Here is a 57,671-nt window from a genome sequence, read left to right as displayed (position 1 = left end):
TCGGCCGTCTCGACGCCGATACCGAGGGCCTGCTGTTGCTGACCAATGACGGCGATCTCGCGCACCGTTTGATGCACCCCTCCTTCGAGGTATCCAAGACATATCTGGCGACGGTGAACGGTGAGGTGCACAACCGCGATATCGGCAAGCAGCTGCGCAACGGCGTGGAACTCGACGACGGCCCCGCGAAGGTCGACCGGTTCCAGGTGCTGGAGGTCGGCGAGGGCAAGTCGCTGGTGAAGATCGTGCTGCACGAGGGTCGCAAGCACATCGTCCGCCGCCTGCTCGCCGCCGTCGGTCATCCGGTGACGGCGCTGGTGCGCACGCATATCGGTCCCGTCGCCCTGGGTGATCAGCGCCCCGGCACGCTGCGGGTGCTGGGTCGGGACGAAATCGGGAAGCTCTACGAGGCGGTGTCGTTGTGAACAGTGTGGGGAGTGCGATCGTGACCGAGGATGTGTCGACCGGCGGCGCGCCGCTCGTCGTGGCCATGGACGGCCCGTCCGGCACCGGCAAGTCCAGCGTGTCGCGCCGACTGGCCACCCGCCTCGGTGCCCGCTACCTCGACACCGGCGCCATGTACCGGGTCGCGACCCTGCGCGTGCTGCGCAGCGGCGTGGACCTCGCCGACGCCGAGGCCATCGTGGCTGCGGTGAAGGAGCTGCCACTGTCCATCGGCACCGATCCCAGCCGCGAGGTCATCGAGCTCGACGGTGAGGACGTGTCGTCGGAGATTCGCGGCAACGAGGTCACCAAGGCGGTCTCGGCCGTCTCCGCGGTGCCCGAGGTGCGCGAACAGCTCGTGTCGCTGCAGCGCGATATCGCGGCGACCTCGGGCCGAATCGTGGTGGAGGGCCGCGATATCGGCACCGTCGTGCTCACCGACGCCGATGTGAAGATCTATCTGACCGCCTCCGCCGAGGCCCGGGCGTCGCGGCGCAATGCGCAGAACATCGCCGAGGGGCGCGGTGACGATTTCGAGGCGGTGCTCGCCGATGTGCAGCGCCGCGACAACCTCGACTCCACCCGCAAGGTGTCCCCGCTGCGCCCGGCCGAGGACGCGGTGCTGGTCGACACCAGCGACCTCACCATGGACGAGGTTATCGACGAGCTGTATCGCGTTGTGCGGCAGCAGATTTCGGCAGGAGGTGCGCAGTGACCCAGGACACTTTCGCCGGAGACGGCATCTGGACCGACGAAACCGATTGGGAGCTGGCCGAACTCGCCGGAGAACACGACGAGGCCGAACACATCCCGATGCCCACGGTGGCCATTGTCGGCCGCCCCAACGTCGGCAAATCCACGCTGGTGAACCGCATTCTGGGCCGTCGCGAAGCGGTGGTCGAGGATATTCCGGGCGTCACCCGCGACCGCATCAGCTACGAAGCCAACTGGGCCGGACGCAAATTCCTGGTTCAGGACACCGGCGGTTGGGAGCCCGACGCCAAGGGCTTGCAGCAGTCGGTGGCCCGGCAGGCCGAGATCGCCATGCAGACCGCCGACGCGATTCTGGTGGTGGTGGACGCCACGGTCGGCGCGACCGCCACCGACGAGGCGGTGGCGAAGGTGCTGCGCCGCTCCAAGACCCCGGTCATCCTGGTCGCCAACAAGGTCGACGACCAGAAGATCGAGGCCGACGCGGCGGCGCTGTGGTCCATGGGCCTGGGTGAGCCGCGCATGGTCTCGGCCACGCACGGCCGCGGCACCGGCGACCTGCTCGACGACCTGCTCGCGGTGCTGCCGGAGACCCCGCGCGAGGGCACCGGCGGTCTCGGCGGTCCGCGGCGCGTGGCCCTGATCGGCAAACCGAACGTCGGCAAATCCTCACTGCTGAACAAGCTCTCGGGCTACGAGCGCTCGGTGGTCCACGATGTCGCGGGCACCACCGTCGACCCGGTCGACTCCCTGGTCGAATTGGGCGGCAAGCCTTGGCGTTTCGTGGATACCGCCGGTCTGCGCCGCAAGGTCGGCAATGCCAGCGGCCACGAGTACTACGCCTCGCTGCGCACCCGCTCGGCGCTGGAGGCCGCCGAGGTGGCCGTCATGCTCATCGATGCCTCGCAGCCGGTCACCGAACAGGATCTGCGCGTCATCAGTATGGTCGCCGACGCGGGCCGTGCCCTCGTGATCGCCTACAACAAGTGGGATCTGGTCGACGAGGACCGCCGCCACATGCTCGAACGCGAGATCGAGCGGGAGATGGTGCAGGTCCAGTGGGCGCTGCGGGTGAACATCTCCGCCCACACCGGCCGCGCCGTCCAAAAGCTGGTTCCGGCAATGGAAACCGCGCTGGACTCGTGGGACAAGCGCATCTCCACCGGCCGCCTGAACAATTGGCTCAAGGAGGTCGTCGCGGCGACCCCGCCGCCCATGCGCGGCGGCCGTCTCCCGCGCGTCCTGTTCGCCACCCAGGCGTCCACCCGACCCCCGACGTTCGTCCTCTTCACCACCGGCTTCCTGGAGGCGGGCTACCGCCGCTTCCTGGAACGCCGCCTGCGCGAGGAGTTCAACTTCGACGGCTCTCCCGTCCGAGTGAACGTCCGAGTCCGCGAAAAGCGGGACCGCAAGAAGTAATTCACCCGCGAGGGGGCACCGGTGGCGGTATCGGCCGAGAGGCCGCCGCCATAGGTGCCCCCTCGTGCCGTGTTCAGGCGCGGGTTCCGGCGGCGAGGAAGAAGGGGACGGCTACCAGGAGGCGGTCCTGGTGGGCGCGGGTGGACAGGGCGTCGAGCCAGGGACCCTCGCCGCCGATATTGGCCAGCAGGGGCAGGGCGGTGGCGTCGGTCCAGACGATGGTGTGGACTTCGAGGGTGACGTCGGTGAAACCGTTGTCCAGCAGCAGGTTTCGGTAGCGGCGGGCGATGCGGGGATGGGGCATGCGGTCGGCGCGGGCGTGGACCAGGGCGCGGGTGCGGTCGGGGTCGTCGGAGTCGATGACAATGGCGTCCCAGTCCTGGCCGACGAGTACCGCGCGGCCGTCGACCGCCAGTACCCGGCGGGCTTCGGCGACCGCCCGTTCGGGCTCGTCGAGGGCGTGCAGGACTTTGTCGGCGCGGTAGCCGGTGACCGAGCCGTCGTCGAGGGGGAGGGCGGTGGCGTCGGCGAGGTGGAATTCGCCCGCGGACCACCGTTCGCGGGCGCTGTCGATCATGGCGGGGTCGAGATCCACGCCGATGGCGCGCACGCCGCGGGCGGCCAGCTCGCCGACGGCGCGGCCGCCGCCGCAGCCCACGTCGACGACGGTGTCGCCGAGCCCGTCGTAGGTGCGTTCGCGCAGGTCCCGGACCTGTGGCAGGTCGTCGATGGCATCGAGCAGAGTAAGCAGTGTGGACATGTCCGCCAGTGTGCGACTTAATGTTGGGATGAAGTCAATCGGTGAGGTGGCGGCTCGGTTCGGGTTGCCGACGCATGTGCTGCGGCATTGGGAAGCGGAAGGGCTGCTCACCCCGGCCCGCGCGGGTGACCGTCGCCGCTACACCGAGGCGGATCTCCAGCGGGTGGCGGCGATTCTGCTCTCCAAGGAGGCGGGCTTCGGCCTCGCGGATATCAGGACCATGCTGGCCGCCGGGTCGGCCACTGCCCGCCGGGAGGTGATCGGCCGTCACCGCGAGCGCCTGCTCGCCCAGATCGCCTCGGCCCAAGCGGCGCTGCACCTGCTCGAGGGCGACTGCACGCACGACGACATCATGGCGTGCCCGCACTTCCAGGGATTGCTCGCCGAGCGGATTCCGCCGCGGCCCTGAACCGCGAATTCCTCAGAGCACCTTGGCGATGGCGGGCACCAGGTCCGCGATCAGCGTGTGCGCCGAATCCTCGGACCAGTCGCGGAAGGCCCCGACCGCCGGTTGCGCGTCGAGGACCACCAGCTTGGCGTCGCTGGCGAGCCGCGAGGTGAATATCGATGGCAGCCCGCGCAATCCGCCGTTCCCGGCCTGTTTGTCGGAGCGGACGATGACGATGACGTCGAGGCCGGAGGGCAGGGCGAAGGAGTCCGACAGCGGGCGCGGAGACTGTTCGCCCGCGCTCGAGCGGTATTCGGTGCTGTAGCGGAAACCGATGTCCTGCAAGAACTTCACCTGATCGGTCGGATCGAGATACACCGCGAGCGCGGAGTCGCGGAAGTCGAACGCCGCCACGGTCTTACCGCTGAATTCGGGGTGCTCGGCGCGGACCCGCGCGATCTCCTCGGCCGGAGCGCGGTCGCGACCGAACACGTCCGGGCCGACCAGGAACGCGGCGACAGCGGCGAGAACGAGTAGCACGGCGGCGGCACCGAACACGACCCCGCGCCGACGCGAGCGCGGCCTGTCCGGTCGCGAATCGTCGCCCGGGACACGGCGATTGCGCACCGGTCGCGCCGCGACCTGTTCCGGCTCCCCGCCGCGTAGCGCGGTCTCGGCATCGAGCACGAACTCCCGGCAGTTGTCGTAGCGGTCGTCGGGATCCTTGGCCATGGCCTTCGCGATCACCCGGTCCAGGGCGGGCGGCAGGTCGGGCCGCCGGGCACTGACCGCGGGTGGGGCCTTGTACAGGTGGCTCATGGTCATCAAGGCCGGTGTGGTCTCCGGGAAGGGCAGGTCACCGGTGAGCAGTTTCACGAACGAGCAACCGAGACTGTAGATGTCGACGCGGTGGTCCAGCCGCTCGCCGAGCAGCTGTTCCGGCGCCGCGTACGCCATGGTGGCGAGGAAATTACCGGTGGCGGTGAGTTCCTGTGCGTCACTGGTGGATTTGGCGACACCGAAGTCGGTGAGCAGCACCCGCTCGACGTCTCCGTCGTGGGAGAGCAGGAAGTTGGCGGGTTTGACGTCGCGGTGCAGCAGGCCGTGCCGGTGCGCGTAGTCCAGGCCCTTGCCGATCTCACCGATGATGTGCAGCGCCCGTGGCGGTGTCATGACCGACGGTCCCCGGGCCGCCTCCTCGGCCGCATCGGTGCCGGGCACGTACTGCATGCTGATCCACAGCTGACCGTCGGTCTCGCCGCGGCTGTACACCTTCACGATATTCGGATGGTCCAGGGCCGCGGACAGATTCGCCTCGCGCTCGAACCGCGCCCGGTACTCGGGATTGCTGGACAGGTCCGTTCGCAGCACCTTCAGCGCGTCGCGGCGCGGCAGGACCGGGTTGCGCACCAGGTACACCGAGCCCATACCGCCGCTGCCGAGGGTCTCGACCACCCGGTAGCCGCCCACGATTGTGCCGGGCCGCAACGGCATTCGGTTCTCCTAGGGTGTGTCACTGCCCGTGGGCGAGCAAGAGGTACTGTGCCGAGACTCGTTGATGCAGGTCCTGCTGCTGCGTGGCATAGACCTCCGCCACGTAGCGGTCGTAGACCAGATAGCAGACATGGGGGTTCGCGTAGGACTCCGGATCGGTGATGCGCAGGCATTGGGCCGTCGGCAATCCGAGCGGGCTGTCGGCGGCGGTGTATTTGGCGGAGAGCTCCGCGAGGAAGTTCGCCGCCAGCCCGCGTGCCTCGTCGGCTCCGGCGGTCCGGTAGAGGGTGGCGTACTCGGTGGCGACGAGATCGACACCGGCCTCGGTGAACGCGCGCCGCGAACGCCCGGGATCGGTTTGGGTGTGCAATGCCGCACGCGCGGAATAGATTCCGGACTTGACCCGCAGGCGCTGGTTGTCGTCGGGTAGCGCGCGACCGCGCAGGCCGTCGATATCGGCCGGGACCTCGCCGAGCCGGTCGACCGGGGTGGGTTGGTAGCTCCGCAGCAGTTCGATTTGCTTGTCGATCAGGCGTTCGGCCAGATCGAGCAGTGGGGCCGGACCGTCGGGTGCGGCGATCTGATGGGAGAGCCGCAGCCAGATGACGTAGTCGTCGTAGGCCAGCCACACCTTGACCGCGTCGAGGAAGCCCAGCACCGCCCGCGCATCGCCGTATCCGGGCACCGTCAGCGGTCCCTGATTCGGGTACTCGGGATCGACCGTATCGGCCATGAAGTTCATGGCCCGCACCGCGTGCTCGCGGCTGTCGAACCGCGCGATACTGTGCGAGACCGACAGGTCGAGCCCGAGCGCCGCGTCGGAGCCCCGCTGCGCGAAGGTCTGCCAGCCCGCCACCAATCCGGGTGCGCCGCTGGCGAACCCCTTGACATTGGGCAGGCTGGACGGGGTCAGCGCGCTCGCGCTCTGGCGGGCGGTCAGGCGGCTGTCGATCTCCATCGGCAGCGGTACGTGCTCGGCCAGCCGGATGGACTCCTGGACCGCCCCGGACTCCGCGTCGGCGAGGGCGGCCATATCCCTCGGTACCGTCGGATAATTGCCCCAGTTCAGCGCCTTCTCGTCGACCGATGCGGCGGCCGGTTCCCGGTCGGAGCCGCATCCGGCCGCGAGCAGCGTGATCGCCAGCGCCGTGACGGCGACTCGTGACATGCGAAATCCCCAGTGCTTCACCACAGCTCGCTCACCCCGCCTGCGTCAGGATCGAGTACTGCGCCGCCACCTGCTGATAGAACGTCTGCGGCATCCGTGCGGCCCCGAGGGTCTGCGCGCCGACCACCGCGACATAGCGGTCGTACACGACGGCACAGCGGAAGTCCTGGTCGCGCAGCGGCTCATCGTCATAGAGCCGCATGCACCGGGCGTTGGGGATCCCCGGTGGATTCGCTATCAGTTCGTCATTGCGGCCGAGCACCGTCAGGGCCTCTTGCAGTCGTACCGCCGCGCCGTGATCGCGGGCCCGGTAGACGGTGCCGACGTGATGGGCGACGAGGTCGACGCCGGTGTCGGCGAACACCTTTCGCATCAGCCCGGCGTCCTGTTCGAAATGCAGCCGCGCCGCCGCGTCGTAGAGTCCGTAGAGTTCGGTGCTGAGGGTGTCGGACAGTTCGCTGTCCGCCGTCTTCGGCAGCGCCAAGCGCATCATCGCGTCCCGATCGCGCGGCAGGTCGAGGATCTCGGTCAACGGTGTCGGGACGAGATCCCGCATCGCCGACAGCTGCGCCCGCATCAGCGATGTCAATCGATCGGACACGGCGGTGGCATCCGGTTGCGCGATGGTGGCCCGCCCCACCACGACATAGCCGCCCGACACGGTGAACGCCTGTCCTTGGGTATCGGCGATCGTGAAGGCGCGCGCATCCGGAATGTCGAGTCGGATCGGCGCGCGCCCGGGTTGTTCACCGGCCGAGGAGAATTCGTCCATCGCCGACCGTGCGGCCTGCTCGCTGGGGAACCGCAAGACCGCGAGGGTCATGGACTTCGCCGCGCGCAGGCTCCCATTGGTGCGGCCGGTGAGCACACCCCCGATCATGCGATGGCGTTGCGCGATGGGCAGCCAGGCCGCGGGTAGCGCACCCGTCGCCGAGAAGGTTTGCGAATTCGGTTCGAGCACGGCCACCTTGGCGAGTACGGGCAGCTCCGGATCGACGTCGAAGGGGTTGGCCAGATAGTTCAGCATCCGTCGCGACTCGATGTTGTACACCTCGTCGACGCTGTCGAACGCCGGTCGAAAGTCACTGGGGGACTTGGGGAACGGGCCGACTTCCAGAGTCGCCGGATCGGAGGAGGGCTCCGGGGCGGCGTCGGGTTCCGGCGTCGCGGCGGAGGTCAACAGCACATATTGCGCGGCCGCCTGTTGGTAGAGGCTCGCCCGATTGTTGGCGCCGACCGCCACATTGAACCGGTCGACCTGGAAATTGCACTGCGCGGTCACCACCGCGCCATCGGTCATCGTCTTCTCGAAACAGACGGTGTGCTCGCCGAGCCCGGGCGGGGCATCGATGATGCGCTGGTTCGGTGGCAGATCCCCCTCCGTCTGCTCCCACATGTTCCACAGCGCGAGTGCGCCTTTGGCGGTCCGGCTGCGGAACACTCGCGTCTCGCCGTAGGCGATCTGATCGACCTCGCCCACGGTCAGGAAGTCGAGGCTGGTGGCGTCGAGCCCCACCAATGCCCCGCGCCCCGTGTACACACCGTCGGGATTCCGCTGACCCGTCGTCGTGGGGTCCGACGGCAGCGTCCGTCCGAGCAGGCCCTCCGGATCGAGCGCGATGGTGGCGAACTCCGCGTCGGGCGTCGGCCGGTACTGATCCAACAGCGGCAGTTGGACTTCCAGCGCGCGCTCGGCCCGCGCGGTCAGCACCGCCAGATCCGGGGCCGTCGTATCGTCGACGATCCGGAGGAAGACGACGAACCGCTCGTGCACCGCCCATACCCCGATGGAGTTCACTTGTGGCCGCCAATGCGCCCGCGCCTCAGGGTATTTCGCCAGTGTGACCGGCTGATTGTCGATGTTGTAGGTGAAGTCGTCGTGTTCGAGCGTCGGCCCTACCCGCGCCGCCGTCGCGGCATCGGGAAATTGCAGGACGGCCAGATTCAGGGTGAGGTACTTGTCCTGGGTTTCGCTGGCCGAGCACCAGGTATTGACCCACCCGGCACGCAGATCGGCGGCCACGTCGTCGAAGGTGTCATTGATGACCAGATCGCCGAGGCCCTTGCGGTTCACCACGATATGGGGTCGCAGCCCGCCCGTGCATTCCTGGGCATACACCGGATCGATCTCGAACGGCACCGCGACGAAATCACCCAAACGCTGGGACTCCCGAATGCGCGCCTGCTTGTCATAGGTCGCATGGCCGATCAGCCGCGGCGTGGTCTGATAGTTCCCGACGTCGAGGCCGTGAACAGAGGTACCCTGGCGCACCGGATTGCCCGAAATCGTTGCGCCACAACCTGTTACGAATACCGCCACTAGGCATACCGCGACAACGCGCATGACGGTCCCCACGTGCACTCTTCCTCACCCCCACAGACGAGAGGCACATTACCGCAGCCGACCGCACGAACCCACCCGACCGGTCGGGCCGCGACGTGCCGACCACCACGCGCCTCCGGCTCCGCACACACCCGAAATCGGTCTGATTGGTCCGTTTTCGGTGCTGCGGATGCGGGCCTACCGACACCGCGACCGGAGTACCGTTTCGAACAGTCCTGAAGTGCGAGGGGGCCGAATGCTGCGCGTTGGTGAGGAATTCGCCGGGTACGTGATCGAGCGGCAGATCGGGCGCGGCGGGATGGGGGAGATGTACCTGGCCCGCCACCCCCGCCTGCCGCGATCCATCGCGGTGAAGGTGCTGCGACGGGATTTCGCGGAGGACGGCGAGATTCGGGCCCGGTTCGAGCGGGAAGCGGATCTGGTGGCCCGCCTGGACCACCCGAATGTGGTGTCGGTGTACGACCGGGGCGTGGACGGCGGGCGGCTATGGATCGCCATGCAGTACGTCGACGGCGTCGATGTGTCGACGCTCGATCCGGCGCGGCTGGCGCCGCAACGCGCGGTGTTCATTGTCGGCGAGACCGCGAAGGCACTCGACTACGCGCACGAGGTGGGTGTACTGCACCGGGATGTGAAGCCCGCGAACATCATGCTGGCGCGGCCGAGCCCGGGACACGGCGAACGAGTGCTGTTGACGGACTTCGGGATCGGACGGCTGCGCGACGACACCAAGAACCTGACCCGCACCGGCACCCTCACCGCCACCATGGCGTACGCCTCGCCGGAGCAGCTCTCCGGGCAGGGACTGGACCATCGTTCCGATCAATACTCGTTGGCCTGCACGCTGTTCTGGCTGCTCACCGGGACAACGCCCTTCGAATCCGACGATGTGGTAGCTGTCATCGCCGGGCACCTGCACCAGCCGCCGCCCTCGGTCAGCGCCCGTCGCCCGATACTGCCGTCGGCGCTGGACGCCGTCCTGGCTCGGGCCCTGGCCAAACGCCCGGACGACCGCTTCCGTACCTGCGCCGATTTCGCCGCCGCCGCGCTGCGGGCGGTCCAGGACGCCACCGTCACCGCTCCCTCGTCCATCGTCGCCCCCATACCCGTCACCCAGCCCGACATCGCCGCCACGGCAGGCCCGCCCTCGAGTCGAACAACGATCGTCGACGCCGTTCCGCCGCCGAGTACCGGTCCTGCCGCCGGAGCATCGGCCGTTGAGTCGCGAGAGGACTCCGGTTCCGGTGGTCGTCGTACCCGGTGGCTGGTCACCGCGGCGATCGGGCTGGTCGTGGTCCTCGCCGTCACCGTCGGAATAGTGTGGGCCACCAGGGATTCCGGATCCGAGGGCACCGACACCGCGAGCGGCGGCTCGGCCGTCGCGGTGGACACCCACGTCGCGCTGTTCCCGAATCTGCAACCACTCGGCCCGATCGACGAGCAGGGCGCGCAGGTCGCGCCGCCCGCCGCCGCGCTCGACCCGGCCGGGGACGGCGCCGCCACCTGCGCGCCGTTGACCATCGCCATGACCGGGCCGCTCAGCGGCGACAACGCGGCCCTGGGCGGGCCCGTGCTGGGCGGCGTCAGCATGGCCGTCCAGCAGTTCACCGCGAAGAACCCCGGATGTCCGGTCACCGTCCAGGAATTCGACAGCGCCGCCGATCCGCGCACCGCCACCGAGGTCGCCTCGCGCCTCGTGGCCGACGAGTCGGTGGTGGCGCTCATCGGCCCGGTGTTCTCCGGCGAGGTGCGTGCCGCGGGGCAGATATACAGCGATGCGGGTCTGCCGTTCCTGACGCCCGCCGCGGGCAGTCCGACCCTGGCCACACTCGGCTGGCGTGGCTTCTTCAGGGGTCTGCCCAATGACGACCTCCAAGGTCCGGCGGTGGGCCGACACCTCGCGGCGGGCTACGGGCGCGTCTGTGTGGTCGCGGACGGCAGCGATTACGGTGCCGCCTTGGCGCGCGGTGTCACCTCCGGTCTGGGGCGCGTGGCGGCCCCGGAGTGCGCGGAGACCCTCGCTCCCGGCGCGGACTTCGCCGCGACGGTGAGCCGCATCGCCGCCGCCGCACCGGACGCGGTCTTCTACGCCGGATACGCCACCGAGGCGGCGGCACTGCTGCAGCGGCTCCGCGACGCCGGTGTCAGCGCCACCTTCGTCACCGGTGACGGCGGCTATCTGGCGGATCTGGTCAGCGGAGCCGACAGCGCGGCGAACGGCGCGATCGTCTCCTGCCCGTGCGGGCCGCCGACCGATCGCTTCGTCGCCGACTACCAGACCGCCACCGGGGGAGTGCCGGACCGCTATTCGGTCGAGGCCTACGACTTGACCGCAATCGTCCTGCGCGGCATAGCGTCCGGGCGCACCACGCGCGCGGAGCTGACGAGCTACCTTCAGGAGTACCGAGGAGCCGGTGTGGCGCGCGAGTACCAATGGACGAACTCGGGCGAGTTGGTGGAGCCCCGGATCTGGCTGTATCAGGTCTCGTGACGAGGGCAGCTCGGCACGCGGCGGTGCGCTCGTATGGCTAGCTGGCATTCCTTTACTCGGATATGCGCATCTGAACATGTAAGGCGACGTGGCGGTGGCCGGGCACGATCAACGCGCCCGACCACATGAAAAGCCGCTAGGAGATCAACCGATTTCGGCGGTGAGCGGCAAGGCCGTCACCGAGGTGCCGACATGCAGTGTGAAGACGCCCGGCTCGGTGGCCCAGCCCTGGTCGGTCCAGTGCTCGAACGACCGCTGCGGGAGTTCGATTGTGACGGTGCGCGATTCGCCCGCATCGAGGGTGACCGTGGCGAATCCGGCGAGCCAGCGGACCGGGCGGTCGACGGCACTGTTCTCACGGGACAGATACGCCTGGATGACCTGCTTACCCGTGCGAGCACCGGTATTGGTGACCCGCACCGTAGCGGTGCGTCCGGATACGGCGAGATCCTCCAGCGACCACGTGGTGTAGCCGAGGCCGTGGCCGAACGGATACGCCGGTGCCACACCGGATTTCAGCCACGCCCGGTAGCCGATGTGCACACCCTCGTCGTAGGGCAGCGCGTTGTCGGCCTGCGGGGCGGTGGCCAGCACCGGGACGTCCCGCATGCGCTCGGGCCAGGTGGTGGGCAGGCGGCCGCCGGGTTCGGCCGCGCCGGTGAGCACATCGGCCAGGGCAGCGCCGAACTCCTGCCCGGGGAACCAGGACAGCAGCACCGCCGCCACCTCGTCACGCCACGGCATCTCCACCGGCGCACCGGAATTCACCACCACGATGGTGCGCGGATTCGCCGCGGCCACGGCCGCGACCAATTCATCCTGGCGGCCGGGCAACTTCAAATCGGTGCGGTCGAAGCCCTCGGATTCGATCTGCTCGGTGGTGCCGACCACCACGACGGCCACATCGGAGGTTCTCGCCAAGTCGACCGCGGCGGCGAACTCCTCGTCCTCGGAGCGGTGCGGCCGGGTGATGCCGAAGGTGAGGCCGAGAATCACGCCGAGCCCGGGGATGGCGGGCGGCGTGCCGACCGTGATGCGGACCTCGACCTCCTGGCCCTCGGCGAGCGTGCGGCTGACCGAACGCTGTGGCGGGTAGAGGATCGCGCCGACCGGGTCGGTGCCCTCGAAGGTGATGGTCTCGTCGAGCACGGTCTCGCCGTCGAGTTCCAGGCGCGCCTGTCCGAGGGTGCCGACGCCGATCTGCCACTCACCGTCCACGTCCGCGCGCAGCCGCGCCTGGATCTCGATGGCGGTCGATCCGGCCGCCTTCTGGTCGCCGAAGAGCATGAGATTGCCCGCGGTGCGGTGCTGGGTGTCGATGACGGTCTCGCCGTCGAGGTAGCGCAGGCGGAGTCCGGCGGTGCCGGTCTCCGGATCGGTGACCAGGTCCATCGGCACGGGGATGAGCTTCTCCACCAGACGCACGCCCGGCGTATGCCGCACGGGCAGAACGGCTTCCAGACCCTCGACCGGCGTGGTGGTGTGCGCCGGGATGACGGTGGCGCTGCCGCCGCCCATGAAGCGCGGCAGTGCGGCATTCGGGCCGAGCAGGGCGACGGTCGTCTCGGGCCGCAGCGGCAGTACCCCGTCATTGGCGACGAGCACCATGCCGTCGGCGGCGGCGCGACGCACCAGCCGCTGTGCTTGCGCCTCGGTGAATTCCGGTGCGGCCTGGGGTGTTCCGTTCAACGCGCCGACGCGGGTGGCGAAGCGCAGAATGCGCCGCACCTTGTCGTCGATGGCCGATTCGGGTACCTCGCCAGCGCGAACGGCCTCTTCGAGGGGCGCGCCCCAGAGCATCGGCGGTCCGGGCATGGCGATATCGGTGCCGTGCGCGGCACCGTCGGTGGAGCGCACCGCGGTCCAGTCCGACACCACGACGCCGTCGAAACCCCAAGAGCCCTTGAGTGGTTCGTCGAGCAGCGCGTTCTCGGTCATGGTGACGCCATTGACCGAGTTGTAGGCGTCCATGATCATCCACGCGCCCGCTTCGACGGTGCGCTCGAACGGGTACAGGTACAGCTCCCGCAGCGTCCGGTCGTCGGCGCGGACATCGACGGTGAAGCGGTCGGTCTCGGAATCGTTGGCCACGTAGTGTTTCGGGCAGGCGCTGACGCCGTGTGCCTGTACCGCACGCACATACGCGCTGGCGATCTCGGCGGTGAGCAGCGGATCCTCGGAGAAGCATTCGAAATGCCGTCCGCCGAGCGGGGATCGGTGCAGATTGATGGTCGGGCCGAGGACGGCGTACACGTTCTTGCGCCGCGCCTCGTGGGCGATGAGCGCGCCGATCTCGGTGAGCAGCTCCGGATTCCAGGTGGCCGCGACGGCCGTGCCCGAGGGCAGGCTGACCGAGGGGTCGCGCTCGTCCCAGTGCTCGCCGCGCACCCCGGAGGGACCGTCCGACACCGGCATCTCGTCGAGTCCGATACCGGGATCGCCCGCGAAGCGGAACATGGCCGCGCCGGAGATCAGGCGCAGCTTGCCCGGCAGGTCGAGTTTGGCGAGTAGGTCTTCGATGAGGTCGTCCATGCGGTACCCCGTCCGTTTCTCGATTGTCGGCAAATATCAGGCTACTGGCGTGCGGCGGTGTCGCTCCAGAACGCGACCAGATCGGCGGTCACCTCGCCGGGGCGGTCCTCGTTGGGCAGGTGTCCGACGCCCGGGTAGACGGCGCGGCGTGCCCCGAGCTGCTCGGCGAAGCGCTCGTGCACCTCCGGATTCCACAGATCGCCGGTATCGCCGTAGGCGATGAGGATCGGTACGTCGGTCGCACGCAGCGTCTGCGGATCGGCGACCGGCGGCACCTCCATAACGCGCAGGATCCCGAGAATATTGGCCTTCTTGGTGGCCAGGATCCGGTTGTGCAGGAACTCCATCTTGGCCGCGTCGGTCTGCTGCCCGGCCTCGAGGAGCGCGGCGCTCATCTGCTGCCAGATGAACTCCTGCCCGCCCGCCTCGACGGCTTGGGCGACCAGTCGCGGCGGCGGAAAGTTGATGTCCGCCACCGAGGATGGGCCCGAGGCGAGCAGGGTCAGGGTCCGGAATTTCGCGGGCGCGGCGACCAGTGCGACGCGGGCGACATAGCCGCCGAAGGAATGCCCGACCAGATGGACCGGCTCGCCGCCGGAGATCTGATCGACCACCCGCAGCAGATCGCCGGAGAAGTCCGCCATGGTGTAGCCGTCGATGTCGTCGGGCCCGTCGGACTCCCACTGCCCGCGCTGGTCGTAGGCGACCGCCCGGTACCCGGCCGCGGCGAGCAGCGGCAGCATGGCCGCGAAATCCTCCTTGGATCCGGTGAATCCGGGTACCAGCACGACGGTGCCGCGCATGGCCACCCCCGGCGGTGGCACCGCCTCCCGAGCCGCCAGCGCGCCGTAGCCGCCGTCGAGGGTGAGTGGGACGGTGTCGGTGCTGCTGTCGGCGGCCTGGCTCATGGCATCGAGTCTGCCAGCGCATTCAGTGCAAACCGAGTGAGCACTCGGTAATGTTATCAATCCGAGATATTGTGATCGGGTCGGCGATTTCCGGATACTCCGGAGTCGAGGACTACTGTTCCCCCGCAGGACGATCGGAAGGAGGCCGCGGTGGCCGTGCGCCGCTCCCGCCCGCGTGGCGAGGCCCGCAAGGAGCTGATTCTCGATGTGGCGCTGAAGTCCTTCGCCGAGAACGGTTTCCACGGTTCGTCGCTGGCCGAGATCGCGGATCTGTGCGGGCTGTCGCAACCCGGTCTGCTGCATCACTTTCCGACCAAAGCGGCCTTGTTGGCGGCCGTGCTGGAATACCGCGACCGCCTCGACGGCGAGCGCATGGAATTCGGGGAGGAGGTGCGCGGCCCCGACGCGCTGCGGCGGCTGGCGCTGCTGGTGGAGCACAACACGCACGTGCCCGGTCTGGTGCAGCTGTTCACGGTGGTCACCGGCGAGGCGGTCACCGACGAGCATCCCGCGCACGACTGGGCGGTGCGGCGGTACCGCACCCTGGCGGAGCTGGTGGCGCGCGCCCTCGAGTTGGGCGTCGCCGACGGCACGATTCGCGCCGATACCGATACCCGGGCGGTAGCCCGGCAGGTGGCGGCCATGATGGACGGCCTGCAGCTGCAATGGCTGCTCGACCCCGAAACGGTGGATATGGCAGCGCTTTTCCGGTCCTACATCGACGATCTCATCCGCACCATCGGTACCTCGCCAGACCTCGGCGGGGCGGTTAGCCTGGACTGATGCGTCGGCGATCTTGGGGAGAACTCCGTCCGGTCCGTCGCCATGTGAGCCGCCCGGACCGGTGGCTCATGCGGCGCAGCGCCGCTTTGCGGCCCACGTCCGCCGATGGGTTGCTGCGCACGCTGAGCGTGAGCGCCAACCACAATCGACTGTGGATGGCGGCCGGGCTGGCGTTGTACGCGGCGGGCGGTACCGTGCCGCGGCGCGCGGCGGTGCGCGGATTGGTGGCGACGGGTATCGCCAGCGGTTTGGCGAACGGTGTCGCCAAACCGCTGTTCCCGCGGCGCAGGCCGCCGGGGGAGGCGGTGCCGCTGGTGCGGCGGTTGATGAATCCGCCGGTGTCGTCGTCGTTTCCGTCCGGGCACTCCGCGTCGGCGGCGGCGTTCACGGTGGGCGTCGGACTCGAGTATCCGAGGGCGGCGGCGGTGGTGGCGCCGGTCGCGGCGGCGGTGGCCTACTCGCGGGTTCACGTCGGCGTGCACTGGCCCACCGATGTGCTGGCGGGGGTGGCCCTGGGGTCGGCCATCGCGGTGCTCACGCGGGTGTGGTGGCCGGTGCGGGCCGAGGAGGCCGCGGGCGTGGGGGAGGACGGGCAGGTGGAGCCGACGCTCGAGAAGGCCCTTGCGTTGAGCGCGGTGACGGGTTCGCGGGGCTCGATCGCACGGCCGTGACTCGGCCCGGCGGGCTGCCGGGCCGAGAGCGGCGGTCAGGGGCGTGCGGGCCGAATCGCGGCGTACCAGTCCAGGAGTTCGGGTTCGTCGATCGCTGTCGGCGAGACGACCCGCGCGACGTCCGCGCCTTGGAGCAGTTTCTTGATCGGCACCTCGAGCTTCTTGCCGGTGCGGGTGTGCGGGATACCCGGTGCGGCGATGATCTCGTCGGGTACATGGCGCGGCGAAACGTCCTGGCGGATGGCGGTATTGATGCGCTGGCGCACCTCGCCGGTGATGGTGACGCCCGGGGCGGGGACGACGAACAGCGGCATCCAGTAGCCACCGTCGGACTGTTCGATCCCGAGGACCAGGGCTTCGGCGATCTCGGGCAGCGCCTCGACGGCCTGGTAGATATCGGCCGAGCCCATCCGAATGCCGTGCCGGTTCAGGGTCGAGTCCGAGCGGCCGTGCACGACGACGCTGCCGTGTTCGGTCAGGGTGATCCAGTCGCCGTGCCGCCACACGCCGGGATAGGTGTCGAAATAGGCGTCGTGGTAGCGGATTCCGTCCGGATCGTTCCAGAAGCGCACCGGCATGGACGGTAAGGGCTTGGTGACCACCAGTTCGCCGACCTCGCCGCGCACCGGGCGACCGCGTTCGTCCCAGGCGTCCAGGGCCACACCGAGATACGGGGCGGAGAGCTCGCCGGGCCACACCGGCACCGTGCGTACGCCGCCGAGAAAGGCCGACACCACGTCGGTGCCGCCGCTGATGGAGGCCACCGGCACCCGCTCACCGACATTGTCGCGCAACCACAGTGAACTCGACGGCGGCAGCGCCGACCCGGTGACGCCGACCAAACGCAGGGCCGACAGATCGTGGTCGCGTCGAGGTACCGCACCGGCCTTGGCGCAGGCGAGCACATAGCCGGGGCTGGTGCCCACCACTGTCGCGCGGGTGCGAGCGGCCAACTCCCACAGGGCATCCGGGGTCGGAGCGCCGGGGCTGCCGTCGTAGCAGACGATGGTCGCCCCGACCAGCAATCCGGCGACCTGGAAGTTCCACATCATCCAGGACGGGCTGGTGTACCAGAAGAAGGTGTCCTCGCGGCCGATATCGGACTGCAGCGCAATGGCTTTGAGGTGCTCCACCAGCACGCCGCCGTGGCCGTGCACGATGCCCTTGGGTTTGCCGGTGGTGCCCGAGGAGTACAGCACCCAGAGCGGGTGCGCGAAATCCACGGGCTCCGTGGTGAGGTCGGACCCGGATTCCGCCGTCGCGCTGTCCCAGTCGACCGCGCCGGGGACGCCGTGACCGAGGCGTCGGACCGCGACGGTGGCTCGCAGGGTGGGCAATCCGTCACGCAGGGCGGTGATCTCGGCGCGTTTGTCGTGTTCCTTGCCGCCGTACCGGTAACCGTCGGCGGTGACGAGCACCGTCGGCTCCAACTGTCCGAGCCGGTCGAGCGCGGCCTGCGGCGAGTAGTCCTGGCCGCAGGCGCTCCAGATCGCGCCGAGACTCGCCGTGGCCAGGAAGGCGATGACGGCCTCGGGGATATTCGGCAGATAGCCGACGACTCGATCGCCCGGACGCACGCCGCACGCGCGCAGTGTCCGCGCGAACGCGGCGGTGTGCGTGAGCATTTCGGCCCAGGAGAGCTCTCGCACCGGTCCGCCCTCGGTGAGTGCGAGAATGGCGGGCCGGTCGGTGCGGGCGTGTCGGATTACCTGATCGACGTAGTTGAGTGTCGTGCCGGGAAACCAGCGCGCGCCCGGCATGGACGGCTCGGCCAGGATCTCGTCCGGCGCGTCACCGAGGTCGAAGTACTCCCACACCGCCCGCCAGAATTCGGGCACCTCGTCGACCGACCACTGCCACAGTGATCGGTAGTCCGGGAAGTCCTGGCCGGTGCGCGCGCCGACGAATCGTGCGAAATCGGTGATCCGCGCGTTCTCGATATCCTCGGCGTTCGGAATCCATTGCGCGGCGGTGCCCATCGTGGCGGTCATCGGGCGCTCCAGCCGCCGTCCATGGTGTACGACGCGCCGGTCACCATGCCCGCCGCCGGGGTGGTGAGCCAGCCGACCAGGGAGGCGACCTCCTCGGGTTCGATGAGCCGCTTCACCGCGCTCTCGGTGAGCAGGATTCGTTCCAGGACATCCTGTTCGGCGATGCCGTGGGCGGCGGCCTGATCGCTGATCTGCTTGTCCACCAGAGGGGTTCGGACGTAGCCGGGGTTGACGCAATTGCTGGTGACCCCGTGCGGCCCGCCTTCGAGGGCGGTGACCTTCGACAGCCCTTCGAGCGCGTGCTTGGCGGTCACGTAGGCGGATTTGTAGGCCGAGGCCCGAATCCCGTGCACCGACGAGATATTCACGATCCGCCCGAATCCCTGTTCGTACATGTGCGGCAGGGCGGCGCGCACGAGCAGGAACGGGGCCTCCACCATGAGCGCCAGCATGGTGCGGAAGCGTTCGGGCGGAAAGTTGACGAGGGGGCTCACCGTCTGCACGCCCGCGTTGTTCACCAGAATGTCGGTGTCGAGGCGGAGGTCTTCCAGTGCGCTGCCGTCGGTCAGGTCGACTTCCCATGCGGTGCCGCCGATCTCGTCGGCGAGCGTCTTCGCGCTCACCCCGTCGATATCGGCGATGGTGACGAGCGCACCGCGGGCGGCGAGTTCTCGGGCGCAGGCCGCGCCGATACCGCTGGCCCCGCCGGTCACCAGGGCGGTGCGCCCGGTCAGTTCGCCCGCGCTCATGCGGTCACCGTCTTCGAATCGGTCTGCGCCGCCAGGCTTTCCACATCGGCCCGGTCGAGATCGGCCAGGTCCGCGCCCTTGGTCTCGCGGGCGATCAGCACCGCGACGGCCGTGATGGCGCACGCGATCGCGAGATACACCGCGATCGGCACGGAGGAGTCGAAGGAGTCGAGCAGTTTCACCGCGATGATCGGGGCGAGCGATCCGGCGACGATGGAGGTGACCTGATAGCCCAGGGACACACCGGAATAGCGCATGCGGGTCGGGAACATCTCCGCCATGATGGCGGGCTGCGCCGCGTACATGAACGCGTGGAAGACCAGGCCGATGACGATGGCCGACAGGATCACGGCGTTGTGCTTGGTATCCATCATGGGGAAGGCGAAGAAGCCCCAGGTGGCCGCCGCGAGGGCACCCACGAGGTAGATCGGCCGTCGACCGTAGCGGTCACTGAGCCTGCCCGCCACGGGCACCACCGCGAAGTGCACGGCGTGCGCGACCAGTAGCCACCACAGGATGGCCTGAGTGTTCACGCCGACCTGCACCTTGAGGTAGGTGATCGAGAAAGTGACCACCAGGTAATACAAAATGTTCTCGCCGAACCGCAGGCCCATGGCGGTGAAAACCCCACGGGGATAACGCTTCAACACCTCGACGGCGCTGAATCCGGCGGCCTTCTCCTGTTCGGCCTGCTGCTGCGCGGCCAGGAAGATGGGCGCGTCGGTGATCTTGGTGCGTACGTAGTAGCCGACCAGCACCACCACCGCCGAGAGCCAGAAGGCCACGCGCCAGCCCCACGACAGGAATGCCGCGTCCGACAGGGTGGAGGTGAGCGTCAGCAGCACCACCGTGGCGAGCATATTGCCCAGCGGCACAGCGGCTTGCGGCCAGGCCGACCAGAACGCGCGGCTGCGGTTGGGGCTGTGCTCGGCCACGAGCAGCACCGCGCCGCCCCATTCGCCGCCGACCGCGAAGCCCTGAATGAAGCGCAACAGCACCAGCAGCGCCGGGGCCAGATAGCCGACCTGTCCGAAGGTGGGCAGACAGCCCATCAGGAAGGTGGCCGCGCCGACCAGCAGCAGACTCAGTTGCAGCAGCTTCTTACGGCCGTACTTGTCGCCGAAGTGCCCGAAGACCAAGCCGCCCAACGGCCGCGCGGCGAAGCCGACCGCGTAGGTGACGAAGGCGGCGAGAATCGCGTCGAGATCACTGGTGCCCTTGGCGAAGAACACCTTGTTGAACACCAGCGTGGCCGCGGTGGCGTAGAGGAAGAACTCGTACCACTCCACGACGGTGCCCGCCATGGACGCGGTCACCACCCTGCGCAGTCCGGTGGGCACGGGATCGGATCCCGGCCGTGGCGAGGCAACGCCGACGCTCATCGCATTACTCCTTCATGTTCGGCCGTGTCACCCCTCATCTGTGACACGGCCCACAAATCGAACGGTTCCGAGTATCAATGCACATATCCGCGCCCGCAATGCCCAGATCCGCAACCGATATCTGCAAAGATGCAGAAATGAGCGTGACCTCCGCCACTCCACGTCCCAATGCCGATGATTTGTTGGTGCTGCTCGCGGTGGGCCGTACCGGGCGATACGTCTCGGCGGCCGAGGAGTTGGGCATCAACCACACCACCATCTCGCGGCGGATCGCGGCGCTCGAACGCGCGTTGGGTGGGCGGGTGCTCACGCGCGGCGCGGGCGGATGGGAGTTGACCGAGCTCGGGCGGGAGGCGTTGACGGCCGCCGAATCCATCGAATCGGCGGTGCGCTCGCTGGCGGCCGACGCGCGCGGCGAGCGGGTGCTCGAGGGCGTGGTGCGGATGTCGGCCACCGATGGCTTCTCGGCCTATCTGGCCGCGCCCGCGGTGGCGGAGGTGCAGCGCCGCCATCCCAAGGTGTCCGTCGAGATCGTCACCGCCACCCGGCGCGCCTCACTGCAACGTTCCAGCCTCGATATCGAGGTGGTGGTCGGCAAACCGCAGGTGCGTCGGGCCGAGGCGATCGCGCTGGGCGACTACTACCTCGGCCTGTACGGTTCGCGCGCCTATCTGGCCGAGCACGGCGCGCCCGCGAGCATCGAGGCGTTGGCGCGGCATCCGCTGGTGTACTTCATCGATTCGATGTTGCAGGTCGACGATCTGGATCTGGCGTCGAGTTTCGCGCCCGCCATGCGCGAATCCATCTCCTCCACCAATGTTTTCGTGCATGTGGAGGCCACGCGCGCGGCGGCGGGGATCGGTCTGCTGCCGTGCTTCATGGCCGACCGGCACGCCGACCTGGTGCGGGTGCTGCCCGAGCGGGTGGGGGTGCTGCTCACCTATTGGCTGGTGACCCGCGCCGAGACATTGCGCCGTCCCGAGGTGGCGGCGGTGGTGGACGCGCTGCGAGCGCGGGTACGCGCCGAGCACGACATGCTGATGGGGACGGTACTGCCTTCGCGCTGAGGTCAGAACGAAATATCTTGTCCCAGTGCCACATCGGGGATGTGTCGCGCGTCCGACAAGATCTCCGCCAGCGCGTCGGCGGTGGTCAGCAACTGCTCCTCGGTGTGTTCGCTGGTGAGGAAGAAGCGCAGCCGCTCGGTTCCGGCGGGCACCGTCGGCGCGATGATCGCGCCCGCGTTGATGCCGCGCCGCAGCAGCGCGGTGGCGGCGAATCCGGCGCGCACCTCGCCGGGCACGATCACCGGGACGATGGGTGTCGATTCCGAATCGGCCAGGTCCATACCGCGTGCGCGCAAGGCGGCGCTGAAACAGCGCGCGTTGGACCACAACCGCGCCAGGCGCTGCGGTTCGTCGGACATGACCTCGAGACCGGCCAGCACGGCCGCCACATTCGACGGTGACGGTCCCGCCGTGTACAGCGCCATCCCGGGGGCCGCGAATTTGATGGCGCGCACCAGATCTCGGTCGCCCGCGATGAATCCGCCGGTGCTGCCCATACCTTTGGAGAGGCTGCCCGCCCAGATGTCCACGAGATCGCCCGGGAGGTCGAAGTGCTCGCGGCTGCCGAGACCGTGCGGGCCGAGCACGCCCAGGGCGTGTGCTTCGTCGACGAGGACGGCGCAGTCGTATTTCCTTGCCACGGCGGCGAGTTCGGGTATGCGGCCGATATCGCCGTCCATGCTGTAGTGGCCCTCGAGGATGACCAGGGCGCGGTCGAACTGGTCGCGGGAGGTGCGCAGCAGTGCCTCCAGGGCGGCGGGGTCGTTGTGGCGGAAGGTGACTCGTCGACAGCCTGCCCACTGGGTCCCGGCCACCAGGCTGGCGTGGGCGAGCGCGTCGCAGACGGCGACATCGGCCTCGCCGAGGAGGAAGGCGATGGTGGCGGCATTGGTGAGGAAGCCGCTGGAGGTCACCAGCGCGTCGCCGGTGTCGTAGATGTCGGCGAGTCGGGCTTCCAGGTCGCGGTAGAGCGGGATCTCGCCGGTGACTATGCGGGTGGCGGAGGCGGAGGTGCCGTACCGTTCGGCCGCGGCGTTGGCGGCGGCGATGACGCGGGGGTGGGCGGCGAGCTCGAGGTAGTTGTAGGCGCTGTAGTTCACCAGTTCCCGTCCACCCGAACGGATTACGGCACCGTTGTGGCCCTCCGGGGACAGGAACAGCGGATGCGGTACCCCGGTGGTGTCGACGAGACGCTGGATGCGTTCCTGGGTGCGCAGCGCCTCGAGCACGCCCGGATGATCGGCGAACTGCCGACCGGGGGCGCGCCGAGTTCTGTTGGCGCGGACCGGGTTCGGTGTGGGACGCGGTGGAGTCGGCTGCGGTGGCTGCGTTCCCGACAGTATGCGGCGGGCGATATCTCGTTCGTGCGCGCTCATGCGGTCACCGCCCGGGCCGTCGCGCCGGAGACGACGAGATCGGCGATGCGCGCACCCGCTTGGGCGAGGCTGAACGAGCGGCCCAACTGCATACTGTTCATCTCCACGCCGAGCGTCTTGGTCACCAGCGCGCCGAATTCCACCGCCATGAGGGAGTCCAGGCCCAGTTCGGGCAGCGGCACATCCAGGTCGATGGCCTCGGCGGCCACGCCCATGACCTGGGCGAGTTGTTCGGCGAGGACATAGCCGACCACGGTGGCGCGCTGGGCTTCGTCGAGTGCGCCGATCTGGTCGCGCAGCCGCGCGGCGGCCGAATCGTCCGCGGAGGCGGCGGCGATGAGCGCGGCGACCCGGGCGGTGTGCGCGAGTTGCGGGGCCGCGAGCACGACCTTGCTCCAGTCGACGGGAATGATGGCGGCGTAGCGAATGCCGAGCCGCAGCGCCTCGCCGAGGTACTGGGTGCCGTCGTCCATATCGATGGTGTCGAAACCGGCGATGCGCAGATAGCGCTGCACGGTCTCGTCGGCGTCGACCATGCCGCCGCCCGACATCGCGCCCCAGCCCAGGCACAGGGCGCGTTCGCCGCGCCGCACGAGCTGTTCGGTGAACGCCTGCAACGCGAGATTGGCCGCGGTGTAGGAGTATTGGCCGATACCGCCCATGATGGCGCTGCCGGAGGAGTACAGCACGATCAGGTCCGGTCGGATGTCGGCGGTGGTGAGCGCGTCGTACAGTGCCCGTGCGCCATGGAGTTTGGGGCGGAACACCGCCGCGAGGCTGTCGCGGCTCATGGTCGCGAGGCGTTGATCGTCGAGGACCCCGGCCACGTGGAAGACGCCGCGCAGGGGCAGCTCCGGGGTGTGGGCCCGAAGTACCACGGCCGCAACGGCTTCCGGATCGGTGATATCGGCTCTTTCGATGGTGACCTCGACGCCTTGGTCGCGCCAGGCGGTGAGCTGTCGCCGCGCCTGGTCGCTGGCCGCGCCGCGACGGCCGACCAGGACCAGGTGGCGCGCGCCGCGATCGACCAGCCAGCGTCCGGTGGCCAGGCCGAACGCGCCGAATCCACCGGTGATCAGATACCGTCCGGCGGCGTGGATCGCCACCTCCGCCGAGGCCGGTCGCACCGGTGGATTCGGGCTGCCCAGATCCAGGGCTGTCCGGCCGATTCCGGTGGAGCGCAAGACATTCTCGAAGGCCGCCGCCACGTTCTCGGCCGGATAGGACTCGACGGGCAGCGGCCGGTAGGTGCCGTCCGCGAGCTTGGCGTTGGCCGCTTGGACGCGCGCGATCACCTCGGCGGGCCGCCGCTTCAGCATGCGGTCCAGATCGAAGGAGTAGTAGGCGAGGTTCTTGTCGAAATCGCGCATATCGAGGACGCCGCCGGAGTAGATGTCGGCCTTGCCGATCTCCACGATGCGCCCGAACTCCGCCACGGCCTGGAAGTTCTGGTGCACGATCTCGCCGGGCGCGGTGCTCAGCACGATATCCGCGCCGCGCCCGCCGGTGCGGGCCAGCACATCCTCGACGAAGTTCAGCGACCGCGAATCCACCACCTCGTCGGCGCCCTGGGCCAGGGCGTAGGCGCGGCGTTCGTCGGTGCTCGCGGTGCCGATCACGGTGGCCCCGTGCAGTTTCGCGACCTGGATGGCGCAGCTGCCGACGCCACCCGCCGCACCGTGCACCAGCACCACCTCACCCGGGCGGACGCGGGCCAGATCCAGTAGCGCGTACTCGGCGGTGACCAGCGAGACGGTGGAGGTGCACAGTTCGGGGCGAATGGTCTCCGCGGTGGGGCCGACGAGTTCGGCGCGGGTGCGGTGGTAGCGCTCGATCATGCCCGGTGAGGCCAGGCCGATGCGGTCGCCCACCCGGTAGTCGTCGACGCCGGGGCCGACGCGGACCACGGTGCCCGCGCCCTCCATACCGGGTTCGACGCCGAAATGCGTTGCGCCGAGCTCGTCTTCGCCGAGTACGCCGAGAACCTTCAGCGGATCCTTGAAACCGAGGCCGACGGCTTCCATCCGCACCTCCAGTTCGCCGGTGCCGGGCTCAGGGCGGGGACGGCGTCGCCAACCGAGCTGCGACAGGGTGCGCGAGCGCGGAATGTCGAGGCCGAAATTGGCGTCCGGGTCGGCGAGCGGTTCGGCGTGGTCTAGGGCGGCGAGGCGGTCGGGCAGGGCGCGGGTGACGACCGTGGACCAGCGCAGGCCGTCGCGCAGGAAGACCTCGTCGGTGCCGTCGGCGGAGAACGCGCCGGGCACCGCGAGCTCGGCGAGGAGTGCGTCGAGGTCGGTGTCGGCGTCGACGTCGATCAGACGCCAGCGCAGCGGCGGCTGCTCGTTGAGCAGGACACGGCGCGCACCCGCGAGGGCCGCCTGATCGGGATCGGGTTCCGCGGGATCCTCGGGGTGCGCGAAGGCGCGTTCGGTGACCAGGGTGGCGTACAGCGCGCCGTCGCCGGTGAGCGGCAGCGGTTCGGGATTCACATCCTCGAAGAAGGTTTCGAGGACGAGGGCGATGCGCCCGAGCAGCCAGAGTTCGTCCTCGGCGTCGCCGTCACCCGCGATCACGCACAGGTGCACACGCTCGGCTCTCCGGTGCGCCGTGTGTAGTCGGTCACGTAGGAGATCGTCGAATTCCTGTGCGGCGCTGGGGAGTTCGACGAGTTCGGCACCAGGTAGCGCGCGGGCGACCTGGGCGGCGCGCAGGGTCGCGCCGAGCGGGACCACCAGGGTAGCCGCGATGTCGGCGGGCAGCGCGGTGCGGTCAATGGGGTCGCGCAGCACCCACCGCTCCTCGTAGTACAGCTGCTCGAGCCGTCGCAGCACCCCGCCGCCGAAGGGCACCGCGCGGCAGGTCGCGCCGACGAACCGCAGGATCGGATTGTGGTCGAGGTCCAGTATGTCGATATCCGCGCACAGGGTGCCGGTGAGCCGGGCGATCACCACCACCTCGTCGGGCAGCGGCGCGAAGCGCCGTACGGCCGCCACCGCCACGGGAATCTTCGCGCCGTCCGCGGCCGGGCCGCCGTCGTCACCGATGGTGACCGCCTGCCATGCCGCGTCCAGGACGCACGGGTGCGCCAGGTGACCGGAGTCGGACGCGGGCCGGGCGTCGAGCAGCGCGACGACCGTCGCGCCGTCCACCCATGCCCGGCGTACCAGGCGAAAGGCCGGGCCGTGCTCGATACCGGTGCGGGCCATGTTCCCGTACAGCTCCGAGATGTCGAACTCGGTCATCGAATCCACGGACGGCACATCGACTTTCGCGGGTTGATACGTGCCGTCGACCAGACGGCCGGTCGCGTGCAGGGTCCAGGTGGCGCCGGTGGCGGTGCGAGAGCGGATGGTGAAGCGGCGGGTAGATTCCTCGACACGCAGTTCCATGACCGGGATGTCGCCGTCGTGGATGGTGAGCGGGGCGAGGAAGCGCAGGTTCTCCACGGCGGTGGCGTCACGGCCGAATTCCGCCGCGGCGGCGCTGAGCGCGGCATCCACGTAGGCGGTGCCCGGCAGGATGCGCGCGCCGTCGACCACATGGTCGTCGATCCAGGGCAGGACGGCCGAGGAGATGTCCAGGGTCCAGCGGCGTTCGGTGGCCGGGTCCGGATCGCCGAGCATGGTGTGCGTACCCGGGGTGCCGTAGCGCCGCTGCGCCAGTGCCGGAAGGTCGGCGCGCAGGCGGGTGCGCTGCCACGGGTAGCGGGGGAGCGGCAGATGCGGTGTGGCGGTGGGGAAGAGCGTGCGGGTGTCGAGCGCGCCGGACGCGTAGAGCCCGGCGAGGCACTGGCGCATGCTCAGCCGGTCCGGCTGGGCGCGGCGCAAAGTGGCGACGGTGCTGCCCTTCTCGCCTGTGCTCAACAGGATTTCGCGGATATTGGCGGCGAGCACGGGATGTGGGCCGACTTCGAGGAAGACTCGGTTGCCCGCCGCGATCAGGGCGTGCACGGCGTCGGCGAAGCGGACCGGCTGGCGCACGTTCGCACACCAGTAGTCGGCATTCCACAGGTCCTCGTCGACCTGCGTGCCGGTGACGGTGGAGTACAACGGGATCGAGGGGCGGCGTGGGGCCAGGGCCGACAGGGCGGTGCGCAGCTCTTCGAGGATGGGGTCCATCAGGCTGCTGTGGTAGGGCACCTCGACCTGGAGCTTGCGGGCGAAAACGCCTTGGTCGGTGAGGGTTTCGGCCAGTTCGTCGAGTCGAGCGGCATCGCCCGAGAGGGTGCAGGCGGCGGGGCTGTTGACGGCGGCGATATCCACGCCGGTGTCACCTGCCAGCAGGGCGTGCACCTGACCCTCCGAGAGCCCGACCGCGAGCATGCCGCCGGTGCCCGCCGTGCTCGCCTGCAGCCGCGCCCGGTGGTGGACGACGGCGAGCGCTTCGTCCAGGGTGAGCATGCCGCTGACGAAGGCGGCAGAGACCTCGCCGACACTGTGACCGACCACCGCGGCAGCGGTAATGCCCTGGGTGACAAGGGTTTCGTGGAGCGCGACCTGGACGAGGAAGTTGGCGGGCTGGGCCACCTCGGTGCTGGTGACGCGGGAGCGTTCCTCGGGTTCGCGCAGTTCGGCCAGGATCGACCATCCGGCGATCGCCTGGAAGGCGGCGTCGATGCGTTCGGCCGCGGCGGCGAAGAGCGGATCGGTGGCGAGCAGGTCGCGGGCCATGCCGAACCACTGCGGACCCATGCCGGTGAAGACGAATACCGGTGCGGTGGGCCGGGATACGACGGTGCGGGTGGCCTCACGGCCCGCTCCGGCCGCGAATTCGCGCAGCTCGTGGCGGAGTTCGTCGGGCTCGGTGAAGGCCACGCCGGATCGGAACTGGTGATGGTGGCGGCGCGTCCACGCCGCCGCCGTCAGATGGTCGATATTCACGCCGGAGGCGATCAGGTCGGCGTACGCGCGCGCGAGGTCGCGGACGGCGCGTTCACTGCGGCCCGAGAGCGGGAGGACACCTACGCACTGTGAGTTCACGCCGGTGTCGGTGACCGTCGCCCGGTACTCCGTGAGGATGGCGTGCGCATTGGTGCCGCCGTAGCCGAAACCGTTGACGGCGACCGTCATGCGTTCGGCGGCGTCGACCGCGCGGGCGTCGCGCTGGATCTCGACTCCGAGACCGTCCAGGTCGATATCCGGATTGAGTTCGTCGTCGAGCCAGCCCTGCGGCGGCAGCATCCGGTGATGCACCGCCAGCGCCGATTTGATGATGCTGGCGATCCCCGCAGCGGCCTCGGTGTGGCCGAGAGTCGACTTCAGCGAGCCCACACCCAACGTGGTGGCGCGGCCGGTGGCCGCGCCGTAGACGCGCCCGATCGCGGTGAGCTCCAACGGATCTCCCACGGGCGTGCCGGTGCCGTGCGTCTCGACATAGGTCACCGCCTCGGGTTTCACACCCGCTCGTGCGCACACCTGGCTCGCCAGCCGCTGCTGCGCCTCGGCGTTGGGCACCGTGATGGCGGTGGTGCGCCCGTCCTGGTTCACCCCGGTGGCTTTGATCACGGCGTAGATCCGGTCGCCGTCGGCGCGCGCGTCGGCGAGCCGCTTGAGCACCACCATGCCCGCGCCCTCACCGCGGCCGTAGCCGTCGGCGGACGCGCCGAAGGATTTGCTGCGCCCGTCCTTCGCCAGGAATCCGCCCTTGCACATGGATACGAAGGTGCCCGGTTGCAGCATCAGGTTCACGCCACCCGCCAGCGCGGTCGCGCAATCGCCGCTGTCGAGGGCCTGACAGGCCATGTGCAGCGCCACCAGCGACGACGAACAGGCCGTGTCCACGGTGAGGCTGGGCCCGCTCAGGTTGAGCGCGTAGGAGATTCGGTTCGACAGCATGGTGTAAGAGGTGCCCGCGGAGGAGTGCATATCGATATGCGGCAGCGCCGCGTCGCTGGATCCCGCCGCCAGTTGGTCGAGGGTGAATGCACCCACGTACACGCCGACCGAGGTCTCCGCGGTGCGCCCCGCTACCCCGGCGTCATCGAGTGCCTCCCAAGCGATTTCGAGAATCAGGCGCTGCTGCGGGTCCATAACCGTGGCCTCCCGTGGGGAGATGCCGAAGAACTCCGGGTCGAAGGCCCACGGATCATCGGTGAGGAATGCGCCGTGGCGGGTGTACATCCGGCCCGGCGCGCGCGGGTCCGGATCGTAGAACCGCCGCCAGTCCCAGCGGTCCGCGGGAATCTCGGTGATCGCGTCACGACGCTGAACAATGAAGTCCCAGAACGATTCCGGTGAATCGATGCCACCGGCGTACCGGCAGCCGATACCCACGATCGCGATGTCCGACACGGACGACTCCTTCAGTTGTACAAGGGGGAGAGAGTGCGCCGATCGCTCAGCGCAGGCCGCGCGGCAGCCACATCATGACGTTGACGCGTGGGCCGCGGCGATCCAGGTGGACCTTGCCCAGCGTCTGCGCGCCGAAGGCGCGGTAGTAGTCGACATTCGCGTCTTTGCAGAAGTACAGCAGCGGCACCTGGGCGCTCTCCACCTGCGCCAGCAGGTGCGCGATGAGCGCTTTACCGACGCCGCGGTTTTGGGTGTCCGGGGCGACGGCGAGAGTGGTGCCGAAGTAATGCGGAAGTCCCGGAGCGAGTTTCGCGATCGCGGCGTCCATGGCCATGGCGCGCGGACCGTCGGATCGGACCGCCCACACGAACTCCGGCAGCGAGGCGAGATAGCGCAGCACGCCGACGCGATAGTCGGTGGGCTGCCACAACAGTGCGCCGACGACTCGGTCGTCGAGCAGCGCCACGGCCGCGCCGTCGGCGGGCAGGTACTGGTGGCGGATCATCGCCCGGTACATGCGGGGCTGACCGCGTTCGCGGCGCCCGTCGTCGGGAAACATCCACTCCCCGAACGGATCATCGGTGCGGAACGCGCCATCGATGAGCTCCACCATGGCCGGGATATCGCGTTTGTTCGCCGGGCGCACCCGCACCCGCGGGACGGCGCGCGGCGGATGGATCGGTCGGACCGCCTTGTCAGCCACGAGGAACCGCCCGCATCCGCAGTGGCTTGTCCGGTGCGCCGATGAACGAGAACTGCGGACGGATCGGGCCTTCGGTGGCCAGTTCCAGCTCCCACCGCTGGGCAATGGTGGCCATGGCCAACACCACCTCCATGGTGGCGAAATTCTGTGCGATACAGATGCGTTTGCCCGCGCTGAACGCCAGCGACGCCTGCCGCTTCTCCGGCGTCATGTTCTCGGGCAGATAGCGGGAGGGATCGAATTCCGTTGGCCGGTCCCAGGTTCCGCCGTGGTAGTGGACGCCGTGGGTGCTGATCAAGATATTGGTGCCGGGCTTGATGCGGTAGCCCGCGAGCACATCCTCGTGTTTGGCGACCCGGTTGAGCGCCATCACCGGCGGGTGCAGCCGCATGGCCTCCAGGAATATCGCCTTGGCCCACACCAGCTTCTCGACATCGTCAGCGGTCGGCAGCCGCCCGGCCAACACCGAGTCGACCTCCTCGAACAGCCGTCGCCGCGCGTCCGGATGTTCGGCCAGCAGCTTCCACACCCAGGTGAGCGCCGTCGCCGAGGTCTCCATGCCCGCGCCGATGAAAGTCATGAGCTCGTCGTGGATTTCGCGGTCGCTGTAGCGGTGCCCGGTCTCCGGATCGCGTGCCGCCATCAACAGGCCGAGCAGATTGTCCTTGCGCGTGATGCGTCCGGACCGGTGATCGGCGATCAGGGTGTCCACCGCCTTCTCGACACCGCGCAGCTCGAACATGATGTGCGGGGCGGTGATCCACGTCAGCGCCCGCATGGCCCGCACCGGCAGCCGCGACCCCGCCCGCCGCTCCGGTTTCTCGGTATGGCGGACCACCCACGTCGACAGCGCCCGCATCGGTCGGCTCACATTCATGGCCACGCCCACGCCGAAGAACTTCAACAACCGTGTCAGCGTGATCTTCGAGATCGGCCCCGACAGATCCGTCCCGAACATGGTGCGCGCCACGATATCCAGCATCAGCCGATTCATCTCGGCCCCCACGTCGACGGTCCCGTCGGCGAGGGTCGCGGCCCGCAACCGAGAGGCGGCCCCCTGCGCCGCCTCCACCATCGGGCCCGCCAGCAGATCGACATTGGCGCGCGCGAAAATCGGCTGCACCACCCGGCGATTGCGCCGGTAGCGCCGATCGTCCATATCGGTGACGAGCCCCTGCCCGAACGTCACCGCCATCATGTCGTACTCCGAGGACTTGATGTAGTTGTCCTGATTGGTGACGAGTATGTGCCGCACCAACTCCGGACTGCGCACCACCACGAACTTCACCAGCGGCAGCCGCGCCACCACCACATCGTCCTGCCCCGGCAACCCCGTCGCGAGATAGGTCATGATCGTCCGATCCCGCACCCGCGGCCCCACCGCCGCCGCCAACCGCCACGACTCCCGCCACGACACCCGAGTCCGATGCCACCGCATAGGCGCGGGCAGATATCTCGGCGGGTGCAGCTCCCCACTCGCACTCCCGGCAGATGACGCCACCGCCACCGCCCCCAATCCAAATCCGTTGCCCCACTGTATGTCCCGCAGGATGCTACCGCACAGTAGCTAAACCCGCAGCCATTTCCGAATCCCCACCAGGCCACCCCAAACCCAAACCCCAGCATCCCGAACCCTCACCCCGAACCCCCACCCCGAGCCCTCACACCACGCCGACCCCCCCACCGATTAGGCAAACCGGCCCCCCTCTGAGGTAATCTCTCCCCGCACCGCGAAAGCGGAAGCCACGGGCTGTGGCGCAGCTTGGTAGCGCACTTGACTGGGGGTCAAGTGGTCGCAGGTTCAAATCCTGTCAGCCCGACCAAGCCAGAGGCGGATTCCGCCCCTCACCCGGTCACGTTTCTGGATCGATTGGGGGCCGCAGCGCCTAGCATGGGTGTGCCGGGCGTGGCGGGTACGCGAGTCGTGAACGGCTATGTCGGCCCTGGCTCCATCGCCGGGACCGCACTGACATCATTGGGCGCGTGACCGATTCGACGACTCAGCTGACCGGTAACAGCCTCGGCCGCTTTGCGGTCACGCTCGCGCCCGACGAACTACCGGCCAGCCTCTTGCTCGTTCATGGGCAAGATGGTCAGCGGCCCAACGTAATTCACCGACGGCGCTCGATCGCGCAATGGTCGGCGTCGGCGCCGGGCCTCTTCGCTGACGCTGCCGTAGAATCAGCGATTCATTGTTGAATGTTCATTTGCGAGCCATCGCTGGAAGGTTGCATGGCGGAATTGATAATTGGCTACATTGACCCGCAGGATACCTGCCCGGCAGGCCCAGTCGCAGAACTGCGCTGGCCGACTGGCGTAGATCCCAGTGACTTTGAAGATGAGCATCGCTGCCAGGTAGCGCTGGCCAGTAAACCCGACAACAAACCAGACGGCAAAGGCCATCCATACCCCGCAGTGGATACCGATTCTGACCACGTGGTTCTGATTCCCGGGCACCAGAGTCGCCGCGACAGTGCCTGCACCACCGAACAGGAAGAATGCCGTCAAACCAGCAAGCAGAGCAGTCAGTTGACCGTCGCGAATGGGACGACGTGCATTCTGTCCCAAGGCAACTCGTTCCTCGAAGGTCGTAGTGAACCCGACAAGTAGTCCACTGATGATTCCAAACGCGACCGCAATGCTGACGAACAACAGATACAGGGAAGCGACCACCTGGACCGAAGTTGCGGGTGCCAGGAGCCAGGCGGCCCCGGTGATCAGAGCAAAGGTCACCAACGAAGCCCCACAGACTATTACGGCACCTCTTAAGCCTCTGCGCCATCGCGAGTGTCCAGGAACCTTCCAAGCAAAGCGTTCGGGAGCACCTCGAAAACCTGGGGTATGTATTTGCGATCTCGTATCGATCCCATACGCCAACATTGCCATTGTGGCGAAGATGAGAGCGGTCGTGGCTGCTATGCTCCAATCGACCCCAATGGATGTGTCGAGAACAGCTAGGGCACCGCCGACCGCCAAAGTTGCCAGTAGTGCATGAACTGTCAGACATTTGCGGGTGCCCGCGATACGCCAGATCTGATCTAGCGTGAAGCCCTGGCCTGCCAGTTGCTCTCGTTCGAGATGTTGGGCTATGTTGCCAAGCCAAACCCGTGTTGCGTGAACATCATACGATCGGCCTCGGGAAGTTTCATCGATTCCGCCGATTGCGACCACGATCAAAGACCCCAGCAAAAGATCCTCGATTTCAGTTAGATCCTGGGCTGTTGTAAGCGCCAGTGACGCATCTGTACCTCCGGTTCTGAGAAATGCTGCGGCCATACCGAGCATCAGCGGGGAGCCCAATGCGCGGGCGAGAGGTCCTTCGGGATTGGTGGTGATCTGATTCAGAACTGGAGTCCATGCATCGGTTGGTAATCCGTGCCGTTCGCGGTAATTCTCGAGTTCGAGCCAAATGTCGGACGAATCAAGGCTCTGCAAAACGTATATTTTGGCGTCAACCAGAGGAAATGCCCCGCACTCGCGGATGCGGTGGAAGTCGTTAGCGCGGCACGTCAGTATGAGGGGTCTGGAGCTCCATGGAGCAGTTGTACTGAGCAGCTTCAAGGCATCGCATGCACGAGTCGGCTCACCGTCCTCCGGGTCCATCTCATCGAGACCGTCGAGAACTGGAAGGATGTGACCGTTACTTACCAAGGCATCAGCGACCCGTGGGGCCACCTGATACTCGCTCGTCAGTTGCTCTGCCAGCCATGCTGAAAACGCTCGCTTTCCGTCCCAGCCGGAAGGGCTTACCCGTACGGGCACTGGCGTTTCAGCCCGTATCGGGTCCGTGAGCGTCGCCCGCCGAGCGAGAAGATCGAGCACGAGTTGGTTCGCGGTGACTGTCTTGCCTGCACCCGGCTGACCTAGGACAAGCAGTCGACGAGGAGTTGAGCCTTCCTGGTAGGTCTGCTCGAAGGAATCCAGCGCGACACCTGATTGTGGCTCTCCAGTCGCAGGTCCGAGTTCTCGGAGCTGCAAGCCGATGGCTATTCCTGCCCCACTTCGAAGCTGGTTTCGCAGGCACGCCTCACTCTGCCGAACTGCGTATGCGAGATCATTTGCGGCCCGTGCCAAACCTTGCGGTGAGCAGTCTGGCCGCAGCTTGCGCCAGGCCGTTCGGCCAGCCGGACCCACGAGACTCGCTCCGACTTTGAGCGCTATGGTTTCCCCGCCACCCGTCATAAAGGCCAAGTGTGCCAGTGGTTGCCGACAACCTGCTGCGGAGTGGATTCGCTCGAGCTCCTCGTCGGGGTCTCGGTGTGGTCGAAGCGCGCGTGTCAAGACCATCTCACCAACCTGGACGAGGTCAAGGTGGTCACTTCCCGGGAGCCGCTGTTCCCGAACTCGACGGTCTGTGCGCCGAGTTCCCCTCGGGGGCCTGACCGCCGGAACGCACAGCCCACCGTAGTGGGAACGTGAACTGCACCGCTCGCTCCCGATGCTGCTGGCGGCGCTACATCGCTAGAAGCCGCGAAACACCTTGTCCGCGTCTACTGCCGATGCGAAATCCTCGAAGTCCATGTTCGCGAGCGTGAGGTTGACCTCGGCCAGCGCTACTTCACGTGGCAGGATCCGGAAACTCGGCAGGCCCGCGCCGGGTTCACCGTCGCCGTCGCATTCGACTGCCAGCAGCGGGTGCTCCGGGTCGCGGATTGTGAGTTCGTCGACGATGTAGACGTAGTACTGCGAGGTGAGGAGTTTCGGGAGGTCTTCGGTTGTCGCTGCCTGGAATTCGGGGGAGTCGACGACGGTGAGCCCGTACTCGTAGCCTTCGCTTTCGTAGGGCTGGTTGACTGCGTCGAGCGTCTCTTGCCAGGCCGCGTCGTCGCTGAAATCCGTCCGCAGAAGTAGTGATTCGCCTTCGGGCAATTCTCGGTTCACAGGGCTATCGTGCACGACGCTGATGTGAACGGCATTCGCGACCGGATTGGCGTTGCCGCTCATCAACGTCCGTCTCGGGTGGCGATCAATGCGCCGAGGACGATCGTTGTGCCGAGGACCATCAATGGTGTGGGGATTTCGCCTAGCCAGATGAAGGCTCCGGCGATGCCGAATACGGGGGTGAGGGTCAGCCAGAGGCCTGCTACGGCTGGTTGGAGGTATTTCAGGCCGACGAGGTAGAGCCAGAAGGCCAGGGCGTATTGCACCACTCCGGATGCCGCTGCGTAGGCGAGGGTTGGGGGATCTATCGAATGCCATTGCTGCTCTGCGATTCCCGTCAATTGGAGGCAGAGGAGTAGTGCTACCGCGAGGGTCAGGCCTACCGCCTGCTGTGCGGTGGCCATGGTGGCGGGTGGAATCCTTTGGGAGAAACGGGAAGTGACCACTACGTAGGTGGCGGCGAAGCCGGTGGAGATCAGGACCAGGACGTCGCCCAAGACCTGGCTCGGCGTTGTCCAGGTCACCGTGGGGTCGCCGGATACGAGGACGAGTCCGGCCGCGGCGACGAGTACGGCGATGGTTACGCGCGGGGTGGGGCGCTGATGGAGGAACATCCAGGCGAGGACGAGGATGATCAAGGGCTCGGTGGCGCTGATCACCGAGGAGTTTCCGGCTGTGGTGAGTGCGAGTCCCGCGAGGCCGATGGCATAGGTCAGGCCCGGTTCGAACACGCCCGCCAGGGAGGCGCGGCGGAGGTCGGTGCCGAAGTGCCGGGTCGGGTGTTCCGGCAGTGCGATGAGGGTCAGTGCGAGCAGGCTCGCCGCGAGTTGGACCACGAGTAGTGCGGTGGGTGTGAACACTTCGAGCAGGTCACGGCTCATCACGGTCGCCGAGCCCCAGCATGCCGCGGAACCGATCATCGCGGCGATCGCCCACCACGGTACGGAACGGGTCTGAATCAGGTCAGTTCGAGTCGCCATCGTCGAGCATCTCCTGGTATCGGTCCTCGACCGGGCAGCCCAGCGGGACACAACTTTCCTCGTCGCACAACCGGCACGCGCGCACGGCGGCGGCGGGGGTGGATATCGCGGCTCGCAAGATCTTTCGCAGCAGCTCGGCGAGCACGGCGCGCTCCGCGGCCGTGATCGAGGTCAGGAGGGAATCCAACAGGTCGGCCCGGGCCGCGAGCACGCGATCGCGCTGTGCGACACCAGCCGCGGTCAGCGACACGACCACCGTGCGCCCGTCCTCACCCCGGCCGCGCCGGACCAGACCGGCCCGTTCGAGCCGGTCCACCATCCGCACGGCCCCGCTGTGGGTGACTTGAGTCGCGTCGGCGATCGCGGTGATGGTCATCGATTCCACGCCGAGCAGCACAATGACCGCCGCGTCCTCTCCCGTGAGGTCACCCGCGTCCTTGACCGACGCGGCCACTTGCGACGACACCACGAGCGAGAGCGCGCCGAGCATGTTTGCCGCTTGGGAAAGCATGACTCAATCATATGACTCAATCATATGACTCGATCATGCATATGGCAAAGGCTGTGGCGCAGGCGAATTCGCGCGGCAGTCATCGCCGCATGCGGTGTCAGGGGGCGTGTCAGGTTGGGATCAGGTCGGTATCAGTCGGGTTGGCGACAGTACTGGACATGAACAACAACGCAGCGAACAACGCGACCACTTCCTCTTTCACCGGCCTGGTGCCCGTCGGCGATACCGCCCTGGCTGTCACCGATACCGGCGGCTCGGGGGTTCCCGTGCTCTACCTCAATGGCGCTTACGCCGACCAGAAGCACTGGCGCAAGGTCATCGTCGAACTCGGGCCGGGCTATCGGCACATCACCTACGACATGCGGGCTCGGGGTAAGTCGAAGACGTCGGCCGACTACTCCTTCGAGACGTCCCTGCACGATATCGACGCGGTGCTCGCGGCGCGGGGAGTGGAGCGGGCGCTGTTGGTGGGCTGGTCCTACGGCGGGATTGCCGCGTGGAACTGGGCTGAGCGGAATCCGGAGCGGGCTCTGGGCGTGGTGGTCGTGGATGCCGCGCCGTTCGGGTTGACCGGTGAGGAGGGACGGGAGCGGATTCGAAAGCTGTTCCACCGCATGCGGTTTTTCTTGCCCTTGGTGCGGCCTTTCGGGATGGCGGCGCGGATGAGCGCGGCGCAGCACGCCGAGATCGGTATCGATGCCAATGAGTTCGCGGCGGCGGGTGTGCCGGTGCTGGAGCGGTTGACCTGCCCGACGCGGTTCGTCCTGGCCACCGGGGACAGCCTCGGCAGCGAGAAGGGGGAGATGGAACAGGTGCGCACCTCGCTGGATCCGGTGCTCGCCAACAACCCCAATGTGAAGGTCAGCGCGAAGGTCGCTAGCAACCATTCGCACATTCTGCGCAAGGATTTCCGGGCCGTGGCCGAGGCGGTGCGCGAGACGGCGACGGCCGGGTGAAGGCGAGGTGAACACTGCCCGGTAACCGACTGCCCGTGGAATCCGGGGCTTGTTCGGGGCTCCGCCGCGATGGTCTGGTGTTGTACACACGGCGCGGACGGGAGGACTCGTCGTGAGCGGACGGCGAGAGGGTATGGCGTGGAGGATCTGGAGCGGGCCGGGGCGCGCGGCGCGGAGTTGACGAAGGAGTTGCTGGCCTACTTCGGGTCGATGGCGGAGCACGAATTGGCCGCCGAGGACGATATTTTCGCACTCGGACTGGTGAATTCGCTGCGGGCGCTGGAGATCGTCGTGCACGTCGAGAACACCTATGGGATCGAGGTCGACGTCGACGATCTCGAGCTCGACAATTTCCGGAGTGCGGCTCGGGCCGCCGCGTTCGTCGAACGCAAGCGGGCCGAGCGCGCATGATCGACGTGGACGAGCTTGTGCGGGCGGCGATTTCGGACGCCGCGCGCTGGGATCGAGACGGACTCCCCGACGATGTGGTGAAACTCGCCGCGCGCAGCGGCGTCCTGACCGCGGATCGGCCCGTCGCCGTCGGCGGCGAGGGGATCGACCCGCGGGAACTCGGGCAGCTGGCCGCGACGCTCGGGCAGGCGTGCACGAGTCTGCGGTCACTGCTCACGGTGCACGGAATGGTCACCGCCGCGGTGCACCGGTGGGGTACGGCCGCGCAGCGGGGCGAGTGGCTGCCGCGACTCACCTCCGGCGACGCCATCGCCGCGCTCGCCGCCACCGAAGCCGGAGCGGGCACCGAATTGTCCGCTGTCGCAACGACTGTCGAGCCGGACGGGCCCGACTTCGTGATCACCGGCACCAAGCTGTGGGTCACCTTCGGCCAGCGCGCCGACGTCTACCTCGTGCTCGGTCGTGCGCCGGGCGGCCTGTGCGCCGCTTTGGTGGAGCGGGAACTGCCCGGGGTCGTCGTCGAGCCCGCCGAGAGTGGTCTCGGACTGCGCGGGACCCGCCTGGCGACCATCCGATTCGACCGCGTGCGCGTACCCGCCACCAGGCTGATCGCACCGCCGGGATTCGGGCTCTCCCATGTCGTCGGCACCGCCCTCGACCACGGCCGCTACACCGTCGCCTGGGGAGCTGTCGGGCTGGCCCGCGCCTGCCTCGACGACGCGGCCGCACACGCCGCCACCCGCGTTCAGGGCGGCACCGCCTTGGCCGACCATCAACTGATCCGCGCCACCCTCGGCCGCTGCTGGGCGGATGTCGAAGGCGCACAAGCGTTGTGCGAACGCGCCGCCGCGGCACGCAGCGCCGGAGCACCGGAGGCGTTGATCGCCACCATCGCCGCCAAATACGGCGCGGCCGCCGCCGCGGCCGCCGTGAGCGAACGCGCCGTGCAGATCCTGGGCGCGGCCGGGTGCGCGCCGGACAGTCGGATCGGCCGGTTCTACCGAGACGCCAAGGTCATGCAGATCATCGAGGGAGCACGGGAGGTCGCGGAAGTGACCATGGGCGAGTATGCGCTGCGAGGTGCGCGATCGTGACCGACCACGTGCGCTTGGGTCCGGTCGCGACCTGGTTCCCCGACACCACCGCCGAGATCGCCACGCTGCCGGAGCTGGCCGAACTGCCCGCGAACCGCCGCGACCACGCGTTGGCCCTCGGCATCGACACCGTGCACACCGCCGACGCCATGACCGAGGTCGATCTCGCGGCCGAGGCGGCGCGCGCGGCACTGGACGCGGCCGCGCTCGAACCCGCCGCCGTCGACGCCCTGCTGCTGGTCACCGGCCGCGCGCCGCAGTACCTGCTGGCCTCCGAGGCCACCCGGCTCCAACACCGCCTCGGCGCGACCCGTGCCTTCACCACCGCCGTCGGCGATCTCGGCTGCGTATCCGTCTCCGCCGCACTGACTCTCGCCGCGAGCCTGGTGCGCGCCGACCCGCACTGCCGCACCGTACTCGTGGTCACCGCGGCCAAAACGCCTACCCGCCACCGCTATCGCGCCCCGATGACACTGCTGGGTGACGGCGCGGCCGCCGTCCTGGTCACCGCCGACGGTCCCGCCCGCTGGGAGTTCGTCGACCAGATCGTGCGCAGCGAAGGCAAATACGCGGACCTGTTCCGCATCGACTACCGCGATATCGACGCCGACGCCTGGGTCGAAGAGTGCGCCGACGAGTCCACCTACTCCTTCCGGCTCGCCGTCGAGAGCAAGAAGCGATTCGACACCATCGTTCCGGAACTGTTGCGCCGCAACGGAATCAGCGACCACGCGGTGGGCCCGATCCTCATGCAGAATCTGTCGTCCGGCGCTTTCGCCTTCTGGGAGGAGGCCCTGGACCGTCCGGTCGACAAGGTTTGCCGCGCCAATCTCGCGGCCTACGGTCATCTGGGCTCGATGGACATGTTGGTGAATCTGGAGGCCGCCGCGACCACCCGGGCGTCCGGCGAGTACGCGCTGCTGTTGAACAGCAGCCCGGTCGCCGCCTGGAGCGCCGGACTGCTGCGAAGGGTATGAGCATGGCACAGACAGTGAAATGCCTGGTCTGGGATCTCGACGATACGGTGTGGCCCGGCGTCGTCCTGGAATCCGACGGCGGGACGCCGAAACCCGAAGCGCTGCACGCGATCCGCACTCTCGACGAACGCGGCATCCTGCACGCCGTCGCGAGCCGCGGCGAACCGGCCGCCGCCACGGCGCATCTGCGCGCGCACGGCATCGAGGAGATGTTCTCGGCCATCGAGATCAGCTGGGGGCCCAAATCGGAGGCCATCCGCCGCATCGCCGCCGCCCTGAACATCGGCCGCGACACCATCGCCTTCATCGACAACGACCCGGTCGAGCTGGCCGAGGTGGCCGCCGCCCTCCCCGAGGTGCGCTGCTATGCGGCCGAACGCATCGCCGATCTGCCAGACCTCGCCGAATTCACCCCGGCCACCGCGACGCCGGAGGCCCGCGAGCGTCGGTCGCTGTACCGCGCGGAGCGCCAACGCCAAGCCTCGCAGACCGAATTCACCGGTTCGGACGCGGATTTCCTCGCCTCGCTCAACCTGGTCATGACCGTGCGCGAGGCCACCGAGGCGGATCTGGTGCGCGCGCATGAACTGACCGAGCGCACCCATCAACTCAACACCACCGGCATCACCTTCGATATCGACGAACTGCGGGCGCTGTGCGCCTCCCCGCGCCACGAGGTGCTCGTCGCCTCGCTCGCCGACCGCTTCGGCGGCTACGGCACCATCGGACTGGCTGTGACCGAACGGCGCGGCGGCGATACGGTGCTGCGCCTGCTGCTCATGTCCTGCCGGGTCATGTCGCGCGGCGTCGGCACGGCGCTCATCGCCGAAGTGGTGCGCCGGGCACAGGCGGCGGGATCGCGCGCCGCCGCGGAATTCGTTGCCACACCGGTGAATCGGGTCATGCTCGTGACACTGCGCTTCGCCGGTTTCGAAGTCGCCGAGACCGACGGCGACCGTATTCTGCTCGTCTGCTCCGTACCGGCCGAGAATATCGGCGGCACCGGCCATGTCGAGGTGCGGCGATGACCGCGGACCTGCTCGCCCGCGTGCTGCGCCAGGCCGCGCGGGTGCCCGATCGCACCGCCGTCGTGGTGGGGGAGCGGTCCCTCACCTACCGCGAATTCGATACCGAGACAGCGGCTCTCGCGCGTCGACTGCTCGCGGCCGGGGTGCGGCCGGGGCAGACGGTCATCGTCTATCAGCAACAGAGCCTGGACACCGTGATCGGCATGTTCGCGGCCCTTCGCGCCGCGGCGGCGTGGTGCGTCGTCGAACCCGGCCACGGCGGCGAATCCGCCCTCGGCGCGGTACTGGAGGCGGTGGACTGTGCCGCGGTGCTCATCGACGGCGGCCACCCGCTCACCCCGGGCGGCGCGGCGGCGGCCCTGGCGGATGCGACCGGCGGACCGGTACCGATCGATATCGCCACGCGACAGGATCCACCCAACCTGCCGCTGCCCAGCGAGCCCATGCGGCGCGCCCCCGCCTACGTCATCACCACCTCCGGCTCCACGGGTGTACCGAAGGCCGTGGTCGTCTCGCGCGCGAACGTCGCCGCCATGCTCGCGGCCCGCGACACCACCGACGCCGACGGCGCGCTCGTCGTCTTCTCGGCCATGCGCCTGATCTGGGACGGCTCACTGCTCGGCCTGCTGTGGCCGCTCGCGGTCGGCGGCACCGCCGTCCTGCCCGACGCCGGGATCGTGCGCGATGTCGACGCGGTCGCCGATCTCGCCCGCCGCCAAGGCATTTCGCACTTCCTCGCGACGCCGTCGTTCTACCGGTTGCTGCTGCCGCGGCTGGGCGGTCTGCGCCCCACCCTGCGCGTCGTGACCTTGGCCGGTGAAGCGCTCCCACCGCGCCTGGTCGACGAGCACCGCGAAGTACTGCCGGGCGTGGCCCTGCACAACGAATACGGCCCCACCGAGGCGACCATCACCTGCACCGCCCATATCGTCGCCGACGCCCCGCGCCAGGTCGTGCCGATCGGCACACCGGCCGCGGGCACCACGGCCCATCTCCTGGACAGCCGACTGCGTCCGGTTCGCCGCGGCACCCGCGGCGATCTGTACCTGGGCGGTGAGCAGATCGCCGACGGCTACGCGGCCCGCCCCGCGCTGACCGCGACCCGATTCGTGGCCGACCCCTTCGCCGCCGTGCCGGGCACGCGCATGTACCGCAGCGGCGACCTCGCGCGCCTGGACGCCCAGGGCGATATCGAATTCCACGGCCGCGCCGACAGTCAGGTGAAGGTGCGCGGGGTGCGGGTCGAATGTGGCGCGGTGCGGGCGGTGCTGGAATACCATCCCGCCGTCGCGGAGGCGGTCGTGCTGCCCGCCACCGACGAGGACGACGAGGTGTACCTGGCCGCGTTCTGGGTGCCCGTCGACCACGCGGCGGTGCCGCCGGGACCGAGCGCGTTGGCGGGATTCTGTGCCGAACGCCTGGTGCCCGAGTCGGTTCCGGGCCGGTTCGTCTGCGTCGACGCCCTGCCCATCACGGCGGGCAGCAGCAAGCTCGACGAGGCGGCGTTGCGTGCCCGGCTGACCGATTCCCCGGCGCGGCAATCGGTTTCGCGCGACGACTGGAGCGAGACCGAGCGGGCCGTCGGCGATATCTGGTCGGAGGTTCTGCTGCACGACGAGTTCGACCGCGAGGACCGCTTCCTGGACATGGGCGGCAACTCCCATCGCGTGGTGGCCTTGCACATGCGGCTGGAGGCGCGTTGGCCGGGCGCGATCTCGGTCGGCCTGCTCTTCGACTTGGACACCGTGGCCGCACAGGCCGCCGCGCTCTCGGCCGACCCGGCGCGGCCCGACGACGGCGCCCCCGCATCGCACGTTCCCCTGGCATTCGAGGTGTGAAGGACATCGTGACCGCACCAGCACCGCGCGACAACGACATCGCCGTCATCGGCATCGGCGCACGCTTCCCCGAGGCGGCGAACCTGGAAGAGTTCCGCGCCAATCTGGCCGCTGGACGCGACAGCATCGGCCCCATGCCGGAGTCGCGCGCCGAGGCGACCGCCTTGGACCGCCGCGTCCACTACCTGCCCATGGGGCACCTGACCGATATTCACAGCTTCGACCACGCCTTCTTCGGCCTGTCCAAACGCGAAGCGGCGCTGATGGATCCGCAACAGCGCATCGCCCTGGAGTTGGCGCACCAGGCCATCGAGGACGCCGGATACGCCCCGGCCACCCTGCGAGCGGCCACGACCGCCGTGGTCTTCAGCGCGCCCATGCCCTCCTATCACGCCATGGCCGTCGATCCGGGACCCCTTGCCATGCTGGGCAATCTGCCCTTCGGCACCCCGGCCCGCATCGCGCATCTGCTCGGCTTCGACGGCCCGTGCTATGCCGTGGACAGCGGCTGCAACGCCTCGCTCATCGCCGTCCACCACGCCTGCCGCGAACTGCGCGGCGGCGATGCGGACTACGCGCTGGCGGGCGGAATCAGCGTGCGCGCCAACGGGTCTCCGGCGTGGACCATGCAGACCATGACCGAGATCGCCTCACCGGGCAGCCAGGTCCGCGCCTTCGACGCCGACGCCGACGGCACCGTACCCGGCGAGGGCGGGGCGGCGCTGCTGCTGACCACCCTGGCGCGTGCCCGCGCGGACCGTGCGCCCGTCTACGCCGTCATCCGGGGCAGCGCGGTCCTGCACAACGGGCATGCCGCCGTCACCATCAGCACTCCCAGCGCCGCGGCCCAAGCCCGGGTCATCGAGCGCGCGTGGCGCAAGGCGGGGGCCGATCCCCGTGACGCCGGATACCTCGAAGCGCACGGTTCGGCCACCCGCCTGGGCGACGCCGTCGAACTCGAGGGCCTGCGCACCGCCTTCGCCGGACGCGAAACACCACTGCCGATCGGATCGGTCAAAACCAATATCGGCCACCTCGACCACGCCGCGGGCGTCGCGGGCCTGGTGAAGGCGGTGCTGTCGGTCACGCACGGTGAGCTCTTCCCATCCCTGCACTTCCACCGTCCCACCGGTGATCTCGACCTCGCGGCAGCTGGAATCGAAGTGGTCACGAGCCCACGCGCATGGGAGGGTGACAGGCCGCGCCTGGCGGGAGTGAGCTCGTACAGCCTGGGCGGCGCCAATGCGCACTGCGTGGTGCAACAGGCACCCGATACGCCGCAGGGTGAGAGCGCGCGCCTGGAAAGCGAAGGCTCCGAGGTTCATGGCGAACCGGTGCGACGGCCGGAAGACGAAGTGTCCGAGGTCGTCAACGAACCGGTGCGGCAGTTGGTCCCGGTATCGGCGCGGACACCGGCGGCGCTCGCGGAACTGTGTGAAACCCTGGCGCATCGCTTGCGAGAGAGCTCCTTCGATCTCGCGGATGTCGCGTTCACGCTCGCACACGGGCGGGCGCACTTCGGCCATCGCATCGCGGTATGCGCCACCGACACAACGGAATTGGCGCGCCAGCTCGAAACTCGCGGCGCTGCCGTCAGCCCGGACGGTGCGCTTCCGGTCGCGCCGCGCGTAGCGTTGCTGCTCTCGCCCGGCGCGCAGCCCGCGGGGCAGGTCGGCAGCGCACTCCCGGCGCAGCTGCCCGCCACGGGCGCGGTCGCCGACGTGCTAGCGGCCCAGATCGCGGTGCACGATCGGTTGCGCGCCAGCGGAATTCACTTCGCGGCCGTGCTCAGCGGAGGAGCGTCGAAATTCGCCGCCCGCTATCTGCTCGGATCGCGTGAGGCCGTCGACCCCGCCGAACTGAACGCGGCGGCGCGGACGCCGACAGTGGACCGGGCCCGGCTGGTGGCCGCGGCCGAGACGCTGTTGCGCGACGGGCCGGTCCTCTTCGTCGATCCCAGTCCGGACGGCCTGCTCGGCCGGTATCTCGCCGAGGATCTCGCCGACCGCAAGGATGCGGAAATCCTCTTCGGCTCAATCGCTTCCGCAGACCCGCTTGGTATCCTCGGTCGGCTCTACGAGCGCGGGGTGGAACTCGACTGGGAACAGGTGCACACCGGTGACGGCCGCCGCGTGCGGCTGCCCGGGCACCCTTTGCACCGCACGCGGTGCTGGGTCGAACTGCCGACGGCGGCGCACCACGACGAGCCCGCCCCCGCCGAAACCCCCGCCCCATCCGAACGCCCCGCGCTGCCGGTGCCGTCGGACGCGACGCAGTGGTTGTCCGAGGTGCTGCGGGAGCTGCTGCACGCGGAGGCCGAAATCGGCCCGGAGGAAGACTATTTCGACGTCGGCGGCAACTCCATCATCGCCGTGCAATTGGTGGAGCGCGTCGAGGAAGCCTTCGGCTTTCGGCCGAAACTCCTGGACGTCTACGAGCGGCCCAAGGTCGCCGATTTCGCCGAACTGCTGCGCGAAGGCGCGCGCCCCGTCACGCCCGAGGTCAGCCCCGGCCCGCGCGGGTTGCCGCCGATCACCCGCACCGACGAACTCGTCATGTCGCCCGGACAGGAGCGCATGTGGTTCCACCACCAGCTCGTTCCCGATACGACCCTCTACAACTACCCGGTGGTCAACGTCTTGCGCGGCCCGCTCGACCCGGCCGTCGTCAAGGGCACGTTCGAGGATTTCGCCGAACGCCACGAACCGTTGCGCTACAACCTCGTCGAGGTCGACGGCCTGCCCGCGGTGCGGGTGCGGCCCGCGCTGGGTGACTTCTTCCGGGTGGTGGATGTCTCCGGCGACGCCGATCCCGTGGCCAGTGCGCGGGAGCTGATCGGCGCGGCCGCCGTCCGGCCCTTCGATCTCGCTCGCGACCCCATGGTGCGGGTGCTGGTGGTGACCCTCGCCCCGGATACCCATGTGTTGCAGGTGGTGTGCCATCACTGCGTCACCGACGGCCAAACCCCCGGCATTCTCGCCCGCGAGATCCCGGTGCTCTACGCCGCCCGCCAGCAGGGCCGCAGCGCCGAACTCGAACCGCTGCCGATCCGCTACCGCGACTACGCGCGCTGGCATCGGGAACTGCTCGACTCCGGAGCGCTCGACCACGAACTCGAGTACTGGGTGCACGTGCTGCGCGGCGCGCCGAAACTGCGGCTGCCCACCGACTTTCCACGACCCGCGCGCAAGACCTTCGTCGGGGACCTGGAGCCGTTCACCGTCCCGGCGGCACTGCTCGCCGCGGCGCGCGTCGTCGCCAAACGGGAATCGGTCTCGCTGTTCGTGGTGCTGCTGGCCGCGTTCTACCTGCTGCTGGCCCGACGCAGCGGACAGCGCGATCTCGTCGTCGGCACGCCGACCACCGGCCGCACCCGACGCGAACTGGAAGGGCTCATCGGCTTCTTCAACAGCACCGTCGCCCTGCGCGCCAACCTCTCCGGTCCGGCGACGCTGAGCGATCTTCTCGAACGGGTGCGCGGAATCGTCCTGGGCGCGTTGGAGAATCAGGAAATCCCGTTCGAACGGGTGGTGCACGCGCTCGACGATCAGCGGGACCAGTCCCGAACCCCGATCTTCGATGTGCTCTACGTGCACCAGGATCTCACCAGCACCGGAGCGGCCAACCCGCTCAGCGGCGGCGAGACGGAGTTCTTCGACCTGGACCACTCCATCCACAACGCGTTCGGCGGATTGCCGCCCGGCACCGCCAAATTCGATCTCAGCCTGGTCACCTACGACCGCAGCGACGAGCACGACATGCTGGCCTGCTTCGAGTACAGCACCGAACTGTTCACGCGCCGCACCGCCGCGGGCTTCGCGACGGCCTTCCTGGAAATCCTCTCCGAGGTCGTGGAGTCGGCCCCCGATCGGTCGATCGAGGAACTGGTCGTCGTCGCACCCAGCGCCCCGACAGCGGTGGAATCGGTTGCGGCGCTCGATATTCCGACAGATCGCCCGCGCGGGGCCGCCCGCTACACCGTGGGCAGCGTGCACGAGCGGCTCGACACCGCGCCCGCCGACGCCGATCTGCTCGCCGCCTGGGTGGCGCTGCTCAGCTGGTACTCCGGCTCCGACGAGGTGGCGGTGGGACTGGCGACCGGTGTGGCCCGCATGGATCTCGGCGACGAACCCACCGGGGCCGAACTGCTCGAACGCGCCGCCGCGGCGCTCGCCGCGTCCACGGGTCCGGCCGGTGCGGGCGCGCTGCGCTTCGGCGACACCGGCTCGGAGGGCGCGGAGCTGGTCCTCGCCCCGTCGGCCGAGGATCCCACCGTGCTGCGGTTGGACTACGCCACAGAGCTTTTCGACGAATCGACGGCCCGGCACATGCTCACCGACCTGATCCGGCTGCGACGCGGCCTGCTGGAGACGCCACAGGATCCGGTGCCGGATATCGCACTGCGCTGCGTGACGGAAGCGGAGGTGACCCGATGACCGGAGTCGTGGCGGTGATCGGCGCGGGCACCATGGGTGCCGGTATCGCGCAATGCCTCGCCCAGGCGGGCCGCGATGTGATTGTGGTCGAACCCGATCCGGCCGCCGTGCGGCGGGCTCGGCGCGGCCTGAACGAGGCCGTCCGCCTGGCCCTGTTGCTGGGGCGCGGAGACCGGCGCACCGCGTTCGAGGCGGCTCGTCGCGTGCGCTGGACCGACCGTATCGAGGAGCTCGACGCGGTCGAATTCGTCATCGAATGCGCCGTCGAGCACATCGAGGCGAAGGAGAAGCTCTTCGCCGAGCTGGACCGGATCTGCCCGGCCGACACCGTACTCGCCTCCGCCACCTCGGCCATCCCCATCGCCCGGCTGGCCGCCGCGACCGGCCGCCCGCACCTGGTACTGGGCCTGCACTTCATGAATCCGGCCCCGTTGACCGACGCGGTGGAGGTCGTGCGCGGCGCGAAGACCTCGCCCGAGACCCTGTCGCGCGCCACCGATCTGCTCACCGCGCTCGGCAAAGAGGCCATAGTCGTCGGCGACCGACCCGGTTTCGTCCTGAACCGGGTGCTCATGCTGAGTATCGCCGAGGCCGCCGCGCTGCTCGACGCGGGCGAGACCGCCGAGACCGTCGACGCCCTGTTCGAACGCTGCCTCGGCCACCGTATGGGCCCGCTGCGCACCGCCGACCTCATCGGCTTGGACAACGTCGCCGACACCATCGAGGTGCTGCGCCGCGAGACCGGCGCGGACCACTACCGCATTCCACCCGCCCTCGCGGCCCTCGTGGCCGAGGGGCATTTCGGCCGCAAGACCGGACAAGGATTCCATGACTATCGCTGACACCGCCCGCGCCGACACCACCGTCGTCCGGGTTCCCAGCGACGCCGAACGGGCCGCGCTGGCCGTCGGTGATCGCACCGTGGACCTGTATCTCGAACTGTCCGGCTCGCTGACGGCGACCGCGCTGATCGAGGCCATCGAGACCGTCATGGCCGAATGCCCGGTGCTGCGCAGCGCCTTTCGCGACGACGACGGCGCGGTGCGGGTGTACGAGGAAGCGGCCGCGCCGGTTCTCGTCTTCGACGCCATCGACGACACCGATTTCCTCTCCGCATGGCTGGCCGAAGAGCGGTCGCGCGCAATGGATATCGCCAACGGCCCGCTCTACACACATGCCGTCTTCCGGATGGTCGACGGCCGCCTCGGCTGGTATCAGCGCTACCACCGGCTGGTCAACGACCAAGCCGGGATACTCGCCGTCGTCGCCCGGGTACACGCCGTCCTGAACGGTGCCTCCGGCACACCCGAGTCGACCCCGCCGTTCGGTGCGACCGCGCACCGGGTCGATATCGAACACCGGTACCGCGAATCCGGGGCGTGGGCCACCGACCGCGAATTCTGGGAACAGCGCCTCGCCGACACCGCCCGGCCCGAGGTGCCCGCCGATACGGCTATCGGGACGACAGGTACTGCGGCAGAGCGTGATTCGGGCGCAAGCGCCCAGGCTATCTGGGCGACAGTCGGTGCGGCGGGCGAACTCGCCCGGCTCGCGCGCACCTGCGGCGGCGGCGCACCGGCGGTGATGCTGGCCGCGCTGGCCGTCTACGCCGCGCGCACGACGCGCACGGGCGCATGCGTGGTCGCCCTGGACAACGCGGAAACCACCGTGCCGATACGTATTACGGTCGCCGCACAGGAGAGCTTCGACTCGATCGCCAAGCAGGTGGGACGCGAGCTGCGCAAGGCGCGGCGACACCGCTATATCGCCGATATCGACGAGCCGTGGGCGGATGCGCCGGTGTACGGGCACTGGCCGCTGGCCGTGCGCATGGTCGGCGGCGGGGCCGTCGACCGTGTCGGCGACGCGGTGCCCATCGAATACTCCGGAGCGGGAGCGGAATTCGTCGTCTGCGTCGACGATCGGGCGGAGCGCGGGTGGCGCGTCGCCGTCGTCGGAACGCATCGCTCGCATCGCGATCGACTGATCCGGCTGCTGGAGCGGCTGGCACGCACGCCGCACACACCGATCGCCCGCATCGATCTCGCGGCACCGCACGAGATCGAGCGGCTCGTGGGTGTTCGCCCCGCGCACGCGGACGCCGCGCCCGCCACGCTGGCCGCGCTCTTCGCCGACCAGGCGCTGCGCTCACCGGAGGCACCCGCGCTGCTCGGGTCCGAAACCCGCATGACCTACGCGGACCTGCACAGCGTCTCGAATCGATTGGCGCGCAAGCTGATCGCGCTCGGAGTCGGTCCGGAGCAGGTGGTGGCACTGGCCCTCGGACCGGCACCCGAACAGATCGTCGCCGTCCACGCGGTGCTGGCCGCCGGTGGCGCGTATCTGCCGCTGGATCCGGAGCACCCGCGTGCGCGGCACGAACAGGTCCTCGACATCGCACGGCCGGTATGCGTACTCACCACGCGCCGTAGCGGATTCGACGCTCCGGCGGGCATCCGGGTCATCCACCTGGACGAGCTCGATCTGGCGCGGGAGTCGGGTGCCACCGTCACCGATGCCGAGCGACTCGCCCCGCTGCGCCCGGAGAACCTGGCGTACGTGCTGTTCACCTCCGGGTCCACCGGACAGCCGAAGGGGGTGGGGGTCCCGCATGCCGCCGTCTGCGCGCACCTCGCCTGGATGCGGCACACGCACGGGCTCGACGACACCGATGTGGTCGTCCGCAAGACCACCCTCACCTTCGATGTCTCGGCCTGGGAAGTGCTGTGGCCGTTCACGGTCGGGGCCGCGCTCGTCCTCGACGGATCCGGCGCCGACAGCGACCCGGCCGAGTTGGCGCGCGCGATCGACGAATACGGCGTCACGACCGTGCAGTTCACGCCCTCCACCCTCGCCGCCCACCAGCGGGCGGTCGACGCGCCCATGGCGGCGAGCGTGCGTCGCGTACTGCTCGCCGGTGAGGCGTTGCCGCCCGCACTCGCCGCCGCGCTGCCGCGCATCGCACCGGGCGCGAGCCACGACAACCTCTACGGTCCGACCGAGGCGACCGTCGCCGTCACCCGCCACGCGATCGACGCACGCGATACGGCCTCGGTGCCGATCGGCGCACCCGCCTGGGGCGTAGCGGCGCATGTGCTCGACGCCTTCCTGCGGCCCGTTCCGGCGGGAATGCCGGGCGAGCTCTACCTCGCGGGCGCGACGCTCGCGCGCGGATACACGCGCCGGGCCGGGCTCACCGCGGCGCGCTTCGTCGCCGACCCGTTCGGCGCACCCGGGCAGCGGCTCTATCGCACCGGCGATATCGTGCGCTCCACCGGACGCGGCGAGCTCGAATACCTCGGCCGCGACGACTTCCAGGTGAAGCTGCGCGGTGTCCGCATCGAACTCGGCGAGCTCGAATCCGCGCTCATCGCACAGGAATCCGTGGCGCAGGCCGTCGCGGTGGTCCGCGACGGCAGCACCGGTGCCCGACTGGTCGCCTACGTCAGCCCCGCCGCCGGGCACCACATCGACACCGAGGCGCTGGACCGGCGGTTGCGCGAGGTGCTGCCCCGGCACCTGGTGCCCGCGACGATCGTCGGGCTCGCCGCCCTGCCCACCAACCGTTCCGGCAAAGTGGACCGAAAAGCATTGCCCGCCACCGATATCGAGGCGGTGGCCTTCCGTGCCCCGCGCACCGATACCGAAACCGCGCTCGCCGCCGCCTTCGCCGAGGTGCTCGGCCGCGACCGCGTCGGCGTCGACGAATCCTTCTTCGCGCTCGGCGGCGACAGCATCATGTCCATTCTGTTGGTGTCGCGAGCGCGAGCACGGGGTCTCGCCGTCACCGCGCAGCAGGTCTTCGAGCATCGCACCGTCGCGCGTTTGGCCGCCATCGCCGACACCGCGGGCGGACAGGAGATCGCGCCGCTGGCCGAACTGCCCGGCGGCGGCGTCGGCGAGCTGCCGCTGACACCGGTCGTGCGGTTCCTGGTGGAGCGCGGTGATCCCTTCGACCGCTTCTGTCAGTCCATGACACTGCAGCTGCCCGCCGGAATCGACCGCGCCGCACTGGTTTCCACCATCACCGCGGTCGTCGACCACCACGACATGATGCGCTCGCGGGTCTACCGCGACGACTCCGGCGAGTGGCGCGCCGAGGTCGCGCCGCCGGGCAGCGTCGATGTGGACTCGCTCGTCCACCGGGTCGTCCACCCCGCCGACCTCGGCGCCGACGCACTGCGCACCCTGGTCGCCGACGAACTCAACGCCGCCGTCGACCGGATCGACCCGACCACCGGCGCGGTCGTGCGATTCGCTTGGCTGACACCGGATTCGGAGAACGCGCCGGGCCTGCTCGTCATCGCCGCCCACCACCTCGCGGTCGACGGCGTCTCCTGGCGCATCCTGCTGCCCGACTTCATCGCCGCGTGGGCCGCCGTCGCGGCGGGGCACACCCCGCAGCTGCCCGCGGTGGGCACCTCCATGCGCCGCTGGGCGCACGCGCTCGTCGACACCGCGCACACCGAGACGCTCACCGCCGAACTGCCCCGGTGGCGCGAGATCGTCGAGGGCCCCGATCCGTGGTTCGGTGACCGGCCCTTCGATCCGCGCCGCGATATGGCCGCCGATATGGCGCATACCGCGGTCGAACTCGACGAGGACGACACCGCCGCCCTGCTCACCGCCATTCCCGACCGCTACCGCGCCCGGGTGGCCGACGCACTGCTCACCGCGCTCGCGCTCGCGATCACGCGCTGGCGCTCGCGCCGCGACGAGCACGAACGCTCGGTGCTGCTGCGACTGGAAGGCCATGGCCGCGAACAGGATGCGGTCCCGGGAACGGAACTGTCCCGCACCGTCGGCTGGTTCACCTCACTGGTCCCCGCGCGGCTGGACCTGACCGGCGTGGACCTCGACGACGCCTTCGCTGGCGGACCGGCCATGGGCGACGCCATCAAGGCGGTCAAGGAACAGTTGCGCGCCGCACCGCACAACGGTTTCGGCTACGGCCTGCTCCGCTACCTCAACGCGGAGACCGCCGCCGCGCTCCCCTCGGACGGACCGGGGCAGATCTCGTTCAACTACTTCGGGCACATCACCGGCCTGGACATTCCGGAGGAGTTGGCGGGCATCGGCTTCCTGCCCTCCACCGAGTTCGGCATGCTGCCCATTCGCCCCGACGCCCGCCGCGGCGCACTCGGCGCGGTGGAGGTGGACTCCATCGTCCTCGGCCACCGGCTGGCGACCAGCTTCGGCTACGCGCGCGGCATATTCGGCGACGCCGCGGGCACGGAACTGGTCGAGCTCTGGCGCGAGGCACTGGCCGCCGTGGTACGGCATGCCCGCGAACCCTACGTCCACGGCGGACACACACCCTCCGATTTCCCGCTCGTGACCGTCACCCAGGCCGAGATCGACGTCTGGGAGCGGCGCTATCCGACGCTCACCGAGATCTGGCCGGTGACGCCGCTGCAAGCCGGAATGATGTTCCACGCCCTGTTCGACCCCGACGCCGTGGACGTGTACACGGTGCAGCTGGTGTTGAGCCTGGACGGCACGGTCGACGCGGATCGACTGCGCGCCGCCGCGGCGGCCGTCCTGGCCCGACACGCCAACCTGCGCAGCGCGTTCGGTGTCGGCGACACCGGCACTCCGGTGCAGCTGGTCACCGGCGAGGTGACGCTGCCGTGGCGTGTGCTGGACCTGACCTCGGCCGCGCCGGACGCGCACGAGCGCCTGCTCACCGAAGAACGCACGACACCGTTCGACCTCGAACAGCCGCCGCTGCTGCGATTCCTGCTGCTGCGCCTCGACGCGGACCGTACCGAGCTGGTCGTCACCGGCCACCACGTGCTGCTCGACGGTTGGTCGATTCCCTTGCTGCTGCGTGAGATCGTCGCGGGCTACGCGGGTTTCGAGTTGGAAGCGCCGCGACCCTACCGCCACTACGTGGAATGGCTGGCCCGCCAAGATGTTTCGGCGTCGCGCGAGGCATGGACGGCAGCCCTGGAGGGAGTGTCGGAGCCGACGTTCGTCGCCGGTGACACCGTGGGCCGCCCGCCCACGACACTGCCGCTCGAGCGGGCGTTCGAACTCGACGAGACGCTCACCCGCACCCTCACCGCCCTGGCGGCCGAACTGGAGGTGACGGTCAACACCGTCGTCCAGGCGGCCTGGGCAATCCTGTTGGCGCGCACCACCGATCGCGCCGATGTCGTCTTCGGCACCACCGTCTCCGGCCGCCCCGCCGAGCTGGCGGGCGTGGAGACGATGGTGGGCCTGTTCATCAATACCGTTCCGGTGCGGATTCGACTGACCGCTGGCGAATCCGTCGCCGCGCTGCTGCGCCGCGTCCAGCGCGAGCAGTTCGCCCTCGCGCCGCACCATCAGCTGGGCCTGCCGGATATCGGCGCGCCCACCGGTGTCGCCGCCGGAGAGCTGTTCGACACATTGGTGGTCGTCGAGACGTATCCGGTCGATCCGGAGGCGCTGCGCGCCCACGCCGCCGCGAGCGCGGGGCTGGCCATCAGCGGGTTCCGGTCGCAGGAGGCCACCCATTACACGCTGACGCTGACCGTGCGACAGACCGACCGCCTGCACATCGTGGCAGGATGGCGACCCGACCTGATGGACGCCGCGACCGTGACACGGGTGGGCGAGCGTCTGGTCCGAGTGCTGCGCGAGCTCGTCACACGCCCGCAGACCCCGGCGCTCGATATCGACCCCATGGACGCGGACGAACGCGCCCTGGTGTTGCGCGACTGGCAGCGCCCCGCCGTGACCGTGCCGGAACTGACCCTCGTGGACACGTTCCGGGCGCAGGTGGCCGCGCGTCCCGAGGCCACCGCGGTCCGCCACGGCGAGCGCGCGTTGACCTACCGTGCCCTCGACGAGGCGTCCGACCAATTGGCACGCGAGCTCGCCGCGCGCGGAGTCGGCATGGAATCCCTGGTTGCCGTGGGGATTTCCCGTTCCGTGGAGTTGATCGTCGCACTTCTGGGCGTCCTCAAGTCGGGGGCGGGTTATGTTCCACTCGACCTCGGCAATCCACGGCATCGACTCGAATTCCTGCTCGCCGAAACCCATCCCGCCTGCGTGGTGACCACAGCGGCCGACCGCGCGGCGCTGCCCGCGAGCGATCTGCCGCACCTCATGGTCGGCGAGGCCGATAACACCGCGCCCTTCTCCGGTACGGCGAAACGCGCACCCCGCGTATCGAATCCGGACGCGGTCGCCTACGTGCTGTACACCTCCGGTTCCACCGGGCGGCCCAAGGGCGTGAGCGTGACCCACCGCAATGTCGTCGCGATGCTGGCGGCCACCCGGGCGGTCCTGGCGACCGACCACACCGATGTGTGGACCATGTTCCACTCACACGCCTTCGACTTCTCCGTGTGGGAAATGTGGGGGGCGCTCGCACACGGCGGCACCCTCGTCCTCGTCGACGCCGACCTGACCCGATCGCCGGAGGAGTTCACCGAACTGATGGCACGCGAAGGCATTACGGTGCTCAGCCAGACGCCGTCGGCCTTCGCCGCACTGCTCGACTCCGGATTCGCCCGCACCGCCGCGCCCGCGCTGCGGCATATCGTGCTCGGCGGCGAGGCGCTCGAAACACGCCGCCTGCGACAGTGGTACGACAGCGACCCGGACGGATCGACCCGGATCTCGAATCTCTACGGCATCACCGAGGCGACCGTGCACGCCACCCACGTCGTGGTGGACCGGCCGGACGCCGCCTCGGGACACGGCAGCGTGATCGGCCGCGGATTGCCGGGAATGGCTGTGCGCGTGCTGGATTCGCGACTGCGACCCGCGCCGATCGGCATTCGCGGCGAGATCCATCTCAGTGGGCCGCAGCTCGCCCGCGGATACCACGCCCGCCCGGCCACCACCGCCGACCGTTATGTGGCCGATCCGTACGGTGCGCCCGGCGACCGCATGTATCGCACCGGTGACCTGGCACGCTGGAATGCCCACGGTCGACTCGAGTACCTCGGGCGCGGCGATCAGCAGGTGCAGATTCGTGGCTACCGCATCGAACCGGGGGAGGTCGAGGCGGCGCTGCTCGACCACGAATCGGTGGGTCGGGCGGTCGTCGTGGCCCGGACCGGCGACTCCGGTGCACCGCGACTGATCGCGTACGTGGTCCCCGCCCCCGGCGTCGCGACCACGGCCGATGTACTGGAAGCACATCTCGCACAGCGGGTTCCGCCCTACATGCGGCCGTCCGCCATCGTGCTCGTCGATACGGTGCCGCTGACCCCCAACGGCAAACCGGATGTGGCGGCGCTGCCCGCCCCCGTCTTCGCCCCGCGCTCGGACCGCGCTCCCCGCACCCCCGCCGAACGGCTCGTGGCCGACCTGTTCGCCGAGGTGCTCGGCATCGACCGGCCGGGCGTGGACGATTCGTTCTTCGCCCTCGGCGGCGACAGCATCGTCTCCATCCAGTTGGCCTCCCGGGCCCGGGCGCACGGACTGCACCTCACGCCGCGGCAGGTCTTCGAACACCGCACGGTGGCCGGAATCGCCGCTGCCGCACGCGCACTCGATACCGACGCCGACCTGACGCACCTGCTGCCCGAACTGCCCGGCGGCGGCATCGGCGAACTGCCGCTCACCCCGATCGTGCGGTGGCTGACCGAACGCGGTGGCGGCTTCCGCCGAGTGAACCAGACCCTCACCGTCGAACTACCGCCGAACACCGGCCGCGACGCCGTGGTGGCCGCCGTCGCGACGCTGGTCGACCGGCACGATATGTTGCGCAGCAGGCTGTACAGGGACGAGACCGGCGAGTGGCGGTTCGAGACCCGGGCGGCGGAGCCCAAGGACGTGGTGCAGTTGTTGCGGCACAACAGCTTCGACGATTCCTTGGACGCCGACGGTCTCCGCGCACTCGTCGCCGCGGAAGTCGACGCCGCACTGGATGACCTCGACCCCGCCGCCGGTGTCATGGTGCGGTTCGTCCGGCTCGAATCCGACCGGGGCACCGTGCCCGGACGTTTGATCATCTGCGCGCACCACCTCGCCGTGGACGGCGTCTCGTGGCGCATCCTGCTACCCGACCTCGCCGCGGCCCTGGCCGCCGCCGCGAACGGCACAGTGCCCCACCTGGATCCGGTCGGCACCTCCATGCGCCGCTGGGCGCACGCGCTGGTCGACGCCGCGCACGCGCCCGACCGCATCGCCGAACTCGCCGACTGGCGGCGGATCTGCGCCACACCGGAGCCGCCGCTGGGCGCGCGGCCGCTCGATCCGGCCGTCGATATCACCGCCCGGCTCGCGGCGGTCGAGGTCGGCGTGGACGAGACCCTGACCGAGACGCTGGTGCGCACGGTGCCCGCGCGCTTCCACGCGGGCGTCGACGAGGTGCTGATCGCCGCACTGGCGATCGCGCTGGCGGCCTGGCGCGCCGAACGCGGTACGGCCACACCGGTGTCGGTCCTGCGGCTGGAGGGCCACGGCCGCGAAGAACATCTCGTCCCGGGCGCGGACCTGTCGCGCACCGTGGGCTGGTTCACCTCGCTGTACCCGGCGCGGCTCGACCTCGGCGCTACCGATATCGAGGCGGCCCTGGCCGGGACCGAGGCGACCGGGGCGGCGGTCAAGGCGATCAAGGAACAACTGCGCGCCATTCGCGACCACGGCATCGGCTACGGACTGCTGCGCTACCTGAATCCCGATACCGCCGAACAGCTTCCGGCGGACATGCCCGGACAGGTCGGCTTCAACTATCTGGGCCGCGTCGACGAGACCGGCACGGGAGCGTTCGCCACTGCGGACGCCGCAGCGGATGCGGACCTGCCCGCCGCCGTCGCCATCGACGTGAACGCGATCGTGGCCGGTGCACGCCTGCGCGCCGGATTCACCTACCCCACCACGCTTTTCGACGACGCCGAGGTCTCGTCGCTGACGCGGCTGTGGGTGCGCGCACTCGAGGCGATCGCCGCCCACTCCCGTGGCGCGGACGCGGGCGGGCACACACCGTCGGACTTCCCGCTGGTGCGGGTGAGCGGTGCCGACATCGCGGGCTGGGAACGGGATTACGGACGACTCACCGAGGTGTGGCCGCTCGCGCCATTGCAGGCGGGGCTGTTCTTCCACGCCACCGTCGCCGCGGCCGATCCCACCGTCGCCGATGTCTACAACGTGCAGACGGTGGTCCGGCTGGGCGCGACGATCGACGGCGATCGGCTGCGTCAGGCCGGGCAGCGCATGCTGGAACGGTATCCGAATCTGCGCGCGGCGTTCGTCTTCGACAGCACCGGCACGCCCTGCCAGGTGGTGGCCGAGGCGGTCGAACTGCCGTGGCGCGCAGTGGAGGTGGCCGACCCCGAGGATCTGGCCGAACTCGCCAGCCAGGAGCGGGTGCGCCGATTCGACCCGGCCCGGCCGCCGCTCATGCGCTTCACCCTGGCGCGCGTCGCGGCGGCGGAGCACGTCCTCGTCGTGACCTACCACCACATCCTGCTCGACGGCTGGTCGGTGCCCCTGGTACTGCGTGATCTGCTGGCGCTCTACGGCGGCGACGAACCGCTGCCCGCACCCGCCGGATCCTTCCGCGACTACCTCGCCTGGAACCACGCCCGCGACCACACGGCCGCCACCCGCGCGTGGCGGCGGGCACTGGACGGGGTGCGCGCGCCGACGCTGGTCGCGGGCGCGATCCGCACCCGCGACAGCGCCGTCACGACCGGCGAGTACCGCTGGTCGCTCGATGCCGACACCACCGCCGCGCTCGCGGCGACCGCCGTCGACATCGGGGTCACCCTCAACACCGTCCTCCAAGTGGTGTGGGCAATCCTGTTGGGGCGCAGGCTCGGACGCGACGATGTGGTCTTCGGCGCGACCGTCTCCGGCCGCCCGGCCGCGCTGCCCGGCGTGGAATCCATTGTCGGACTGTGCATCAATACGGTGCCGGTGCGCGTGCGGTTCGCCGGGCACA

General features: G+C 69.1%; 35 protein-coding genes and 1 tRNA gene (2 of these 36 running past the window's edge). 19 read left to right on the top strand and 17 right to left on the bottom strand.

The features are described from left to right. The 3 genes from ACIBH2_RS32730 to der form a co-directional block, all read left to right on the top strand. A protein-coding gene (locus tag ACIBH2_RS32730; RefSeq protein ID WP_397124665.1) for a pseudouridine synthase crosses the window boundary here: on the top strand, positions 1-425 show its 3' end. The gene continues 1,051 nt to the left of window position 1, outside the view; the window shows 425 of its 1,476 coding nt (coding positions 1,052-1,476); its start codon lies beyond the left edge, outside the window; the stop codon is at positions 423-425. A 65-nt stretch (positions 426-490) separates the two neighbouring features. Next, positions 491-1,159, top strand: coding sequence for a (d)CMP kinase (cmk, locus tag ACIBH2_RS32725; protein WP_397124705.1), 669 nt, complete (start codon positions 491-493; stop codon positions 1,157-1,159). Beyond that, positions 1,156-2,574 (top strand): ribosome biogenesis GTPase Der, encoded by a 1,419-nt coding sequence (gene der / locus ACIBH2_RS32720; protein ID WP_397124663.1) that lies wholly within the window; start codon positions 1,156-1,158, stop codon positions 2,572-2,574. Before cmk ends, der begins: the two co-directional genes overlap by 4 nt. Before the next feature lie 73 nt (positions 2,575-2,647). Here the strand turns inward: der and ACIBH2_RS32715 are convergent, their stop codons facing one another. Further along, on the bottom strand, positions 2,648-3,334 hold the full coding sequence (locus tag ACIBH2_RS32715) for a methyltransferase domain-containing protein (RefSeq protein ID WP_397124661.1): 687 nt from the start codon (positions 3,332-3,334) through the stop codon (positions 2,648-2,650). Between the two features lie 28 nt (positions 3,335-3,362). On the opposite strand from ACIBH2_RS32715, the gene ACIBH2_RS32710 reads away from it, so the two are divergent. Beyond that, positions 3,363-3,743, top strand: coding sequence for a MerR family transcriptional regulator (locus ACIBH2_RS32710; protein ID WP_397124659.1), 381 nt, complete (start codon positions 3,363-3,365; stop codon positions 3,741-3,743). Between the two features lie 12 nt (positions 3,744-3,755). Here the strand turns inward: ACIBH2_RS32710 and ACIBH2_RS32705 are convergent, their stop codons facing one another. The 3 genes from ACIBH2_RS32705 to ACIBH2_RS32695 are packed head-to-tail and all read right to left on the bottom strand — an operon-like array spanning position 3,756 to position 8,740. Next, a complete protein-coding gene (locus ACIBH2_RS32705; RefSeq protein WP_397124657.1) occupies positions 3,756-5,216 on the bottom strand; it encodes a serine/threonine-protein kinase in 1,461 nt (486 codons plus the stop codon). A 19-nt stretch (positions 5,217-5,235) separates the two neighbouring features. Next, positions 5,236-6,384, bottom strand: a complete 1,149-nt coding sequence (locus ACIBH2_RS32700) for a hypothetical protein (protein ID WP_397124655.1) — start codon at positions 6,382-6,384, stop codon at positions 5,236-5,238. A 31-nt stretch (positions 6,385-6,415) separates the two neighbouring features. Then, entirely contained in the window at positions 6,416-8,740 is a 2,325-nt protein-coding gene (locus ACIBH2_RS32695; RefSeq protein ID WP_397124653.1) for a hypothetical protein, read from the bottom strand. 223 nt (positions 8,741-8,963) lie between these two features. Between ACIBH2_RS32695 and ACIBH2_RS32690 the strand changes: the two genes are divergently transcribed. After that, positions 8,964-11,219 carry a bifunctional serine/threonine-protein kinase/ABC transporter substrate-binding protein gene (locus ACIBH2_RS32690; protein ID WP_397124652.1) on the top strand — a complete coding sequence of 752 codons (2,256 nt, stop codon included), beginning with the start codon at positions 8,964-8,966 and terminating at the stop codon, positions 11,217-11,219. A gap of 144 nt (positions 11,220-11,363) precedes the next feature. Here the strand turns inward: ACIBH2_RS32690 and ACIBH2_RS32685 are convergent, their stop codons facing one another. Both ACIBH2_RS32685 and ACIBH2_RS32680 read right to left on the bottom strand, forming a co-directional pair. Then, positions 11,364-13,751, bottom strand: coding sequence for a beta-glucosidase (locus ACIBH2_RS32685; protein WP_397124650.1), 2,388 nt, complete (start codon positions 13,749-13,751; stop codon positions 11,364-11,366). A 41-nt stretch (positions 13,752-13,792) separates the two neighbouring features. Beyond that, positions 13,793-14,659: an alpha/beta fold hydrolase gene (locus ACIBH2_RS32680; RefSeq protein WP_397124648.1), complete on the bottom strand. Its 867-nt coding sequence runs from the start codon at positions 14,657-14,659 to the stop codon at positions 13,793-13,795. 150 nt (positions 14,660-14,809) lie between these two features. Here ACIBH2_RS32680 and ACIBH2_RS32675 point away from each other — a divergent pair, with 150 nt between their 5' ends. Together ACIBH2_RS32675 and ACIBH2_RS32670 are read left to right on the top strand one after the other, a co-directional pair. Continuing rightward, entirely contained in the window at positions 14,810-15,442 is a 633-nt protein-coding gene (locus tag ACIBH2_RS32675) for a TetR/AcrR family transcriptional regulator (RefSeq protein ID WP_397124646.1), read from the top strand. Next, positions 15,442-16,113: a phosphatase PAP2 family protein gene (locus ACIBH2_RS32670; protein ID WP_397124644.1), complete on the top strand. Its 672-nt coding sequence runs from the start codon at positions 15,442-15,444 to the stop codon at positions 16,111-16,113. The genes ACIBH2_RS32675 and ACIBH2_RS32670 overlap by 1 nt, the downstream gene beginning before the upstream one ends. Positions 16,114-16,148: 35 nt before the next feature. On the opposite strand, the gene ACIBH2_RS32665 is transcribed toward ACIBH2_RS32670, so the two are convergent. Genes ACIBH2_RS32665 through ACIBH2_RS32655 form a run of 3 tightly spaced genes read right to left on the bottom strand, consistent with a single transcriptional unit; the run spans position 16,149 to position 20,235 of the window. Next, positions 16,149-18,104: an acetoacetate--CoA ligase gene (locus ACIBH2_RS32665; RefSeq protein ID WP_397124642.1), complete on the bottom strand. Its 1,956-nt coding sequence runs from the start codon at positions 18,102-18,104 to the stop codon at positions 16,149-16,151. Beyond that, positions 18,101-18,853: a 3-hydroxybutyrate dehydrogenase gene (locus ACIBH2_RS32660; RefSeq protein ID WP_397124640.1), complete on the bottom strand. Its 753-nt coding sequence runs from the start codon at positions 18,851-18,853 to the stop codon at positions 18,101-18,103. Before ACIBH2_RS32660 ends, ACIBH2_RS32665 begins: the two co-directional genes overlap by 4 nt. Beyond that, positions 18,850-20,235 carry an MFS transporter gene (locus tag ACIBH2_RS32655; protein WP_397124638.1) on the bottom strand — a complete coding sequence of 462 codons (1,386 nt, stop codon included), beginning with the start codon at positions 20,233-20,235 and terminating at the stop codon, positions 18,850-18,852. The genes ACIBH2_RS32660 and ACIBH2_RS32655 overlap by 4 nt, the downstream gene beginning before the upstream one ends. Before the next feature lie 137 nt (positions 20,236-20,372). Between ACIBH2_RS32655 and ACIBH2_RS32650 the strand changes: the two genes are divergently transcribed. Next, positions 20,373-21,302 carry a LysR family transcriptional regulator gene (locus ACIBH2_RS32650; RefSeq protein WP_397124636.1) on the top strand — a complete coding sequence of 310 codons (930 nt, stop codon included), beginning with the start codon at positions 20,373-20,375 and terminating at the stop codon, positions 21,300-21,302. Between the two features lie 2 nt (positions 21,303-21,304). Here the strand turns inward: ACIBH2_RS32650 and ACIBH2_RS32645 are convergent, their stop codons facing one another. From ACIBH2_RS32645 to ACIBH2_RS32630, 4 genes are read right to left on the bottom strand one after another with little or no spacing between them, the layout of a single operon-like run. Then, positions 21,305-22,678, bottom strand: a complete 1,374-nt coding sequence (locus ACIBH2_RS32645) for an aminotransferase class I/II-fold pyridoxal phosphate-dependent enzyme (protein ID WP_397124634.1) — start codon at positions 22,676-22,678, stop codon at positions 21,305-21,307. Continuing rightward, entirely contained in the window at positions 22,675-28,968 is a 6,294-nt protein-coding gene (locus ACIBH2_RS32640) for an SDR family NAD(P)-dependent oxidoreductase (protein WP_397124632.1), read from the bottom strand. The genes ACIBH2_RS32645 and ACIBH2_RS32640 overlap by 4 nt, the downstream gene beginning before the upstream one ends. A gap of 46 nt (positions 28,969-29,014) precedes the next feature. After that, entirely contained in the window at positions 29,015-29,671 is a 657-nt protein-coding gene (locus tag ACIBH2_RS32635) for a GNAT family N-acetyltransferase (RefSeq protein ID WP_397124630.1), read from the bottom strand. Then, positions 29,664-31,022 (bottom strand): cytochrome P450, encoded by a 1,359-nt coding sequence (locus ACIBH2_RS32630; protein WP_397124628.1) that lies wholly within the window; start codon positions 31,020-31,022, stop codon positions 29,664-29,666. The genes ACIBH2_RS32635 and ACIBH2_RS32630 overlap by 8 nt, the downstream gene beginning before the upstream one ends. A 395-nt stretch (positions 31,023-31,417) precedes the next feature. Here ACIBH2_RS32630 and ACIBH2_RS32625 point away from each other — a divergent pair. Next, positions 31,418-31,494: transfer RNA gene (locus tag ACIBH2_RS32625), tRNA-Pro, on the top strand. A gap of 160 nt (positions 31,495-31,654) precedes the next feature. Continuing rightward, positions 31,655-31,870, top strand: a complete 216-nt coding sequence (locus ACIBH2_RS32620; RefSeq protein ID WP_397124626.1) for a hypothetical protein — start codon at positions 31,655-31,657, stop codon at positions 31,868-31,870. Here ACIBH2_RS32620 and ACIBH2_RS32615 read toward each other — a convergent pair. The 4 genes from ACIBH2_RS32615 to ACIBH2_RS32600 form a co-directional block, all read right to left on the bottom strand. Continuing rightward, a complete protein-coding gene (locus ACIBH2_RS32615) occupies positions 31,853-33,853 on the bottom strand; it encodes an NACHT domain-containing protein (protein WP_397124624.1) in 2,001 nt (666 codons plus the stop codon). The two genes, ACIBH2_RS32620 and ACIBH2_RS32615, sit on opposite strands and share 18 nt — an antisense overlap. A gap of 279 nt (positions 33,854-34,132) precedes the next feature. Further along, positions 34,133-34,615 (bottom strand): DUF6924 domain-containing protein, encoded by a 483-nt coding sequence (locus tag ACIBH2_RS32610; RefSeq protein WP_397124622.1) that lies wholly within the window; start codon positions 34,613-34,615, stop codon positions 34,133-34,135. Then, positions 34,615-35,532 (bottom strand): DMT family transporter, encoded by a 918-nt coding sequence (locus ACIBH2_RS32605; protein WP_397124620.1) that lies wholly within the window; start codon positions 35,530-35,532, stop codon positions 34,615-34,617. The genes ACIBH2_RS32610 and ACIBH2_RS32605 overlap by 1 nt, the downstream gene beginning before the upstream one ends. Continuing rightward, positions 35,516-36,022, bottom strand: a complete 507-nt coding sequence (locus tag ACIBH2_RS32600) for a MarR family winged helix-turn-helix transcriptional regulator (RefSeq protein ID WP_397124618.1) — start codon at positions 36,020-36,022, stop codon at positions 35,516-35,518. Before ACIBH2_RS32600 ends, ACIBH2_RS32605 begins: the two co-directional genes overlap by 17 nt. A 179-nt stretch (positions 36,023-36,201) precedes the next feature. Here ACIBH2_RS32600 and ACIBH2_RS32595 point away from each other — a divergent pair, with 179 nt between their 5' ends. The 9 genes from ACIBH2_RS32595 to ACIBH2_RS32555 form a co-directional block, all read left to right on the top strand. Then, positions 36,202-36,999, top strand: a complete 798-nt coding sequence (locus ACIBH2_RS32595) for an alpha/beta fold hydrolase (RefSeq protein WP_397124616.1) — start codon at positions 36,202-36,204, stop codon at positions 36,997-36,999. 138 nt (positions 37,000-37,137) lie between these two features. Then, positions 37,138-37,410 carry an acyl carrier protein gene (locus ACIBH2_RS32590; protein WP_397124614.1) on the top strand — a complete coding sequence of 91 codons (273 nt, stop codon included), beginning with the start codon at positions 37,138-37,140 and terminating at the stop codon, positions 37,408-37,410. Further along, positions 37,407-38,504, top strand: coding sequence for an acyl-CoA dehydrogenase family protein (locus ACIBH2_RS32585; protein ID WP_397124612.1), 1,098 nt, complete (start codon positions 37,407-37,409; stop codon positions 38,502-38,504). Before ACIBH2_RS32590 ends, ACIBH2_RS32585 begins: the two co-directional genes overlap by 4 nt. Continuing rightward, positions 38,501-39,481: a 3-oxoacyl-ACP synthase gene (locus ACIBH2_RS32580; RefSeq protein WP_397124610.1), complete on the top strand. Its 981-nt coding sequence runs from the start codon at positions 38,501-38,503 to the stop codon at positions 39,479-39,481. The genes ACIBH2_RS32585 and ACIBH2_RS32580 overlap by 4 nt, the downstream gene beginning before the upstream one ends. A 2-nt stretch (positions 39,482-39,483) precedes the next feature. Further along, entirely contained in the window at positions 39,484-40,509 is a 1,026-nt protein-coding gene (locus ACIBH2_RS32575) for an HAD-IIIC family phosphatase (RefSeq protein ID WP_397124608.1), read from the top strand. Then, positions 40,506-42,347, top strand: coding sequence for an amino acid adenylation domain-containing protein (locus ACIBH2_RS32570; protein WP_397124606.1), 1,842 nt, complete (start codon positions 40,506-40,508; stop codon positions 42,345-42,347). The genes ACIBH2_RS32575 and ACIBH2_RS32570 overlap by 4 nt, the downstream gene beginning before the upstream one ends. An 8-nt stretch (positions 42,348-42,355) precedes the next feature. Beyond that, positions 42,356-46,783, top strand: coding sequence for a condensation domain-containing protein (locus ACIBH2_RS32565; RefSeq protein WP_397124604.1), 4,428 nt, complete (start codon positions 42,356-42,358; stop codon positions 46,781-46,783). Continuing rightward, complete coding sequence (locus ACIBH2_RS32560) at positions 46,780-47,625, top strand: 3-hydroxyacyl-CoA dehydrogenase family protein (RefSeq protein WP_397124602.1); 846 nt, start codon at positions 46,780-46,782, stop codon at positions 47,623-47,625. The genes ACIBH2_RS32565 and ACIBH2_RS32560 overlap by 4 nt, the downstream gene beginning before the upstream one ends. Next, positions 47,612-57,671 carry the 5' portion of an amino acid adenylation domain-containing protein gene (locus ACIBH2_RS32555; RefSeq protein WP_397124600.1) on the top strand. Its footprint extends 398 nt past the window's final position, so only the first 10,060 of its 10,458 coding nucleotides appear in the window; the start codon lies at positions 47,612-47,614; the stop codon falls past the right edge of the window. Before ACIBH2_RS32560 ends, ACIBH2_RS32555 begins: the two co-directional genes overlap by 14 nt.

The sequence above is a fragment of the Nocardia sp. NPDC050406 genome, assembly GCF_044459025.1.
Lineage (GTDB): Bacteria > Actinomycetota > Actinomycetes > Mycobacteriales > Mycobacteriaceae > Nocardia.
Note: the sequence above shows the minus strand (reverse complement) of the source record. Positions and strands in the feature narration are given on the sequence as shown.

Excerpts from the sequence above, each read along its gene's own strand:
- ACIBH2_RS32700 (WP_397124655.1), bottom strand. The coding sequence starts at position 6,384 with ATGTCACGAGTCGCCGTCACGGCGCTGGCGATCACGCTGCTCGCGGCC.
- ACIBH2_RS32605 (WP_397124620.1), bottom strand. The coding sequence starts at position 35,532 with ATGGCGACTCGAACTGACCTGATTCAGACCCGTTCCGTACCGTGGTGG.
- ACIBH2_RS32660 (WP_397124640.1), bottom strand. The coding sequence starts at position 18,853 with ATGAGCGCGGGCGAACTGACCGGGCGCACCGCCCTGGTGACCGGCGGG.
- ACIBH2_RS32610 (WP_397124622.1), bottom strand. The coding sequence starts at position 34,615 with ATGAGCGGCAACGCCAATCCGGTCGCGAATGCCGTTCACATCAGCGTC.
- ACIBH2_RS32670 (WP_397124644.1), top strand. The coding sequence starts at position 15,442 with ATGCGTCGGCGATCTTGGGGAGAACTCCGTCCGGTCCGTCGCCATGTG.
- ACIBH2_RS32615 (WP_397124624.1), bottom strand. The coding sequence starts at position 33,853 with ATGACGGGTGGCGGGGAAACCATAGCGCTCAAAGTCGGAGCGAGTCTC.
- ACIBH2_RS32585 (WP_397124612.1), top strand. The coding sequence starts at position 37,407 with ATGATCGACGTGGACGAGCTTGTGCGGGCGGCGATTTCGGACGCCGCG.
- ACIBH2_RS32630 (WP_397124628.1), bottom strand. The coding sequence starts at position 31,022 with ATGACCTATCTCGCGACGGGGTTGCCGGGGCAGGACGATGTGGTGGTG.
- ACIBH2_RS32705 (WP_397124657.1), bottom strand. The coding sequence starts at position 5,216 with ATGCCGTTGCGGCCCGGCACAATCGTGGGCGGCTACCGGGTGGTCGAG.
- cmk (WP_397124705.1), top strand. The coding sequence starts at position 491 with ATGGACGGCCCGTCCGGCACCGGCAAGTCCAGCGTGTCGCGCCGACTG.
- ACIBH2_RS32645 (WP_397124634.1), bottom strand. The coding sequence starts at position 22,678 with ATGAGCGCGCACGAACGAGATATCGCCCGCCGCATACTGTCGGGAACG.
- ACIBH2_RS32595 (WP_397124616.1), top strand. The coding sequence starts at position 36,202 with ATGAACAACAACGCAGCGAACAACGCGACCACTTCCTCTTTCACCGGC.
- ACIBH2_RS32655 (WP_397124638.1), bottom strand. The coding sequence starts at position 20,235 with ATGAGCGTCGGCGTTGCCTCGCCACGGCCGGGATCCGATCCCGTGCCC.
- ACIBH2_RS32685 (WP_397124650.1), bottom strand. The coding sequence starts at position 13,751 with ATGGACGACCTCATCGAAGACCTACTCGCCAAACTCGACCTGCCGGGC.
- ACIBH2_RS32680 (WP_397124648.1), bottom strand. The coding sequence starts at position 14,659 with ATGAGCCAGGCCGCCGACAGCAGCACCGACACCGTCCCACTCACCCTC.
- ACIBH2_RS32650 (WP_397124636.1), top strand. The coding sequence starts at position 20,373 with ATGAGCGTGACCTCCGCCACTCCACGTCCCAATGCCGATGATTTGTTG.
- ACIBH2_RS32560 (WP_397124602.1), top strand. The coding sequence starts at position 46,780 with ATGACCGGAGTCGTGGCGGTGATCGGCGCGGGCACCATGGGTGCCGGT.
- ACIBH2_RS32690 (WP_397124652.1), top strand. The coding sequence starts at position 8,964 with ATGCTGCGCGTTGGTGAGGAATTCGCCGGGTACGTGATCGAGCGGCAG.
- ACIBH2_RS32600 (WP_397124618.1), bottom strand. The coding sequence starts at position 36,022 with ATGCTCGGCGCGCTCTCGCTCGTGGTGTCGTCGCAAGTGGCCGCGTCG.
- ACIBH2_RS32715 (WP_397124661.1), bottom strand. The coding sequence starts at position 3,334 with ATGTCCACACTGCTTACTCTGCTCGATGCCATCGACGACCTGCCACAG.
- ACIBH2_RS32570 (WP_397124606.1), top strand. The coding sequence starts at position 40,506 with ATGACCGCGGACCTGCTCGCCCGCGTGCTGCGCCAGGCCGCGCGGGTG.
- ACIBH2_RS32710 (WP_397124659.1), top strand. The coding sequence starts at position 3,363 with ATGAAGTCAATCGGTGAGGTGGCGGCTCGGTTCGGGTTGCCGACGCAT.
- ACIBH2_RS32665 (WP_397124642.1), bottom strand. The coding sequence starts at position 18,104 with ATGACCGCCACGATGGGCACCGCCGCGCAATGGATTCCGAACGCCGAG.
- ACIBH2_RS32575 (WP_397124608.1), top strand. The coding sequence starts at position 39,484 with ATGGCACAGACAGTGAAATGCCTGGTCTGGGATCTCGACGATACGGTG.